The organism is Mesorhizobium sp. WSM4841 (assembly GCF_055811515.1).
The window spans coordinates 1-54,755 of sequence record NZ_JBVVQC010000039.1 but is presented as its reverse complement, the minus strand read 5'-3'; the positions used below and the strand labels follow the sequence as shown (position 1 = coordinate 54,755).

Here is a 54,755-nt window from a genome sequence, read left to right as displayed (position 1 = left end):
TCGTTACCGGCATGACAATGGCGCTCTCTAGTTGACTGGTTTCAATTCTGGCGTTGCGTTCAAGATGAACGACGCAGCGCTTGGCACGCTCAAGATACACAAAATTTTGCCCTGGTCATGTGGGCGATAAAAATGAAATCCATTTGAAGCCCGTGCCCTTATACAACACTCAATGTTAGGCGTCTGGTAACCTTTCCCCAATGCTAATTTAACATCTGTAGGACATTGTCGTTCGACGTAGCGAGGGTGACGGCGGTGAACAAACTATTCTTTGGGGACAATCTCCACGTTCTTCGCGAGAGAATTAATCCAGAGTCTGTTGATCTCGTCTATCTCGACCCGCCGTTCAATTCGAACGCGAACTACAATGTACTTTTTCGCGAGGATGGTGGAGCTCCTACCGAAGCGCAAGCAGAAGCGTTCAGGGATACATGGGAGTGGGGTGAACACGCTGCTGAAGCATACGAAGACGTAATGCGCGCGTCTGGTGATGTAGCTCTGGCCCTAAAGGGAATGCGAGCTTGGATAGGCCAGAATGCGATGATGGCCTACTTGGCGATGATGGCGGTGCGGCTGCTAGAACTACGCGATGTTCTGAAGCCAACCGGATCGCTGTATTTGCATTGCGATCCCAACGCCAGCCACTACTTGAAAATCATCCTAGACGCGCTGTTTGGTCCATCAGGTTTCCGGACGGAGATAAGCTGGAGACGCCAGTCGGCACACAACGACGCGAAGCAAGGACGAAAGCAATACGGAAACGTGCGTGACACGATACTCTTCTACACCAAGTCCGACAAATGGAAATGGAACACTCAATATATCCCTTATGATCCGAGGTACGTCCGGGACTTCTATAAACACAGAGAACCAGGAACAGGCCGCGCATACAGGTTGAGCGACCTCACTGGCCCTGGCGGAGCCGCCAAGGGCAATCCATTTTATGAAGTGATGGGTGTTAAGAGACACTGGAGGTTCAGCCGAGAGAAGATGGACCTACTAATTGCTCAAGGGCGGGTCGTTCAGACTAAACCCGGCACCGTCCCCGCCCAGAAGCGCTACCTTGACGAGATGCCCGGCGTAGCCCTTCAGAACGATTGGACAGATATAAAAGCGGCATCTGGCAGAGAAGCACTGGGCTACCCAACACAGAAGCCCTTGAGCCTCCTTGAACGTATCATTCAGGCATCCTCAGACCCCGGCGACGTTGTGCTTGATCCCTTCTGTGGCTGCGGCACTACGGTTGAAGCGGCAGAAAGGATCGGGCGTCAATGGATCGGCATTGATGTAACGCACTATGCGATAACGCTGATCGAAGCTCGACTAAAGGCCAATCATCCTAGCGCATCTTTTTCAGTGCATGGTCGGCCAGTCGATCTCGCGAGTGCACGCGACCTAGCTAGGCGGGACAAGCATCAATTTCAATGGTGGGCAGCGTGGCGTGTCGGCGCGCAAACCTACCGGGAAGAAAAGCGAGGGGCTGACCGCGGCATTGACGGAAACATCCTCTATAAAAATGGTCCCTATGGTGACGGTCGCATTATCATATCTGTTAAGGGTGGCGAGCACGTTGGCGCACAAATGGTGCGCGATCTACGCGGCGTGATCGAGCGGGAAGAAGCGGAAATGGGTATCCTCGTCTCGCTCGCCGACCCAACTCAACCAATGATCCGCGAAGCCGCTGATGCCGGATTTGTCACTCGCTCTGCTCATGGTCGACTGCCCAGAATTCAGGTCGCGACAATCGAAGACATGCTTTCCGGACGCATGCCAAAACTGCCCCCGCTGCCGATCCCGGAAAGGAAACTAACACCTTCCATCCGACGGAAGGACAAGGATCAGCTAGAGTTGCTGCTCCCATTCGACGGCGAAAAGATCATTCCGGCTAAAGGCGTGTTTGTCGATCCGCGCTTTGTGACCTTGACAGGCTAGTGGTGCCGATTGAGCCTGCAATAACTATGGTGACAAAGACTGGCGGAGGACTGCTCCGCTTTGCACGATGATTCTTTTCGATTTTTTGCAGGCGTACCGGTCGCTAACCAAAATGCTCAACGGCGCTCTGCGCGCATATTATGATGGCGAGTTCCACTCCACTCTGGCCGTGATGTGCTGAGCCAAACTGGCGAGGTCGGCGATACAAAGCCCATTGGTTGAAAGGCCGTGTCTGAATGTCAGGAACGCGCCTACTATCGGACATTCGGCGTGTGATCAAAGGCGTTCGAAAGCTGCCCTATATTCTGCTTTGCCTGCTGGATTGTAGCCTATAACTGGTCCTCGAGATCAAGCAACGGTCAGCTCCCGGCATCCATTCTTCTCACTGTGACCAGGGCTTCCGGAATGTCTTAGGTAGCGCAGTTAAGGTGGCAGAATGATCGATAATCCGTATGCCCGCTGGCTGAGTAAGGACAACGACAAGTGTCTTCCGGTGATCGAACAGGCTGGCATCTTCGGCATCCTTGCGGCCGTGGGGAGTCAGGTTCGGGCAGTGCTTGGCGACGGACCCACGCCATTGATGTCCGCTCTCGATCTTGAGCAGATCCAGGTGGCGGACTACGCCGGCTTTGACGGGGTCGACGAAGCGCAGGCCGCTGAGATCAGAAAATTCCAAAGGCGGTCGCCGGTCCGCGCGGACGAAATGCTCTTTCTGGGTTTGCGATCGTTGTTCCAGTTCGCCTGGCCAGAGCCGCGGAATGAAGAAGACATCCGCTACGCGGCCGCGTTCGACTTTGTCCTCAATCAGGTGTTGATGACGTGGGTTGGAGAATTCGCTGACCGGTTCTCCTCGGCGGAAGGTCTTCTGCCTTACTGGGGGCGGCTTGCCTTCCTGCGGGTGATGGTCAACTTGCCGACGGAGAACGTCGCACGGTTCGGCCTAGACAAGGTAGCCGTTGCGCTCGTGAAGAAGGCCAAGTTCAACGCGACCACGTGGGGGTTCGATAATGGGCCCGTCATTACGCTGAACTACGCACTTGAGCCAATTCTAAAGCAGCTCAATCGTTACCTCCTTCACTACCATTCCACCCAGAAAATGGCAGGGCCGGCGAGGCTCTCGCGTGCATGGCGCGGGATAGTGCCAATAGTACTGCACTTCTGGTCAGACGTTGTGGCGACGAAGCTCGTCGAGGCTTCGGTTGTGCTTTATGGCGAGGACATCGCGGCAAGGCTACACAACCTGACTAGCGATCAGGTAGACTTTATTGTCAGTCATGAGCTCGGCCACGTCGCCCTCAACCATCCGAAGCGTTTTCAGGCTGCAAAGGAAATGGGTGGAGACGTCACCGCGGTTCGGCACGAGTTTGAATTTGGAGCCGACACATTCGCCTTAGGCCTGATGCGTTCAAGACTGATCGGTCGCGTGAAGCAAATAGTTAGCGACGATCGGCAGCCAAGCGCGAATGATAATCTCAAGACTGACGTGGCGTTCGAGTTGCACGAGTACCAGCGTGCCCTTGGTGCAGCCTACCTACTGTTTATCTACATGGACTTCATCCAGCGAGCGGGGGAGCTGGTCAGGGATAGATTGGGTAACCGGGTGCCGTTCCTGGAACGCATGGACACACATCCGCGGGCCAATGAGCGCCTGAAGCGACTGGAGCTAATAAACGCCGGCGAGCACCTCTATACGAGCACGCTACAACGCTATGCGCGCGATTTCTTCGATGCCCTTCTAGATCACGTGTCGTCGCTCAGTGACGAGGAAATTCTGGCGAGCCTTGCATAGAGCAGCCGCCAGAATGCTCACTCCGTCGCCTACGATCGGCAGTCAGCGTACGTCGCGAACCTGCCTCAAGTACGGTAGGTAAGGGGGGCGACCCTACCCACCATCCGCCTTGGATTCAAAAGCGCGGTGGTGGGTGAAACAAGCACCACATTGTGCATGGCCGGTCCGTAAGCTGTTCAACCACGACCGAGCTCGCCAGTCCGCAAAGCGCCTTATCTCGGTCATTCGCAAGTCGCAACGTTCCCCTGAAAGCGGACATCGTCGGTACCGATGACCTTATCCATGATACCATCCTTTATCGCCGATAAAGGGGGCTGGATTTTTGTCAAGTTACGGACGCAACAATTTCGAGCTGAATTCGGCGATTGCCCTTCGGGATGTATACCGCCTATTCCTCGTGTTCAGCGGTGACGAGAGGATTTTTGAGCTAGCGCCCGAACCCGACGACCCTTTGAGGCTCATGCGGGAGGATCATCTATTTGACGAAATCACGCATCTGCTGGTCGGCACGGCTATCGCGAACAGAATTCACCTTGAGCATATGAGCAGACTTCGGGTCGATCCTGCGGAACCGCGGCACCAGCCAATTGTCGTCGGCTGTGGAACGCTCGATCCCGATGTTCTATCCGGCAAGCCGCAGGCTCCCCTCACCTTCGAGCAAGCCTGCAATAAAATCATTCACGCCATCCATATTGTACCGGACTGCGGCAACCCTTCTGAAAATCCGCTAAGTAGTGACGTGAAGCTCAGAGGACATTTGGGTAAAGCGGCCTGGGCCGCACACCTCAATATCCCGCAATATGTACGTGCCACGGTGATGAATTTCCGGGACCACACATGAACCAGATTGCTGTTACAAGCGGAACGGCCCTATTCGAAATCCCGAACGTCAGCGACAGGAACACAGCTATCTTTCTTGTGCTTTGGATTCTGAGATCAAACTTTTGAGCTGTCAACGATACTCGCCGCGGCGGTAAATACTACGAATAGATCGAAGCGGAGGGGTGAAATGATGACTTGGTGGGAGCGCCAGGTGCGGAAGTGGAACCGGCGGCGGAGCGCTTTCCAACGCGCCCGGTCACGCTGGTGGCAAGCCATTGAACCTTACACCCCGGCGTTCGTGCTTCTCGTGCTTTGGTTATCGGTGCTGGTTTGGATTCGGCCCTATTTTGGAGATGTCGGCACTGTTGAACAGGGCGTCTACATCGAGGCGTGGGGTACGATTTTTGACCTCTTCTTCGTCGCCATACTGCTCTACTGGTTTGAAAGCCGACGGCACCGGAAGCAGCAAATTGAGCGGTATTCCGAGGAGATCGATGATTTCAAACAATGGGACAACGACGAAGCCCGTGTCCGCATTGCTGGCAATTTGCGTCGTCTAGCGGCACACGGAAAGTCGGACTTCGACCTTGGCGGAATCGTGCTTCGGGACTTTTCGTTTCACGCAAACCGCATCCACAATCTTCGCGGCACATCCTTCGCTTCAGGTAACTTCGGCGTCTACAAGACATCTTTGACCAAGGTTAACTTCGCGCACACGGATTGCACGGGTGTGATCTTCTCCAGGACGGTCTTTGGGATCGCGGGAAGCGGTACGGTTTGTGCTGACCTCTATTTTTCAGACATTTCCCTCATAAACGCACGCTTCGATGGAGCGGTGATGGAATGGTCCGATATTCGCCCAGACGAAGATGACTGGTACGAGTATGACGGTGAGGAACGGACGCAAGTGTACGGTTCTCCTTTCGAAGAATCCAATCTAGCGGGTGCGAGCTTCAAAGGCGTGAAATTTAAAAACGGTGACTTCCGCTATGCGGTAAACGTCGAGCTTGCGGATTTCACCGATGCGGAAGGCCTCGACACCTGCATCTTCGACGAAGGAATCCGTGAGAAAATCGGCGGCAAGCCGAACGTCATTGTGGTGCCTGGGAAGGCTGAGCAAACACCGGTTATCATGACTTGGGAGTCGAAGAAGAAAGATTAGAGTGCGCCCTGCACCCGGCACCACAGTGAAAAAAACCTCCTCGGCATCGATAGCCAGGACGAGCTCGACCAGTTCGAGCTGGCACTGTTCCCTAACCCGGGCCGACGAGATCCTGCCAGCCGGCGTAGTGGACGTCTTCAGGATATCCGCAGCCCCGCGCACAACCTCTTTCGCATCTACAGAAGTATTGTTTATCATCTTGGTTGTGCCGCGATCATTGTAAAACTGTCGGCACATCTAGCGGTGAACGGGCGTTGTCGATACGCTACGCTTGAATCAAAAAGGTGCTCCAATGGTATCGTCTCAGGATTCGACACTTCAGCCGCCAAATCAGCCGGACCCTGCTTCTGTAGAGGTTGCCTTTGGGGAACCAATTCCACAGCCGCGCAATATCGATATTACGTTTTTCTCTTATAAGACCCGCCGCTCGACGCTGCTTGTAGGCAATCAGTCTGCCGACAACTTTGTTCGGGCAAGGCGCCACTGGCTCGATTTTGATTTCGTTGACCCAGTTTATGTGACCGAGATCAACGTTTATGCAACCGGATATGAAAACTACCACGGTATGGAGCTAAGCCTTATTCCTTACTTGAATGATCAAGGCGAGAGAAAATTAACGACGAACTTTTCCGGAGACCATTTCTCGTTTCAAGTTCGTGATTTTACGAAAGGTTTTGGCCTTCGGCCGAACGAGCCGCTTTTCAAATCAGCGCAGATTGAGCGAGTGGAGGTCCTCGGTGTCGAGAAGCACTATGTTGCTGAGTTCGTACAATTTGTTGACAATATCGAGACGAAGCGCGAGGCGGCAAAAGCCGATTTGTCCGTTTATTTCACTAAAGCGAATAAATCCTATGAGCAATTCCTGGCGCAGGAAGAGGAAATACGAAAGTTAGAAACCACCCTCGAGGAAAAGAGCAACGAGCTTAAAGATCTGGAGGGTTTGACACAGATTGCGCTGCAGACCAACAAAAAGACTCAGGAGGACATCCAGGTCGCAGCAACAGTCGCCAAGGAGCAAGCGGCTCGCGCTGACAACTTGGAGCAATCGATCGATAAGCTGACGGAAGAACGTCGCGTCTTGACGAAGGCTATTGTTGATTCTGAGGGCCAACTCGCCGAGATCAAAGCCAACATTAATCTCTTCCCAACAGACCTCAATGGTTATGTGCGCCAAGGTACGCGGAGCATTCGGCTCTACGCAGTCCTCTGTATTGTCCCGTTGATTTTAATCGTATGGGTGACACTCCGCCTTTTTGGCAACTCAGAACGTTTGCTTGACGCAATAGGGCTGCTCAAAGACATCAGTATTTTTGATTTTCTGCTATCGCGGTTGCCCTACGTCACGGTCTCGCTGACTGTGCTAGGCATAAGCGTAGGCGTTCTCCGTTTCTTGCTGTCCGAGATAATTGAGATCAACCGCCGGCGGCAGGAACTCTACAAGATCAGCATTATCGCGCAGGATGTTTCCTACGCTTCGCAGGACGGTCTCGATCTGTCGGTCGACGACGAATATGATCTGCGTACTCAAACTAAAATGGAGCTCTTGAAGGAACATCTCCGTCAGAATGTTGGCGATGAATACGTTTATTCACCTAGGCGAACATTCCTTGAGCACCTGAAGCGGTTTCCAAAAAAATTGACCCCACTACAACTACCTCCTCCTATCAACGACGGGGAAGCAAGTTGACACATCAGCTGTGAAGTTCGTACGGCGCAAGCGCCGTAGCCAGACTGACTGTACCAGCCCAGTCTCGACCAAAAAACTTCGCCAGGGTGTTGCGAGATTGACGACCCTCAACGTCCGATATTTAAAGTTCCGGGTTTCAACGCTGCCTGTCCGCTTTCGTGAAGAGTTTCGGGCGCCGGCAGGCGTACGAAAGTCCCCGAGGAAGGAACCCGCGGGCCACGGCCGATGGCTATGGAGATTTCGATTTTCGGCTGGTGTCGGGGATGGTGCGACCGCCGCCGGGAAGCGGCGGGATTGATGCACACGGACCGCCTTGTCTTCCGGCCATGCGGCATCGTCGGCTCGGTGCGCGGTCGGACGCAGCCCTGTCGACGCCGATGGTCACCATGGACGCGCGTGGGTTCGTTGCCGGAGGCTGAGTGCCTGCGCCTGAAGGCTGCATCAAGCTGTGCCGGGTCATGGGGCGTTCTCCCGGCCCGGTGTCCTTGCGTAGGGCGGTCCGCGCGGCTGCCTCCACCGTTCGAACACCTCGATGACGATCATGCGTCCGCCGCAGCACGGGCACGGCGGGCGGAAGCCGTCCGGTTCGGCCGATGGATCGTTCGTGGCGGGAGGCGCGACCGCGAGCAGTTCGCGGGCGAGCGCGAGGCTGGCCTTGCGGGCGGAGCTGGCGAGCAAGCCGTAATGGCGGATGCGATGGAAGCCACGCGGCAGGACATGGAGCAGGAATCGGCGGATGAACTCGTCGGTCGCGAGCGTCATGACCTGCTGGCGGTCCGCGCCGTTGAGACGATAGTTCTTGTAGCGGAAGGTGATACCGCTCTCGTCGAAACGGATGATGCGTCGGTTCGAGATGGCGACCCGGTGCGTGTAGCGCGACAGATAGGCGACCACCGCTTCCGGCCCGGCGAAGGGCGCCTTGGCGTAGACCACCCAGCGCTTGTTCCGGATCGGCGACAGGTGCCGCAGGAAGGCCTGCCGCTCGACGAGACGAGCAAGGGTGCCGAAGAAGGCGAGCTGGCCGGCGTCGTGGAGGGCGATCAGCCCGGTGAGGAACAGGCGGCGAAACAACTTGCCGAGTACCCTGACCGGCAGCAGGTCGGCCTCCCGCTCGGCAAGCCATGTCCTCGCGGCCGCGCCCTGGCACTTCGGACAGTGCCGGTTACGGCAGGAGTTGTAGGCGATGCGCCAGTGGCCGCAGTCCTCGCAGGCCTCCACGTGACCGCCAAGGGCCGCGGTGCGGCAGTGCTCGATCGCCGACATGACCTTGAGCTGCTGCAGTGTCAGATGCCCTGCATGGGCGGCCCGGTAGGCGGGCCCCGCGCTGCGGAAGATGTCGGCAACCTCGATCGAGGCGCGCACGCTCAGCCGTCGGGTGAGATCTCTTCCGGCTTGAACAGGCCAAGCTTGTCGAGCGGACTGGTTACGGAGCGTACCGTCCGGGTCGCGACCTTGGCGTAGAGGGCGGTGTTGTCGAGCTTGGCGTGCCCAAGCAGGACCTGGATGACCCGGATGTCGGTGCCGTCCTCCAACAGGTGGGTGGCGAAGCTGTGACGCAGCGTGTGCGGCCCGACCCGCTTGGCGATGTCGGCGGCCTGTGCAGCCTCGACGACGATGCGGTGAAGCTGCCGGGTGCTGATCGGCTTCATGGCGTGCTGCCCCGGGAACAGCCAGCCGTCGCGATGCATCACACCCTGCTGTCGCCCGACCTTCCACCACTGGCGCAGCAGCGCGAGCAGATCGGCCGACAGCAAGGCATTGCGGTACCGCCCGCCCTTGCCACGCTCGACGCGCAGCAGCATGCGCTCGCTGTCGACGTCGGCGACCTTCAGCGTCGACACCTCGGCGACGCGCAAGCCCGCGCCATAGGCGACCGAGAGCGCGGCCTGGTGCTTGAGGCAGGTGGTGGCGTTGAGGAGACGGGCAACCTCGTCGCGGCTCAGGACCACCGGCAGCTTGCGCGGATGCGACAGGCGGACCAGCCTGCGCGCCAGGTCCGGGCGGTCGAGCGTGTGGGTGAAGAAGAAGCGCAGCGCCGACACAATGCTGTTCATGGTCGGCACGGGAACGCCGTCTTCCTGCTGCCCGACCTGGAACCGGCGCAAGTCATCCGCTGTCGCCGTGTCCGGCGATCGGCCAAGGAAGCTCGCGAACCGTCCGACATCGCGGATGTAGTTGCGCTGCGTCTCCTGGCCGAACCGCCGCATGGTCATGTCGTCAATCAACCGTTGGCGCAGCGGGCTGATCGGTGCATCGAGAACAGGATGGGGCATGGTCAGGCTCCTTGTTGAAGAAGCCTGTGATGCTCTGCCGCCGCCGAACGACGCTCAATGCGGGCGCGGCAACCGGATCGTGACCTCTACCTCACCGCGCGCGCCCATCCCGCGCAGCGGGTTCGTTCATCGGCCCAAACGCGACGTCTGAGTGGTGGCTAGCTGATCGCCACTCCTGGCGCAAAGCTGCCAATCGTTGTGCGGCGCCATCATCGACTTCGATCAACCGAGCCGAAGTTGCCTTGGTCCATCTAAAGTTTGAGGGATGAGTCAAAACCGATAGATTAGAAATATCGGTTTCAGCACCAAAGAGGGCCAACTCTGCGACGGCGGTTTGCGACGGCCCTCGGGATAATGGCTCCGAGTTCGACACTGAGGGAGGATGCGCAAGAGCGCCAGCGGGGCAGTCGCAGGTGGTTGGCCCCGGTCGTGCACGATTCAACGTAGCCGTCCACCGACTTGCCCCACGAGTCCGCTGAGAAACGCTCTCCTGCCGTGATCCATCCGGTTCACACGTTGCTGCCAGTTTGCGCCGAACGGAACTAGTCAGGCCGCTTCCGCTCAACGGGGCTCCTCTTATTTAAGTGAGCACGATCTCGTCGCTTCGAAATGGCAACCAGGATGCCGCTTTGTGCTTCGACACCAACACGCCCCGGAATATCAGGGACGAGCCAGCGTCCATGAAGAGTGACGCATTCTCGTATCCGCCGCGAGGTCTCTCTCGTGAGGAAGCAGCTCGTTATATCGGTGTCGGATCGACGCTTTTCGACGAAATGGTTGCCGATGGGCGTATGCCGAAGCCTAAGCGCATCAACAGTCGCGCCGTCTGGGATCGTGTAGCTCTGGACATCGCTTTCACGTCGTTGCCGGACAAAGGCGGCGGTCTCAAAGAGCTGTTAGAGCGAAGCAAGCGAGACGGGCAAAAAAGATAGTGCTACGTTCATTGCGTATACGCCAAAGGCGTAGTAGGCCAATGGGCTGTGGGGAGGCGTGGCGTGAACGAGAATGAGAAGATTGCCCAAGAAGTGAAAGCCTGGCGGGCCAAGGGAGGATTCACTGCCGAAGCCGCAGCTAAGGTGCTGGGAATACCGAAACGCACATTCGAAGGCATAGAGCAAGGCAGAGGCTTTCCTTACCCGGTGCTCCTGCGCGTTGCCATCGAAAGCGAAGCCCTTTCGCTACAGGCGATGCTGGAGAACTCCCCCCGCGTTGAGCACCGGCGGCAGAAGTCTGGAAGGAGCATTTGATGGCTAGGCCCTTCAAGGATGCGCGATACCCTGGGGTCTCTTCGCGTCTCAAGAACGGCAAGCTAGCTTATCGCTACCGCGCAAAAGGGATGCCCGAAATCCGCCTTCCCGGTAAGCCCGGCGATCCCGAGTTCGAGGCGGCTTACGAGAAGGCCACGCAGGGTCATGGCAAGAAGGCAGTTATCATCGATTTGCCCGGTCGGGCACTGCCAAAAACCTTTGGTCATGCCGCGCGCCGGCTTGAAACGACAATGGAGTGGCTGGATTTTGATGAAGCCACGCAGCAGAAGAATGCGCGACTGATTGAGCGTTTTCTCAACCTGCGGGTCGATCCCAACTACCCACTCACCTGGCGCGATACTCCTGTCGAACATCTCGACGCGGATCGGCTTCGCGCCATCATTGAAGGCATCTTCAGGACAAACCGCACAGTCGCCAAACACATGTTGGTCGCCATCAAGAAGCTTCTATGGGTCGCGACCGATGTCGAAAAATGGATCAAGCCGCAGGATGATCCATCGCTATCTATCCGTGTGCGGGTGCCCAAATCGACCAAGAACCCAGCTTGGCCAATTGCGATGCGCGAAAGGTTCGAGGAGCGACACCCAATCGGCACAGCCGCACGCACCTGCTATGCACTCGGCTTCTGGCTTGGAAATCGGCGCGGCGATACCGCTGCTCTTGAGTGGGACGATCTTTTAACCGAAGAGATCGAACTGTTCGACGGCTCGCTGGTGCTAATCGAGGCCTTTGATTTCCGTCAGAAGAAGAACCGCAACCGCCATGGCGGGCGGGAGATGTTCATTCCGGTCGTCGACAAGCTAGCAGCGGCCTTGGAACCGCTCGATCGCTCGAAAGGCGGCACTGTCTTGAAGAACGCCTATGGCAGGTCATTTTCGGAAAAGAGCCTGACAGGCATGATGCAGCACTGGACGCGGCAGGCGGGAATTCCGAGCGGCTACACGCTGCATGGTCTACGTCGCACCTTCGGAACGTATCTGGCAGAATGCAATATCCAAGCGCGCGCCATCATGGAGGCGATGGGCCATTCATCGATGACGGTAACAGATGAATATGTGCGTGAGGCCAACAAGAAGCGGATCGCGGTTGATATTGCTCGTGCCATCAACGAGCGCGAGGCCAAACGCGACGCCATGAAGCGGCGGACAAACCTCCGCATTGTCAAATAACCAAATCGAGTCGGAACAAACCGGGGCCACGGCTTGGCCTTGGGCCCATAATGGGCCCAAAACGTTTTGGGCCGAGGGCACTTTTTATCAATAATATCAAAGGTTATGGTGGGCCCGGAGGGACTCGAACCCCCAACCAAGCGGTTATGAGCCGCCGGCTCTAACCATTGAGCTACAGGCCCCACACGCGGCTGGATTAATGTTTTTCCCCGAATCGCACAAGGCTTTCCGAACTGGCTGGCCGAGATCGTCCAAATCAGCCCATATTCAGACATTAGAGCGATGTGCGTCCACTTAGACGCGCGAAGCTCTAACGCTTTGAATCTACGCATCGTGCTTCCCGAAATCGATTCCGATTCTTGGGCCGATGCGGTAGTCGACAGCGCCACTGGATCGCAGACCGAGGAGATTTTTATGACCAGACATCTTTTGCCCTTGGCGCTCGCCGCCGCTATCGCGTTTCCGGCGATGGCCGGCGCGGCCGATTCGCCGCCCCCGCCCCGTATCGTCGTCACCGGCGAAGGTGAAGCGACCGCGGCCCCCGATCTGGCGCTGCTGACGCTCAGCGTCATGCGCGAGGCCAAGACCGCGCGTGCCGCGCTCGATGCCAACAACGACGCCATGGCCTCGGTGATCGCCGCTATGAAGTCGGCTGGCATCAAGGAGCGCGACCTGCAGACAGCCGGCATCCAGATCAGCCCGCGCTACAACTACACCAACAAGCCGGACGGCAGCCAGGAAGCCGAACTCATCGCCTACCAGGTGACCAACACGCTTTCGGTGCGCATCCGCGACATCGACAAAACAGGCGAGATTCTCGACAAGGCGGTATCGCTCGGCGTCAACCAGGGCGGCGGCATCTCGTTTTCCAACGAGAATCCGGCTGCAACTCTCGCCGAAGCCCGCAAGAAGGCGGTCGCCGACGCCATGGCCAAGGCAAAGACGCTGGCTGAAGCCGCCGGCGTCAGCATCGGGCGGGTGCTGGAAATCACCGACCAGAATGTCGCGCCGCCGCCGATACCGATGAACGCCAAGGCCTTCGACGCGGCGCGCGAATCGGTCCCGGTGCAGGCCGGCGAGAATTCCTACGCGGTGCAGGTCACTGTCACTTTCGAGTTGAAGTGACCGCCGCCTGAGACATCGATCTACCGCATGAAAAAGCCCCGGAGGACTGGTCCTTCGGGGCTTTTTCCGAACCCCACCCTTCCTCCCGGAAAGGGGCTCTACTACTCCAGGCCGCTGCCGGTCGGCAACGTGCCCGTTTGCCGGCAGATGAATGATTACCGGTAGATGACCGGGCAGCCGCGCTCGTTGGCGAACACGATCATCACGCGGTCGCCATACTGGCGGCCCGCGACTTTAACCGTGCGGCGGCTGACGTCGACAATACGGGCGCGGCGCAGACCCAAGCGCTCTGCCTTATTGAGGGCACGGTATGGCGAGCAGGACCGGCGCCAGTCGCGTTCGCGGCGGCGTTCGCGGTAGAAATCATCGTCGTCGCCCGTATAGACGCCGACGCGCGGATCGTCGTTATTGCCGAAGCCGAGATAGATGCTGTCTGCCTGGGCAGTGGCGGGGATAGCGGCAAGCGTGCCGAGGCCGATAAGCGCCGAAAGGGCCGCCGTCTTGATCGTGTTGAACATTGTCTTCTCTCCTTGTTCAGGGCTTCCGCCTGTCTTGATCAAACCGGTGTGTCTTGATCGAAACCGGTGTGTCTTGATCGAACCGATGTGTCTTGGTCGAACCGATGGGGAGGAGAATGCGCCTGCGTATCTGAACTTTTTACGAACCAGCCGTTCATATTGGGTTCATGTGGCAACAAGAGGTAATTTCGCAGTTTTCTCCGCTTTCAGGTTCTGAACAACTGGCCGGTTCTGCATGATCTAGCCGGTTTTGAACAATCTGGATAGAAAACGCCCTGTCGCGCAGCCGGTTCCGGGTCCTGGCTCGAGGCTCCCCTAAGGCTCGTCGTCCAGCATGTGCTCGAAATAGTCGTCCGGCTCGGCAAGATCGGTCTCGCTGGCGCTGACCCGGCCGCGCATCGAGATGCCGGCCTCATGCACCGTCTCGGCACTCCCCGACACCAGCCTGTGCCACCAGTAGAGATCGTGGCCCTCGGCGACCAGTCGATAGGCGCAGGTCTTGGGCAGCCAACTGATGGTGCGCACATTCTGCGGCGTCAGCCCGACGCAGTCCGGGACGCGCGCCAGCCGGTTGGCATAGTCCGAGCAGCGGCACGTTTCGGCGTCGAACAGCCGGCAGCCGACGCTCGTCCAGTAGATCTCGCCGGTGTCTTCGTCCTCGAGTTTCGACAGGCAGCATTTGCCGCAGCCGTCGCAAAGCGATTCCCACTCGGCCGGGGTCATCGCTTCGAGCGTCTTGGTTTTCCAGAACGGCGTTTCCATTGACGGGATGTGGCCCCCGCCGGCGTCAAGGTCAAGCACCGCGACAGACGCAAACCCGGCCAGCACCATAGGCCGACACCATAGGAATGACACGAAGTCGCCTTCAAAACGCCGGCCAATCGCCCTTCGTGGCCGTTAATGCCTGCTAACCGGAACCAATCCGGTTGATGAACAGTTTGGGCCGGGATGGGACGCCAAAAGGAGGATTTTCTAATGAAACGCCAACCACGGATTCTGGCAGGCACGGCACTTGGCCTGCTGATGGCGTCCGCGCCGTTGGGCGCTTTCCCGCTGCAGGGCAGCGCCGCGTTCGAACCGCCGCAACGTACCGCAACGCCCTTGATCCTGGCGCAATCGAATTGCCCCGAAGGCGAGTCGGCGGAAGGCTGCCCACAGCAGGCAGAACCTGAGCAGAAGCCGCGCAAGAAGCGCGAGCGGCAGGCTGAATCGGCTCCCACGGAGCAGGCCGCGCCTTCCGGGGACGAGCAGGGCAATCAACGCAGGAAGAAGCGCGAGCAGCAACAGCAGACCGAATCAGCCCCTGCCGAACAGGCCGCCCCGGCTGAAGAGCAAAAACCGCGCAGGAAGAAGCGCGACCAACAGCAGATCGAAGCAGCGCCAGCCGAACAGGCCGCCCCGGCCGAAGAGCAAAAACCGCGCAGGAAGAAGCGCGACCAGCAACAGCAGATCGAAACGGCACCTTCCGAAGAGCCTGCCGGACAGGCGGCGCAAGGCGAGAAGGCCGCACCTGCAAATGACAACGAGCAGGTCAAGCCGCGCAAGAAGCGGAACCAGGATCAGCAGATCGAGGCTGCGCCAGCCGAACAGCCAGCCAAGAAGGAAACGCCCGCCGGCGAGCAGGCCGAGCCGCTTCCGACCGACCAGCAAGCGGCTCCGGCTGAGGGCGAAAAGCCCCGGGATCAGGCTAAGGACCGTCGCAAGAAGCCTGTAACGGGTGAGCAGCCCTCAAGCGGTGAGCAGCCCGCCGATGGCGAGCAGGCTGCGCCGGCCCAAGGCGAAACTCCGGTCCAGGGCGAAGCGTCCGATCCAAACGCGGCTCCCGTGTTCGACAGCCAGAAGGATGCCAGGCGTAAGCGCAAGGGCGGCAGGGACAACGCGCAAGAGACGGGCGGCCAGGACGCGGGTGGTCAGCCCACCCAGCAGGACGGCGAGCAGGCGGAAGCCCCCAAGCCGGCTCCGGTCGACCAGGGACCGCCGCCCACCGACGACAGGACGGCCCAGCAGGCGATCAAGCTTGAGAAGATGGTTCCGGTGACGGAGGAAAAGGGCAAACGCGTTGAGCGTGTGCCTGACGTCGAGGACATTCGCCGTCGTCCGCGTCCGCAAGGGGTCGACGTCGTCAGGGAACTCGGCGACCGCGTTATCCTACAGTTCAACAACCAGACGATCGTGGAAAGCGACGATACCCCGCGCATGCGCCGTGGCGCCAGGAACGTCTACTACGAGGAACTGTCGGGCGATCGCACCCGGGAAATCGTCGAGCGTGACAACGGAATCCAGATCGTCACCATCCGCAACCGCTACGGCGACGTCATCCAGCGTTCGCGCATCGTGCCCGACGGACGCGAATATGTGCTGAGCTATGTCGACGAGCGGTACTATGAGGACGATGGCTACTGGCGCGATCCAGGTGACGACCTGCCGCCGATTCGGATCGACATTCCGCGCGAGGAGTACATTCTGGATTCCGAAGAGGTCGAGGATCCGGACGACTACTATGCCTTCCTCGAACAGCCGCCGGTGGAGAGGGTGCAGCGCCTCTACTCGATCGACGAGGTCAAGCGCTCTGCCCGTGTGCGCGACATCGCCCGCCGCATCGACCTCGACACGCTGAACTTCGAATTCGGTTCAGCCTCGATCCCCGAGACCGAGGTGCAGAAACTCGAAGGCGTCGCCAGTGCCATGGAGAAGCTGCTGGAGAAGAACCCGGCGGAAACCTTCCTGATCGAAGGCCATACCGATGCCGTCGGTAGGCCGGAGGCGAACCTCGCTTTGTCCGACCGTCGCGCGGAGGCGGTCGCAGAAGCCCTGACCAACGCCTTCAACATCCCGCCGGAGAACCTGACGACACAGGGCTATGGCGAGGAGTACCTCAAGGTCGACACGTCGGAGCCTGAGCGCGAGAACCGTCGCGTCGCCATCCGCCGCATCACCTCGCTGGTGGCGCCGGTCGCCAGTGCGAATTAGGCCATGGTCCCGAACCGAAGATCAGCGACGCAAAAGGCGAAAACCGGTTTTCGTAAAAACCCTGGCCAGCTTAAAAGCAACGATTCCAGAAACCTGAACTGGTTTCTGGAATCTATGCGGGAAGACGTAGCCCACCCCGATTTCACCGGAATGGGCAATTTCCGGCAATGAGCCGAGGTTGAAGGAGAATGTACATCGCGATTTAACCAGGCATTGAATCGCGAGGTCGTCCACCCCAGATTCTGGCTAGGGCTTCCCTGCCCTGTCCCGACTCCAGCGGGACATGAGCCCCGCCGGTACCCCCTCGCCGGCGGGGTTTTTGTTTCCGGCTTCGGTATTGAACTGAAGATGCGAGGCCTAGACAATTCTGCACGGTCGCCTCAAAGCCAGCAAGGCTGAGGAGTGAGAACGGCGTCTGGTGCCCGTCAGTAGATACTTTTGATGTTGGTTTCCGAATTCGCAAACACATCGTCGGGCACGAAGAAATCGCCGGCAAGCGGGCCTGTCGCATCAGGCGCATAGATCGAGAAATCGCTGACGCCCTCGGCGCGCAGCACCTCCTCGTCGATGTAGAAATTGCCGGTCGCTTCGCGCGACGGCCTGAGCAGGATCGCATGCGCGGCATGGGCCATGATATCGGGCGAACGGCTCATCGCCGCCACTGTCGCCCCGCCCAGAAGATTGCGCACCGCTGCCGTATTGATTGTCGAGATCGGCCACAGCGAATTGACGGCGATGCCGTCCCTGGCGAACTCCGCGCTCATGCCCAGCGTGCACATCGACATGCCGAATTTGGCCATCGTATAGGCGACATGGTTCTTGAACCATTTGGCCTTCATGTCGAGCGGCGGCGCCAGATTCAGGATGTGAGGATTGTCGGCCAACTTCAGGTGCGGAATGCAGATTTTGGAAACCAGGAACGTGCCGCGGGTGTTGATCTGGTGCATCAGATCGTAGCGCTTCATATCGGTTTCCAGCGTGCCGGTGAGTTGGATGGCGCTGGCATTGTTGATGCAGATGTCGATGCCGCCGAACTTTTCGACGGTCTTGGCGACCGCCTCGGCCACCTGCCCCTCCTCGCGTATGTCGCACAACATCGGCAACGCCTTGCCGCCGGCCTGCTCGATCTCTTGCGCCGCAGTGTAGATCGTGCCCGGCAGCTTTGGATGCGGCTCGGCGGTCTTGGCCGCGATCGTCACATTGGCGCCGTCGCGCGCGGCGCGCAGCGCGATCGCCAGCCCGATGCCGCGCGACCCGCCGGAGATGAACAGCGTCTTTCCCTTGAGCGACATGTCTTGCGCCTCCCTTGCAAATCTGTTGGTCGCGATCCTTGCCCGCGCCGTCGCAGGATACAAGAGCGGGGAGCATCGAGAGATGGTGACGCTGCGGAGGCGCCACGAAAGCCATGGACTCAACGGAGGAGTAATATATATATTCTGTAAAAAGAGGTTGAATATAGAATGGCCCTGTCGATCAAGAACACGGAAGTCGAGCAATTGGCGCGGGAACTTGCCCGCCGCCGTCGCGTGTCGGTGACGGAAGCGATCCGTCAAAGCCTCGAGCGCGAGGTTGCGCGCGAGCGGCTTGTGCCGCGCGATGAGGCCGACGACCTTTTTCAGCGCCTGATGGCGATCGCCGAAAGAGCCGCGCAGGTACCGAAACGCCAAGATGCGATGACCGACGACGAAATCCTCGGCTACGACGAACTCGGAATCCCGACGCGATGATCATCGACTCCTCTGTCCTTGTCGCTATTTTGCGTACGGAACCAGGCTATGATCGTTTCGTGCTGGCGATTGCTCAGGCTGAGAGACGGCTGCTCGCGGCACCGACCCTGCTTGAGACGACGATGGTGCTAGTCGGCCGCTGGCAGGACGAGATCGTCGACCGCTTCGAAGCCTTTTTGCGCACCGCTTCGATCGAGACGATTCCTTTTACGGCCGACCACGCCGCTGTGGCCCGTCAGGCCTTCCTGCGCTATGGCAAGGGCCGACATCCGGCCGCTCTCAACTTCGGCGACTGCATCTCCTATGCCACGGCCCGTCTCGAAGCCATGCCACTGCTGTTCAAGGGCGACGATTTCCGGCTGACGGATATCGAACCGGCTGTGTAGTCCACCGTCAGACCAGCACCAGGCCTTGCCGCATGGCGATGGCGATCGCATCGGTGCGGTTGGCCGCACCTAGCTTGATCAGGATCGCCGCGACGTGGAACTTCGCCGTATGCACGGAAATGTTCAAGCGCCGCGCGATCACCTTGTTGGGCGCGCCCTCGGCCAAAAGCGCCAGCACTTCGCTCTCGCGCGGCGACAGCGCCGGCCGGCCGGCCCTGTCGTCGACCGGCTCCTCGTCGGAGAGATCGTCGTCATGGAAAGCGAAATCGTCATGCCGATCGGACAAGGGGCGGCCCTCGCCCGAGATCCGGTAGCCAGCCGCCGCCAGCCGCGCGGCGGCAGCGATCAGCAGATCGTCAGCTGCCGCCGGTAACACGGCAAACACGGTGTCGGCCGGCCGCTGCCGGCTCACTCGTTGGGACAAGAGCACCTGTGGTATCGCTGGATCAGTCACCCGGCCTTCCAGCCCCCTGCCTTCCAGGCTATTGTCATCGATGATCGCGACATCCGCTCTGTCGCCGCTATCGCTGCTGCCAGCCACAATCGGCAGCAGATCGTCAGTCGCGGCAAGGGCCGTGGACAGGTGTTCGGCACGCACGGCGTCATCGAGCGCGATCAGTACCGTCAGTCGCCGCCTCGTGATCCCGTGACTTGCCATCGATCTTCTCAGTTCAGCGGCTTTTCGCCGATGGTCAGCACGACATCGCGCTGCTCGCCGCCGCGTATCACGCCGAGCGTCACCGACGCGCCGGCGCTGTCCGGCCCGAGCCTGCGGATCAGCTCGCGCGGACCATGCGCGGCTTCGCCGTTCCACGACACGATGATGTCGCCAAGATGCAGGCCGGCCGCTTTCGCCGGGCCATTATCGTCGAGGCTCATCACCATCGCGCCATGCGTGTCGCCATTGCGGATCGGGTGCAGGCCGGCGCCGAGATAGCCGCGCGCGACATGGCCCTTCTCTCGTAGCGTCGTTACCGCCCGCTCGATAGTCTCGTAAGGCATGACCAGCGCCCGCCGGCGCGGGCCGAACAGCAGCATACCGATCAGTGCGCCCTTGGCGTCGAGCACAGGGCCGCCCTCGAAACGGCCGCCGGCATTGACGGCCAGATTGATGCGCCGGTCGATCGTGCCGCCGCGCATCGAGCGCCAGGCCGGACCGACCTCACCGACCGTGCCGAATACGACGAGTCCCGCACCGTCGCCATTGCCGACGGCGATGGCCAGATTGCCCGGCCGCACCGTGCCTGCCTTGGCCAGCGGCGGCACGTCCGGCGCGCCGGTCGGCTTCAGAAGGGCCGTCCCAGTGGATGGATCGCGGCCGACCAGCTCAGCCTTCACCTTGTCGCCCGAAGAAAGCGTCAGCTCAATCTCCTCGCCGGCCTCCACCGCCTCCTCGGCAGCGACAAAATAGCCGTCGCGCCAGTGGAAGGCGGTCGCGGTGCGATGCTGATGCGTGGCGAAGCTCGCCGTCGCCGGCGCCGCTGCGGCCGCGATATCGGCGATGGCGTCGGAAAATGCTCTCAGATTGAAGTCGCTCATCTTGGGTCTCCTGGGTTTTTATCGCATCGGCCCGAAAGTCGGAAATCGATTTCCGGAAAGCACGATGCGAGAACTCAAAGTCTTAGAGCGCACTTGAGCGTCCAATGGACGGCCATCGCTCTAACCCAGATATCGCTCGGCAGCGCGTTGGCGGGTACTCGCCTGACGGCTAGTTGGGCGTTGGACTGGCCATCTGGTCAGGTCGCGGCCGATCCGGCCGCTCCGCACATATAGGCATCCTTTTTCTTGCTCTAAAGACACGGAGCCCTGCCATGTCCCTCCCCGCCCAGCAATTGCAGTTCGACGATGCGCTGCTCGATGATTATTCGGCAACGGTCGCTGATGCCGTGGACCGCATCGGTCCCGCCGTCTGCCGCATTGAGCGCATCGGTGGCGCCGGCGGCCAAGGCTCAGGCTTCGTCATCACGCCGGACGGGCTGGTCGTCACCAATTTCCACGTCGTCGGCGATGCCCGCAGCGTCCGCGTCACCATGCCGGACGGCGTCTCCAGAGAAGGCCGTGTTCTCGGCCGCGACCCCGACACCGACATCGCGCTGGTGCGTGCCGACGGCAGCTTTGCCGATATCGCTCCGCTCGGCGATTCCAAGCGCCTGCGGCGCGGCCAGATCGCCATTGCCATCGGCAACCCGCTCGGCTTCGAATGGACCGTCACATCAGGTGTCGTCTCGGCGCTCGGCCGCTCGATGCGTGCCTCCACCGGCCGGCTGATCGACGATGTCATCCAGACCGACGCAGCGCTCAACCCCGGCAATTCCGGCGGACCGCTGGTGTCGTCGGCGGCCGAGGTCATCGGCGTCAACACCGCTATGATCCACGGCGCGCAAGGCATCGCCTTCGCGGTTGCCTCCAACACCGCCAATTTCGTCATTTCGGAGATCATCCGCTTCGGCCGCGTCCGCCGCGCCTTCATCGGCGTCTCGGCCGACACGGCAAACCTGCCGCGCCGCGCCGCCCTTCTGTCGCAGGTGTCGAGCAGCACGGCGGTGCGCCTGCGCAGCGTCGAGGCGAACAGCCCGGCGGCCAAGGCCGGCCTCAGAGAAGGCGACATCATCGCCGCCATCGACGGACGCCCGGTCACCGGCGTCGACGATCTGGTGCGCCTGCTCGACGCCGAGCGCATCGGCCGCGAGACGCTGTGCACGGTGGTGCGCCGCTCCGGCATTACTCAGGTCACGGTGATGCCGGTGGCGCGGACCTGACAACTATCGCGGCGCACAGATCTGGCCAAGCAGCGAAACCATCAGCACTGCCAACTCGCCGGTCGGATCGAGGTCCGGATCGAAAATGGTCATGTCCATTCCGGTACAGCGCGAATCCGCCACCAGCGCCGCGAGGATGGCGATGAGATCGTCGGGATCGATGCCGGGACTGCCTGGTGAATCGACCGCCGGCATCACCGTCTGATCGAGCGCATCGACATCGAAATGCACCCAATAGGGCGAGCCGGTTCGCGCCAGCGTGTTCCAGGTCTTTTCCAGAACCTTTGCCGCGCCAAGCTCTCGCACGGCAAAGACATCGATCAGCGTCATCGCAGTCGAATTGATGTCCGGCCAGGCAAAGTCGGGGTCGCGGTTCTCGCGTTCGCCGATCTGAATCACCTGTTCGTCCGCAACAAGGGGGCTTGCGATATCGGGCCAATCGGTCAGCAACGGCTCGCCACGTCCGGTGGCGAGCGCAAGGTCCATGCCGGCGGCCGAGCCGAGCGAAGCGTTGATGTCGTAATTGCCCGGATGGCGGAAATCGCTGTGGCCGTCGACATGGACCAGCGCCAGCGGACCAGATCGCCGTGCAGCAGCCAGTGCGCCAAGCAGGACCGCGCAGTCGCCGCCGACGACCAGCGGGAATTCGCCTCGTCCCAGCGCGCCGGCAACAACTTCTGCAAGTTCGAGATTGAAGCTGCGTATCGCGTTGCCGTTGCGCAGCCGGGTGCCAGGCTGCGGCTCCGTGCTATAGGCGGGCCGATCAAGGTCAACCACTTTGAGGGGCGAAAGCGTCTCGATCAAGCCGGCTTCGGTCAATGCCTGCGGCGCACGCCACGTCCCCGGTGTATGACCTGGCCTCAGTGGGCGGAGGCCAAGGTTTGAGGGTGCGCGGACAAGGCAGATTTCACGCATGGAATGGGCCCAGGCTGATGAGCCTCAGCATAGACCGCAAAGACGTGACCGGCCACGCGGCCGAAGGCTTCATATCACATCTACAGACAGTTCCTGCCAGCCTCTCGCTCAGCCCGCCGCGCCTTCGGCATACTGCTCCAGAAACTCGGCGCTGGGCGGGATCGGCTTGATCACATCGATCAGCACGCCATTGGGATCACTGGTGATGAAATGGCGCTGGCCAAAGGGTTCGTCGCGCAGCGTTCGCAGGATCGGCAGGCCGGCGGCGGTGATCCGCTCGTAGACGGCATCCGGGTTCTTGACCTCGAAATTGATCAGCAGGCCGGAGGTACGGCCGCGCCCTTCTTCAGGGATCGTCTCATGATCGCCATGGACGATGCCGAGATTGACACGGCGATCCGCGACTGAGCGCAGATGCACGTACCAGTCGCTTTCGAACAATGGGTGGAAACCGAAATGCGCGACATAGAAGGCTGCTGTGCCGGCAACGTCGCCTGTCATCAGCACTGGATAATAGCTCGTCGTCCTCATCTTTCCTTCTCCTATCGAATAACATACAGTCTGCATGTAGATTTACATTAACATACAGGCTGCATGTATGCAACAGGAATCCACGCGCCGCTCCAACCGCGATCGCACCGAAGCGACGCGCGCCGACCTGATCGCCGCGGCACGAAAACTGTTCACCGAAAAGTCCTATGCGGAGACCGGCACGCCCGAGATCGTGGCTGCGGCCGGCGTCACGCGTGGCGCGCTCTATCACCATTTTGCCGACAAGCAGGCGCTGTTTGCCGCCGTGGTCGAGCAGGAGGCGGCGGCGGTGGCTGAAGAGATCGAACGCGCCTCGCCTCCCTCGCTGTTTGCCCGCGACGCGCTGATCGCCGGTTCGGATGCCTACCTCGCGGCCATGCGCGCGCCCGGCCGCACCCGACTGCTGCTGCTCGACGGGCCGGCCGTGCTCGGTCGCGCCGCCATGGACGAGATCGACAACCGCTATGGCAACCGCTCGCTGCGCGAGGGCCTCGTCGCGGCGATGCGCTCGCAGGCCATGATGAGATTGCCGGTGGAAGCGCTGACCGCGCTGCTCGCCGCCGCCTTCGACCGTGCTGCTCTTGCCGTCGAGGCCGGCGCTTCAGCCGAGGACTATCGCGCCGTTCTCATGGCGCTGATTGATGGGCTGTCTCCTCAGGCACCTGGTTCGGCTCGAACTCGTTGAAACAGCCAAGCTGGCGCTTGAACTGATCAATCAGCCAAGCCGCAGCCGGCTTCGGGCTGCGGTCGGCGCGGTGCATGGCATAAAGTGGCGAGCGGACTTCACGATACGGCTCCAGATCGAGTTCCACCAGCCGGCCGTTGGCCAGATCGTCAGCAATCAACCATCGCGGCAGTCCGCCCCAGCCCAACCCTTCGCGCATCAGCGCATGCTTGGTTCGCATATCCGTAAGCCGCCAAGTGCGGTAGGCAAAGACGCCGTAATCGCGCCCTTTGGTGCGCTCGGACTGGTCGCTGACGACAAGTTGGATGTGTTCGCGCACCTCCTCGAGCGGCACCGGCTTGGGAAGCAGCGCCAGCGGATGGCTTGGCGCGGCCGCCGGCACCATCGACATGAAGCCAATGCGCACAAGATGCGCGTCGACCTCGCCCAGCAGGCCGCCAATACCGAGATCGGCCTGTCCATTGACGACATGATCGGGGATCAGGCCGAGCGTGCCGATATGCAGGCGCAGCATCACGGTTGGAAATTGCGCCTCGAACGCCTTCAACACGCGCACCAGCACGGTGGAAGGCAGCGCCACATCGACCGACAGCGCGACTTCAGCCTCAAGCCCTTGCCGATGGCCATCGACGCGCGAGCGAATGCGCTGCAGCACGCCGACCATTCGCCGCGCATCTTCCAGCGTCGCCCGTCCGACATCGGTCAGCTGCGGCTCGCGCGTCCCCTCGCGCTCGAACAGTTTCAGCCCAAGCTGTGCCTCGAGATTGGCGATAGCGTAGCTGATGACCGACTGCGCTCGGTTGAGCTTGCGGCCGGCGGCCGAGAAGCTGCCGGTGTCGGCGACGGTGACAAGGATATGGAGCTGATCGAGCGTCGGGTTTGGCTGCATCGTTATATCCAATGTTTAGATGGAACATACATAAAATATACCGGTTTTTCAAATGGGTCAGCGAGTCCATATAGGTCGGGACAATTCATTCCAACCTTGGAGACCCGCCGTGTCCATCCTTCTCGTCACATCCAGCCCGCGCGGCAATGCCTCGCACTCGACCCGTATCGCCACCGACCTCGCCGAGAAGCTGCTTGCCGCCGATCCTTCGGCCAAGCTTGTCGTACGCGATCTCGTCGCAAACCCGCTACCGCACATCGATGCTGATTATTCGACCGGCATCTATACGCCCGCTGAGGCCCGCACCCAGCGCCAGGCCGAAGTCGTCGGCGTTTCCGACGCCGTACTCGATGAACTGTTTGCGGCCGACACCATCATCCTCGCTACCGGCTTCATCAATTTCGGCATCTCGTCGACGCTGAAATCCTGGGTCGATCACGTCGCCCGCTCCGGCAAGACTTTCGCTTATGGCGAGAATGGCCCGAAGGGCCTCGTCACCGGCAAGAAGGTCTACATCGTCCTTGCCTCGGGCGGCATCTATTCGGAAGGCGCTACCGTGCAGATGGATCACGCCATCCCTTACCTGCGCAGCGTGCTTGGCTTCATCGGCATGACCGACGTCGACGTCATCCGCATCGAAGGTGTCGGCATGGGCCCCGAGGCCGTCACGGCCGCTCTGGCCAAGGCATCGGCCAAGGTGGATGCGGTGGTGGCCTCGACCGGGGCAGTTGCCGCTGCCGCGTAGCGCGAACAACAGGTAATCAGAACCAAAAAAGGCAGGCGCCGGGTGCCTGCCTTTTTTGCACTTGCCGCCTGATGCCCGACGAGGCGTCGGCGGTTCCTACAGCTTTCTGACGTCGCTCCGCTGTCGCGCGACATCGCCATTCGCCAAGCTAACCGAAGATCTTCTCGCCCTGCTCGTCGACCAGTTGGATACCCTTCTTGATCGAGATGTCGACAGCGTCGTCGAGCCCGGCAAAACGATCGGCTCGGATGAATTTGTGTTCCTTCACCACGCCGTCGATTTCCTTCGAAACCACGCCGCAGGTCTGGTATTGGCCTTCTGCCTTGTAGGGCGTGGCGCTGATCAAAAATCCCTTGTGCTCGATCTGCTTTGCCGGTGCAGCACTCTTTGGTTCGCCCGCGTCACCGCCGCCACCACCGAAAAGACGTTTCAGAAAAGACATGGGAGCGCCCTCCAACGGCAATCATCCTGCATCACATAGCGTGGTGCAGGATGATTTCACTAGCGGTCCTTAGGCAAACGGGCAAGGGCCGCATCCGGCCCGGAAGTCAGTCGCGCGACAGCGCTTCGAGGGCTTCGGCCGCCCCTTTCAATATCGCAATCGCCTCGGCCTGCTTTTCCGCGGGCGCGTCGACGATATTGCCGAGGGCTGCGCGCAGCCGGTGGCGCACGGCGCGGAATTCGTCGCGCTTTTCCGAACCGCCGCGGCCGCGCCGTCCGCCGTCTTCGCCGTCGTCGTTCCAGCCGAACCACTCGCGCGCCTTCGCCATCTTGCGGCCGAAACGCTCGAGATGGTCGAGCACGTGGTCGACTATCTCGCGATTATCGTTGAGATGCGCCTGCCCTGCCTCGGTAATCGAAAACACCTTCTTGTTGCCTTCCGCAGATGAGACGGCATAGCCGGCCTCTTCCAGGAAGGTCAGCGTCGGATAGACCACGCCTGGGCTCGGGCTGTAGACGCCGCTGGTACGTTCCTCCAGCGCCTTGATGATGTCATAGCCGTGGCGCGGCGCCTCGGCCAGCAGCGACAGCGTGATCAGCTTGAGATCGCCGTCGGCCAGCATACGCCCGGCGCGGAACATGTCGCCCGGCCCGCCGCGCCCGCCGCCCCTCATGCCGTGGCCGAATGGGCCGAAGCCGCCGCCACGACCGCCGAACCTGCCGGCCATATGCATGAAAACGCGCTCGGCATGCTCGCCGAGATGATGTCCGTGCATTGTCTGCTCCTTGAGTTATGTCTTACGATATATCTCAATTAAGCGGATGAGGCCGTTGAGTCAAGATATATCTTACGATGTATCTGAGAACGGTGCCACCAGATTGATTTCGTCACCGAGCTTGGCTAATACCGGTTACCAGCGGCCCTTGCGCCGGTTCCAGGCATAGAGAAGATCGGCGAAGCGATCATAGGCATAGCGCGTCAACGGCAGCGCGGCGGGGTTGCCGAACAGCGTTGCAAGCCAGCCCTCGCCCGGCGTTCTCAGCCAGACGGCAATTGCGACATCGGCGCCAACCAGCAGCTTGCCGTCCGCCTCGGTTGCGTGCAGCCGGCGGCGGATGTCCTCCAGCGACACGCCGTATCCGGCCAGTGCCGCCGGCTCGGCATTGATGTCGCGAAACGTGATCCGCCCGGCCTTGATCGCCTCGACCAGCCGCCGCTTTTGCCGGCTGATCCCGGCATCGCAAACCGGACAACAGGTGTTGTACCAGACGGTCAGTTGAGGCTTGGGCATGTGTTTCGAGACGCGAGCTGAAGGGCTGCGCTGACTATCCGGGAAATCCCTTCGGCCCGCAATATTTCGGACCAGACTGGCCGCGCCGCGGCATCGTGCCGATGAATTGCGGATGTCTCGAAAAAATCAAAATTCGTAGCCGAAGCGCTCGAAATCCCTGGAATAGAGCCGTCGCACGATGCTTTTCGCCTCGCCATCGTAGACGGCGCGATAGTCGTAGGGTGCATTGACGTTTGCCCGTGGAAGCTTCACTTCGCCCGGCAGGTCGAGCCGTTCGACCAGGGCATTGAATTGCTCGGCCAGTGTTTCAAACCGCAAAACCTCGTCGATGATAAGGTTTCCTTGCCTGTCCGAAATCCAGCTCGTCTGGTCCACCTGCACAAAACGGTTCTTGCGTTCGAGATAGCGCAGGAAAGTCTTGAAATCCAGAACCCTGGCTCTGTTCCGGCGCCGGCCGGAGAGATAGTCGCGGCGGAAATAGTAGGTCGAGACAGCAAGTTCGAAAGGGTTGCGCACGACAGCGAACTTGTACGCGCTGTCATAAATCTCGGCCGGCAGCTTGTGCTTCACCCAGCTTGCTTTGTCATGCTGCCTGAGGAACGCATTTTGGGGCGTCTCGCGCACGGGAAGGTGTGACAGCAGGCGACGCCATTGCGTTCGCTGCGGTTTCGGGCTCCACGGCTCCAGCGCACGGGTGACCGAGGTCCCAGCCGTCTTCGGGATATGGATGAAAATGAAGTTCTTTTCGAGCGAGAGCAGCATTCCTCCTCATGATCAGCGGATCGGGCGCCGTCAAGCGGCGCCTGACCGTCGATATCCGGGCTCGGCAGCTTGCGCGGATCTGTAGCCGCGCAAGCCTCAGCCGAGCGAGGCGATGATCTCGCGATACGCCAATTCCGGGAAAGCCTTGAGCGTCCGCGTCCTCACGTTACCGCCTGACGCCAGCATCAGCGAGAAACGAGCGAGCACCGCATCGTCAGGCGCTTCGACGATCGCCACCATATCGCATTCGCCCATGGTGAGATAAAACGCCTTGAACGAGCCGCCCATGTCTCCCAGCAGCTTCTTGGCGGCATCGAGCCGCTTCGGCGACTCACGCACATTTTTGGCGCCCTGCTCCGTCCAGTTGATCAGCACGATATAGTTTGTCATGCACACCTCCCTCCGGAGCCTCGGAGCACGGCGTCACCGCCGGGGCGGGCATCCGGGTTTGTCGCCCGAAAAATGCATCCGACACGAGATTATCCTCCCACAGCAGGTGTGCTGCAACAACAACCGCACCGTCTGGCGAGACAATTCCTGGCACGAACGAAAAAGGACGCCGCACAGGCTGTGTTAAAAATGATGAGGACCTGCAAAGGCGCTGGCCTTCGCTCGATTTCTTGACGCGTGAACAAGCACGATAAAGTCTGAATCGGGTGGAATGTCGCCTTCCTGCTCCCGAACGGAAGGACTAGGGAGCAATTCGCGAGGTCGAGTTGCGACAAACCTGTAACTGGACATGGCGCAGAAACAGACTAGCATGCCGCGTCATGCGCAGACTTGCCCGCATCTTCGCAATTGTGCTGCTCGTAGTGTTCGCAGCAGGCACGGTTGCGCATGCAACTAACGCAACGAGCATGGCACTGGCGATGTCTTCCGCCGCGATGGCTGACGGAGACATGGGGGCTGACGGAGACATGGGCGATTGTAATGCCTGCCCTCCCGACGACAGCGGCAAGCCTCAGCTATGCAGTGCGGCCTGCCTTGTGCCTTTCGCAGCAATTCCTGCGCGGATCAGTCTCGTGCTTTCCTTTGTGGCAGCCGAAATTGCGACTTCACCGCTGGTGGAATTGGTCGGCCACACCGACCCACCCGATCCCTCTCCTCCCCGAACCATCATCCTGTAGCTGACGCCGGCAGGGCTTGCCCGTTGCCGGTGCAACGAGCATGGGCGCGTCGTACCGCCCGTGATCGCAGTTTCGCATGAGGTGTCTTTTCCGCGCCGCCATGTGCGCGAACGACCGACTTTTCAGGATGGTTGAACCATGTCCAGATTTCCCATGCCGGCGCAGACGCGTCGAGCCTTTCTTGCATCGGCAGCCGCGAGTACGGCGGGTGCGGTGCTTCCCGTGTTGTGGCGGTCGCCCGTCCATGCCGCGGCTCCGCACGAGGTGCAATTGCGGGCGGCGCCAGGTCGTACGCGGCTTATGCCCGAACCATCCGGCGAGATTGCCGCCTGGTGCTACGGCGGGACTGTTCCCGGTCCCGAGATACGGGTCCGGCAGGGCGAGCGGCTGCGGGTCGTGGTCGAGAACGGCCTCGCCGAGGAAACGACCGTGCACTGGCATGGCGTGCGCGTGCCGCACGCCATGGACGGCGTCCCGCACCTCACCCAGAAGCCGATCGAAGCGGGAGAGCGCTTCGTCTACGAATTCGATGCGGTCGACGCCGGCACCTTCTGGTATCACCCGCACCAGCGGAGTTTCGAGCAGGTCGAGCGCGGGCTTTACGGACCGCTGATTATCGAGGAACGCGAACCGGCGCACGTCGACCGCGACGTGACCTGGGTGCTCGACGACTGGCGATTGACCAAATCGGGCGCAATCAGCGAGGATTTCGGCAACCGGCACGACATCCACCACAACGGCCGCGTCGGCAACACGGTTACCATCAACGGTCGCGTGCCGGATACCTTCGCCGTCAGGGCGGGTGAGCGCATCCGCCTGCGGTTGATCAACGCCGCCAATGCGCGCATCTTCAGCCCCGACTTCACGGATCTTCAGCCCATCGTCATCGCGCTCGACGGCCAGCCGGTCGCGCCATACCCGCCGGATGGCGGGCTGGTGGTGCTTGGCCCGGCCATGCGCGCCGACCTGATCCTCGACATGACGGGCAAGCCCGGTAGACGGGTTTCGATCTTCGACCGGTTCTACGAAGGGCTGGAATACAAGCTCGTCGATGTCGCTTATTCCGACACTCCGCTCCGCGAGCGCGCGCCCGACTGGCCGCTGGCCTTGCCGGCCAACCCGCTACTGGAGCCGGACCTGGAAACCGCGTCCCGCAACGAGGTCGTTTTCACCGGCGGCATGATGGGCCAGATGGTGGCCCAGGACATGGGTGAAATCATGGGCCCGGGTGCGCCGGGCGACATGACGCGCGACATGAATTCGATGATGGGCGGAGGGATGATGCAGACGATGAATTCCAGCACTGCTTGGTTCATCAATGGCATCGCCGCCGACCAGGCTCGCCACGACATGAAACCGGCGCTGACGCTTGCGCGGAACAAGAGCCATGTCATCGCCATGACCAATGCGACAGCCTGGCATCATCCGATCCATCTCCACGGCCATTCGTTCCGGGTGATTTCCCGCAATCGCCAGCCCACCCGTCATCGCGAATGGCAGGACACGGTGCTGGTTTCGCCCCGCGAAAAGGTCGAGATCGCCTTCGTCGCCGACAACCCCGGTGACTGGATGTTCCACTGCCACATTCTTGAACACCAGGCTGGTGGCATGATGGCGGTCTTCCGCGTCGCCTAATCTTCCGAAAAACCGAAAGGAGAAAAACATGTCCAATATTCTGAAAGCTCTCGCCTTTGCGTCCTTGCTCTCCAGTGCCGCTCCGGCGCTTGCCGGCGAAAAGGACGTCACGCTTTACAAGAACCCGCAATGCGGCTGCTGCGAAGGCTATGCCGATTATCTCAGGGAGAACGGCTTCGCGGTCACCGTCAAGCCGACGCACGACCTTTCTGCCATGAGCTGGGAAGCGGGCATTCCGGCGGAAGCCGAGGGCTGCCATCTTTCCTTCATCGACGGCTATGTGGTGAGCGGCCATGTGCCGGTCGGCACGGTCAACAAGCTCTTGACCGAGCGGCCCGACATCAAGGGCGTGACGCTGCCTGGCATGCCAATGGGCTCCCCCGGCATGAGCGGCACGAAAGAGGGCCCGTTCGAGATTCTCGAAATCCAGAAGTCTGGTGGGACCGGCGGCGTCTACGCCAAGGAATAGGAGGCTGCGATGATGGAAGGCACGAGCGGAATGATGATGTGGGTCATGAGCTTCGCGTGGCTGCTCGCCGTGGTTGTGCTCGTCCTTGGGGCGGCAGCACTGGTCAAGTACCTGTTCTTCGGCGGCAGCAAATGAAAAGAACGCCGGTCCTCTTCTCGATGCTCGGGGTGGCTGCGGCAGTCCTTGGATTTTCCTGGCCCTGGCTCGCGGACCGGATGGCCGGCGGCGCCTCGGCTGCCACTGTCGCGCTCGGAAAGACGATCTATGCCGAGCGTTGCGCCACCTGTCATGGCGCCAACCTCGAAGGACAACGCGACTGGAAAAGCCCGCTGCCTTCGGGACGCATGCCGGCTCCGCCGCACGATGCCTCCGGCCACTCCTGGCATCATCCGGACGGCGTGCTCTTCCGTGTCACCAAGGAAGGACCGGCCGCGGTCGTCGGCGGCGGCTACCAGAGCGACATGCCGGCATTTGCGGGTGTGTTGGCCGACGAGGAAATCCGGGCCGTGCTCACCTTCATCAAGAGCACCTGGCCCGAACGGGAACGGCAATATCAGGCGGAGATGAGCCGCCGGGAGCAGGAGCAGGCACGATGAGCGCGGTCCGACCTCGCCCCGCCAAATCCCTCCTCAACTGGAAAGCATGGGTTATGAAAGCAAGAATCCTGATCGCAACGCTTTCTCTGTTGCTGGCCGCCGCGCCGCCCGCGCGAGCGCATCATCCGGGCGCCGATCTCGACAAGATGATGGGCAGTGAGGAGAAGTTCTTTCAGATCATCGACGAACCGGCCGCGCCACCGTTCGAACTGGCCGACGCGGACGGAAAGGCCGTCCGCCTTTCTGATTTCTCGGACAAGATCGTGGTGCTCTACTTCATCTTCGCGAGTTGCACCGATCTGTGTCCAATCCATTCCGAGGTGATCGCGGACGTTCAGCGCAAGGTCAACGCTACGCTGATAAAAGACAGGGTGCAGTTCCTGGCAGTGACAACCGACCCGGTAAGGGACACGTCCGAAGTCCTCGAGGCCTATGGTCCAGCGCATGGATTGGACGCGGGCAACTGGATGTTTTTGACGACACGGCCGGGCCAACCGGACGATACGATCCGGAAACTGTCAGAGGCTTACAATGTACGCTTCGAGCCGCTGGAAGACGGCCAGCAGATGCATGGGGCCGTCACCCACGTCATCGATCGCGGCGGACGCTTCGCTGCCAAGTTCCACGGCCTCAGGTTCGACCCGCTGAATATGGTTCTTTATATCAACGGCCTCACCAACAACGTCCGGAAACCGGCAAAACCCGAGCCCGGCTGGTGGGACAGGCTCAAGGTAATGTTCCGATGAACATTGACGCCACTTTCAGCGATGCCGCGGTTCACGACATATCCATGAGGAAGCGCTGCAACGCATGAATGATCGCTGGGTGGCCGATTCGAATCTGAGGCGAAAGCGACAATGCGCCGCCGAGCTTCCGGAACCACAAAGCGAATGATGCCAGGCGGCCGGTTCCTCATCAGAAGCCTCAGGGGAATCAGAACCGAAATGGCCCTCTCGGTCCCTATGCATGTCGCGCAAAAGTGCGCAGCGGTTTTGCGATAACGACATGCATAAAAACAAAAGCTTAAAGCGCGTAGCATGAATCCGTTCGAACGCGACGCGCTTTAGCCTACGACATCATCCGCAGCATCAATCTCAGATCAGCCCAATCCGCATAGGGCTGCATCCTCGAAATGACCCCGCCAATCAGCGGGATCGTTTCGATTCTCACACTGCCTGCGCAGCGCCCTTCAGAGATTGCCTATCCGTTACCCGGCATCAGCTGTCGAGGAAGCTCCGCAGCTTGCGCGAGCGGCTCGGGTGCTTGAGCTTGCGCAGCGCCTTGGCTTCGATCTGGCGGATGCGCTCGCGGGTGACCGAGAACTGCTGGCCGACCTCCTCCAGCGTGTGGTCGGTGTTCATGCCGATGCCGAAGCGCATTCTGAGCACGCGCTCTTCACGCGGGGTAAGCGAAGCAAGCACCCGCGTCGTCGTCTCGCGCAGATTGGCCTGGATCGCCGCGTCGATCGGCAGAATCGCCATCTTGTCCTCGATGAAATCGCCGAGATGCGAATCCTCCTCGTCGCCGACCGGCGTTTCGAGCGAAATCGGCTCTTTGGCGATCTTCAGCACCTTGCGCACTTTTTCCAGCGGCATGGCGAGCTTTTCCGCCAGTTCCTCCGGCGTCGGCTCGCGTCCGATCTCGTGCAGCATCTGGCGCGAGGTGCGCACGATCTTGTTGATCGTCTCGATCATGTGCACCGGAATGCGGATGGTGCGCGCCTGGTCGGCGATCGAGCGGGTGATCGCTTGCCGGATCCACCACGTCGCATAGGTCGAGAACTTATAGCCGCGGCGGTATTCGAATTTGTCGACCGCCTTCATCAGGCCGATATTGCCTTCCTGGATCAGATCGAGGAACTGCAGGCCGCGATTGGTGTACTTCTTGGCGATGGAAATGACGAGGCGCAGATTGGCCTCCACCATTTCCTTCTTGGCGATCGCGGCTTCGCGCTCGCCCTTCTGCACCTGGTTGACGATCTTGCGGAATTCCAGGATCGAGATCGCCGTTTCGGTGGCGAGGTTCTGGATCTCGGCGCGCAGGTCGCGGATCGCGTCCTTCTCGTTCTTGGTGAATTCCTTCCAGCCGCGCGACGTCAGATTGCCGATCGAGCGCGTCCAGTTGGGATCGAGTTCCGAGCCCTGATACTCCTTCAGGAATTCCTCGCGGCGCACGCCATAGCTTTCGGCCAGCCGCAACAGCTTGCCTTCGTTCTGCACCAGGCGCTTGTTGATGTCGTAGAGCTGCTCGACCAATGCCTCGATGCGCGCCGTGTTCAAGGACAGCGACTTCACCGCCTTGATCAGCTGATCCTTCAGCTCCTTCAGCCGGCGGTCCTGGCTGGGCGACAGCGTGCCGGCGGCAGCCAGCCGGTTCTCGACCTGCTGGTCCTGCAGCTTGCGCAACTTCTTGTAGGTGTCGGCGATGACGTCGAGCGTCTCCATCACCTGCGGGCGCAGCTCCGCTTCCATCGCCGCCAGCGACAGGCTGGCTTCGTCCTCGTCTTCCTCGTCGTCATCAGTCAGACCGCGCGTGTCGCCGCCGACATTGGTGATGTCGTCCTCGTCCTCGCGCGAACGGCGCGGCTTGTCCTCGGTCTTGGCTTCCTCGATCCGCTCGACCACCGGCGCCTGCTTGGCCTCCGGTCCGGCATAGGTCGCTTCGAGGTCGATGATCTCGCGCAAGAGGATCTTCGATTCGTTGAGCTCGTCACGCCAGATGATGATGGCCTGGAAGGTCAGCGGGCTTTCGCACAGGCCCGCGATCATCGTCTCGCGGCCAGCCTCGATGCGCTTGGCAATCGCGATTTCGCCCTCGCGCGACAGAAGCTCGACCGAGCCCATTTCGCGCAGATACATGCGAACCGGATCGTCGGTGCGATCGGTCGGCTCTTTCTTGGTGGTCGTCGCGGCAACGGCGGTACCGGTCTGCTCGGCCAGTTCGTTGGCGTCTTCCTCGGCGTCGGCAGCCGCATCGGCGGCTTCGGGCTCCTCGCCCTGCTCGTCGTCCTCGACCACGTTGATCCCCATGTCGGAGAGCATGGCCATCGTGTCCTCGATCTGCTCGGAGGTCACTTCCTCCGAGGGCAGCACCGAATTCAGTTCGTCCATGGTGACATAGCCGCGCTTCTTGGCGGCTTTGATCATCTTCTTGACAGCATCGTCGGAAAGGTCGAGCAGAGGGCCATCGGTGGCGCCTTCACGTTCGGTCTCGACCTCTTCCTTTTCTTTTGTCGCCATTCTTTATTTTCTCCAAGCGGCCAAGTATCAAGCCGCGTAAGCTGCCGTACCGGTTAAATCAGATGCGCTCGCTCTAGAACGCGCTTCCCCGGGCCAGTAACTGCATCTCTCGTTAAGTCCAGATTAACCCTGGTATCTGTGGCAGGCTGACTGCCTGTCCAGTGACCGGTACCTCACATCGCTGCATTTCCCGTCGACGCCGGCACGGGTTAACGTTTCGAATCGTCCTGATTCCGTCATTCTGCCCGAAGGTCAAGCGCCTCTCGCATGATTCGCATGAAAAAAGCGAATCAATTACCCGACTTAAAGCGCCGCGGCTGATTCGACGCGCAAGCACGGTTCTGCACTTTCACTCTTTCGTAAGCTTCGACCTACACCCGCCCGGCCCTGCCCGAAGACACGCCGAACCCTTCGATCAGCGCTTCCGTTGCCTGCACATCACGAAATTGCGCCTGGATCTCGACGAGATGCCGGTAGTTTTCGTCCGTGGGATCGCTGGCGAGCGCCGCTTCCGCCTGTTTCAGCTCCTTATGTAAGGTGCGCGCGCTGCGCTGCAAGTGGAGCGCCTGGCTGAAGGCGTCGCGGGCATCGTCAAGTCCGGCTGTTTCGAGCGCCGGCCATTGCCGCGCCCGTTTGATCAGCGCCACCACGCGCGCCCAGATCTCGCCGCAGCCCGCCCGTTCGATGGTCGCGATCACCGCGTTGCGGTCGTTGGCCATGTCATGCGCCATCGCATCGAGAATGGCCGCATGCAATCGCTTCAGATCGGTGTTGGCGAGGTCGAGGAACTCGACATGTGCGAAATTCTCGTCGATCAGCGCCGGATGATTGACAAGGGCTGCGATGATCGTCGCCTCGCGCACCGACATCCCCTCGCCGCCGCGCTTGACTAGCGCCGAGCGGCCAAGGCTTTCGGTAATCGCGGTGCGTCCACCGGCATTGCCGCCGCGTGCGAACTGTCCGCCAGGAGCTGAGCCCTTGCCCTGAAAGCGCCCGCCGGGCCGGCCATCTTGACGCCCCCCTGGATAGCCTTGGCGCGCGCCACGCTGGGTGCCGAAAAAGCTTAGCACCCGCTCGCGCATTTCCTGTTGGTAGTGATAGCGCAAGCTCTCGTCGCGGATGCGGCTGGTCAGTTCGCGCAGCGTCTTTTCCAGTTCCGCCCGCCGTTCCGGCGTGTCGAAGATGCCGCCGGCCGTTTCGCGCACCCACAAAAGGTCGGCGAGCGGCCGCGCCTCGGAAAGCACGGCGCGAAACGCGTCCGGCCCATCGGCCTTGACCAGATCGTCGGGGTCCTTGCCTTCGGGCAGAAGCGCAAAGCGCACCGAGCGGCCTGCCTGGACCGCCGGCAGCGCCATGTCGGCGGCGCGCCACGCCGCCTTCAGTCCGGCCTGGTCGCCATCGAAGCACAGCACCGGCTCGCCGGCCATCCGCCACAGGAGTTCGAGCTGATTTTCCGTCAGCGCGGTGCCGAGCGGCGCCACCACATTCTCGAAACCGGCCTGCGCCAGCGCGATCACGTCCATATAGCCCTCGACGGCGATGACCGTGCCGCCCTTGGCCAGCGCCCCCTTTGCCAGCGCTTGGCGCGCCCGGGCGAAATTATAGAGCACGTTGCCCTTGTGGAAGAGCTCGGTGTCGGGCGAATTCATGTATTTGGCGAGCGCATCGGCTGCCAGCGCCCGCCCGCCAAAGGCGATTATCTTGCCTCTGGAGTCCGGGATCGGGAACATGATGCGGTCGCGGAACCAATCGTAGGAAACCGGAACGTCGTCGCCATGGCGCACCAGCCCGCATGCCTCGATATCGGCCTTGGGAACGCCCTTGGCGGCAAGATGCTCCTTCAGCGCATTGCGGCTGTCGGGCGCATAGCCGAGCCGGAACGACTGCTGCGTCGCCGGCGTCAGCCCGCGGTCGCGCAGATAGGCGCGGGCTTTTGCGCCTTCCGGCCCTTGCAGCCGCTCCTGGAAGAAGGCGGTCGCCATTTCCATGATTTCGGTCAGGCTGGCGCGTTCCTTTTCGCGCCGTTCCTCCTGGGCATCGCGCACCGGCATCGGCACGCCGGCCATGTCGGCGATCTTCTCGACTGCTTCGGGAAAGCTCATCCCGTCGAGTTCGGTGAGGAATTTGAAGTGGTCGCCCGAAACCGAGCAGCCGAAGCAATGGTAGCGGCCCTTCTTGTCCTCGCAATGGAAGGACGGGCTCTTCTCGCCATGGAAGGGACAGCACGCCCAATAATCGCCGCGCGGCGCGTTGGTCTTCTTCCTGTCCCACGCCACGCGCTGGCCGATCACCGATGAAATCGGCACGCGGTCGCGTATCTCGTCGAGGAAGGCAGGTGGAAAGCGCATCGGGAACGGCTCGTTTGTCCTCCATATAATCACGCCGGCGAAACCCGACGACTCCTAATGCGGACCATACCCGGTTTTCACAGGGCAAAAGAAGGCGGCCGTTGCGGGCCGCCTTCTTTCCTATTCCGGCGACGGTCAGTGCGCGGCGATCGCGCCGAAGATGATGCCGGAGACGACGCTGACCAAGAGATAGTCGTTGCCGACGCGGATCCATTCCTGGCCACGGCCCGGACGACGCAGGCCATAGTGGCGATAGTCGCGGATCGGCTGGTGACGCTTCCAGCTCGAATATTTCTGGCCGTTGCGCCAATGGTTCCCCTTCACGATGACTTTCTTCTTCACCACGACGCGCTTCTTCACGTGCCTGTCCGGCTTCTTCCAGTCGACCTGGCTGTGGGTCGACTGCGGCGCGTTCGGTACGTTCAGCGGCGCGGCCTGGCCCTGCAGCGACGTGGCAGCCAGCATCGAGACGGCGACTGCGGAAAGAATGATGCGTTTCATCACGGGTACTCCTTGGTTGTCGATACCCAAGCAATAGGGCCCGAAGAATGAACCGAAACTGAACATGAGAATTACGTTTTTGTAATGATTTCATATATTTATAATAACTAATTCAACACTCCACTCAAACCGGATCTGAAGGTGTCGCCTGCACTGACTGCGCGGTCATCCGGAAGCCGGCCGGCAATGCAACCATTTTGCGATCCATCCATTTCCGACACGCCCTGTCGCGCACCAACAGCCGGCCGAATTGGGCAAAATTTATTATCCGGCTAAAATTAATCGGAGTAGCATCGATCTTTGTAATGCCCTTGATTCGCTCCCTCTTTTGCTCCTTTGCCGTCACGGTGACCGTATCGCTGGCGCCTGTCAGGCTGCGAGCCTGATATGAGCGGTTCAGTCGTTTTGCTGCATCTTGCCGGCGCGGTGGCGCTGATGCTGTTTGCCACCCGGTTGGTGAAGACCGGCGTCGAGCGCGCCTACGGCGATGTGCTGCGCCACAAGCTGCGCGCCACCATGCGCAATCCTTTCATGGCGGTTCTGGCCGGCTGCGGCCTGGCGATCGCGCTGCAAAGTTCCACCGCCGTTACCTTGCTGGTCGGCTCCTTCGCCGGCGCCGGCATTGTCAGCGGCATATCGGGCCAGCTTGCCGTGCGCGGCGCCGAGATCGGCTCGGCGCTGGTGGTCAAGCTGCTCACCTTCGACCTGTCGCTGCTGGTGCCGATCTGTCTTGTCGCCGGCACTGTCATGTTCATGGCCACCGAGCGGCGCGATTGGCGCCAGTTCGGCCGTATCCTGGTCGGCATCGGCCTGCTGGTATTGTCGCTGGAGATGATCGGCCAGGCATCGGAGCCGCTGCGCCAGAGCACGCTGATGCCGGTCATCGTCGATTACTTTTCCAGCGACCCGGTCACCGCCTATCTCCTGGCGGCGCTGGTCACCTGGCTGTTTCATTCCTCGATCGCCGCGGTGCTGCTGATGGTGACGCTGGCCGGTCGCGGCTTCATCCCGCCCGAACTTGGCATCGTGCTGGTGCTCGGCGTCAATCTGGGCTCGTCGATCATCGCACCGCTGCTCACCCGCAACGCAGACCCGGGTGTGCGTGTCGTACCGATCGGCAATCTCCTGATGCGCGGCATGGGCTCTCTGGCCATGCTGATCCTGTTTATGTGGTTGAAGCCGCCGGTCGCCTTTATCGGCGCCACCGTGCCCGACCAGATCGTCAACGCGCATGTTCTGTTCAACATCCTGATCCTGGTTGCCGGCCTGCCACTGGCCGGCCTCGTCTACCGCGTTTCGGAAAAGATCGTGGCGCTCGGCACCAAACCGGCGCCGGCCGATGCGCTCGACGTCGTCGAGCTTTCCGCGCTCAACGACAGCGCCCTGGACGTGCCGAGCCAGGCGCTGGCCAACGCCACCCGCGAGGTGGTGCGGGTCTGCGAGACGGTCGAGATCATGCTGAAGCGCATCATCGAGCTCTATGAGAGCGCCGACGCCGACAAGATCAAGGCGCTGGCCGCGCTCGACGACCGCGTCGACAAGAAACATGCGTCGATAAAGCTCTACCTGGCCAAGGTGACCAGGAACCCGCTGAGCGAGGACGAGGCGCTGCGCTGCCAGGAGTTGATCGGCGCCTGCGTCAAGCTCGAACAGGTCGGCGACATCATCGTGCGCAACATGCTGGTGCATGTCAGAAAGAAGCTCGAGCGCGGGCTGGAGTTCACGCCCGAGGGCTGGCGCGAGCTTAGCGCCTTCCACGCCTCGGTGCTCGCCAACGCACGGCTTGCCTTCAACGTGCTGGTCTCGCGCGATCCGGAGACCGCCCGCCAGCTGGTGCTCGAAAAGGATCGGCTGCGCGACCGCGAGAAGGAGACCAGCGCCAGCCATTTCGTGCGGCTGCGCGACGGCACCGCCAAGAGCGTCGAGACCAGTTCCATCCATCTCGACACCATCCGCGACCTGAAGCAGATCAACTCACTGCTCGCCTCGATGGCCTATCCCGTGCTCGAGGAACGCGGCCTGCTCACCGGTTCGCGGCTGAAGGCGGGATAGACTGGGCCTGCAGGCGGAAGCCAATTGCCCGACCATCAGCGCGGCAATTGCTTCGAGCCAGCCGCGAAAATTAGCCTTTGCTCAACCTCCCGTCTGTCGGCTAGAGCATTTTGCAGCCAGACGCCTTCATTTGGCGTCCGACAGAATGCCTCAACAAAGACGTGGGGCGCGGTTTTGGCTCCACCAAACGCAAAGCGCTCTAAGGATCGGTCAATCCGCCGGGAGAAAAGTAAATGGATACCCACTCGCGCAGTTTCGCCAAGGCGCTTTCCTGGCGCGTCACCGGCACCATCGACACGATGATCATTTCGCTCGTCGTGACAGGCAGCATCAAGCTCGCTGCGGCCATCGGCCTGACCGAAGTCATCACCAAGTCGCTGCTCTATTATTTTCACGAGCGGGCGTGGCTGAAAATTCCCTATGGGAGGAAGACGACCATCTAGCGCTTGCCGGATGCGGCCGGAGCCTGCCTGAACCGATCAAGAAAACCTAAAGCGGCGTCGACAATTTCTGGATTGCCCGCGGCTCTCGTTCGTGATTTGAGGCCATCTCATTCAAGGATCGCCTCCCAGCGCCATGCTTCCCCTTATCGCCCTGTTCATCGCTGCGTTCGCATTCGGCACCACCGAATTCGTCATCGCCGGCGTGCTGCCGCAAGTTGCCGATGGCCTCGGCGTCTCCATCCCAACTGCCGGCTACCTCGTCTCCGGCTACGCCGGTGGGATCGCGATCGGCGGACCGCTGTTGACGCTCGCCACCAAGACGATTTCCCGCAAGGCCTTGCTGGTTGGCCTTGCCGCAGCCTTCACCATCGGCCAGGCCGCCTGCGCCCTTGCACCCGACTTCGCCTCCATGTTGCTGCTGCGGATTGCGGTGGCCGTGGCGCACGGCGCCTATTTCGGCGATCCTGTCGGGCCTCACGGTCTCCAATGTCATCGGCGTGCCGGCCGGCACGGCGATCGGCAACATATGGGGTTGGCGCGCGACGTTCTGGGTGATGTGCGCGCTTGGAGTGGCGTCCATCGCTGCCATGACCGTGCTGCTGCCGCGCAAGACGGGATCGTCGCGCCAGTCCGTCAGTTTCGGCAGCGAGGTTCGCGTGCTCGCACGCCAGCAGGTCTGGACGTCGCTGATCCTCATGCTGATGCTGATGATCGGCCAGTTCGGCCTCTTCACCTACATCACACCGACGCTGCTTGAAATCACCGGCCTCGACAAGAGCCTCGTGCCCTGGGTGCTCCTGCTCAACGGTGTCGGCGCGACGATCGGCGTCTTCCTTGGCGGGCGGCTCGCCGACTGGAAACTGATGCCGTCGCTCATCACCATGCTTTTCATGCAGGCGGTGACACTTGCCGTCATTTACGCCGTCAGCCCGTACCCGGTGCCGATGGTCGTAGCGATCACTATCTGGGGCGGTCTCAGCTTTGCCATCGGCACGCCGATCCAGACCCGGATCCTGACCTGGACGGCGGATGCCTCCAACCTCGCCTCATCGCTCATCCCGGCCGGCTTCAATGTCGGCATCGCGCTGGCCGCCTCGCTCGGCGCTGCCATGCTCAATGCCGGTTATGGCTATCGCAGCCTGCCGGTGGTTGGCGCCATTGCCATGCTGGTCGCCGTGGCGGTCGCGCTTGCCTCGCATGTCTGGGAGTGGCGCCGCAACACGACGCCACCGCTACCGGCTGCAGCCGAGTAGACAGCAGACTCTACAAATCGATCCGGCGTAGGCTTTCGGCGCCGCCATAGGCAGCATCCTCGAAGAAACGCCCGACGAGCCGTCCGCCATTGGCCAGCACCACCTTCTGCGGGGCGAGATTTACGGGTCTGGGCGGAGATCAACAGGATTCGGAAGTTGATCTTCAGGGACGGCTTTCTAAAATCAGATATCATCGACTACACACTACCACTTGGAGTGAACCCAATGGCCGGCAACACGTCCGAGAAATCGGCGAAGGCCGTCGCCGAGCGGGCCGCTACGAAGGCGACCAAACCGCGCAAGGCGACGCCGAAGCCGCAGTCCGGCAAGGCCGCGAAGCCGACCCTCCTCGCAGGCGGCAACCCCCAGATCGCGAAGGCCGAAGGCGACGCTCCCGTGCAGGCCTACATCGCGGCCATGCCGGGCTGGAAAAGCGACATCGGGCGCCGTCTCGACGCGATCATCGAGCGCACCGTGCCGGGCGTGCACAAGGCAGTCAAATGGAACTCGCCGTTTTACGGCATCGAAGGCCAGGGCTGGTTCCTGTCGCTCCACGTCTTCACCCGCTACGTCAAAGTGACCTTCTTCCGAGGCACGTCGCTGCGTCCTCTTCCTCTCGGCGAGTCCAAGCACAAGGAAGTGCGCTATCTCGATATTTATGAGGACCAGCTCGACGAAGCTCAGTTCGCCGCTTGGGTGAAGCAAGCCAGCCAATTGCCAGGCGAACGACTGTGAGATGCATCGCGAATTAGCCAAGGGCGTCCGCAAGAACCTCATTCAAGCGTGCAAACGCGGTGGGCTCGTCTGGCGCATGGGCCGGATTAACTTCTGTGACGGTCAGGCCGCGCCATTGCTGCAGGGCGGTCAACTGCTTTAGCACGAAGGCGGCTTGCTCCAGTTTGAGACCGTCGCAACGGCGCACATTCTCAGCAATCGGGAAATCGATAAAGGAGAGCACATCGACATCGAAGTGAATAAGCACGCAGTCAAAGCGCGCCGCCCATTCGGCCGCGCGCGCCGCCGCCGCCTCGATATCACTCAAAGCCTCCTCACGCGATATAACCTTGACCGCATTATCTCTGATGGCGGCGGCTTCGGGCGGAGTGATATTCTCGACGCCGAAATAGAGGAGCTGCTGAGGCACGAGCATCGGACGGGTTGGGCCGAGCCCGGCGAGCGAAGGCTCGCGTCCCGGGATGTCGAGCAGATGAGCGACACCAGTCCAGTCCAAGGCGCCGTCGCTCGTGTCAGGTGTGTTGAGATCGGCGTCAAAGTCTATGTAGACGAGTCCGATCCGCGCGCCGGCCGCGTTCGCTCCAGCGACCGTTCCCAGCTCCACAGTACAATCGCCGCCTAAGACAAGCACGTCTTCCTGCGCTGCAATCGCCGTCGCCACGTGGCTTGCGACCAAGTCACAGGCCCCGCGCACGGCCTCCAGGTTCATGGCCTGCGGCCGCGAGGGATCCGGCCGCCACCGGAACGATGCAACATCGCCATGGTCCCTGACGGCTCTGCCTCGGCTCGCGAGCGCTTCTGCGAGCCCATGTCGCCGAAACGCCGCGGGGGCTCGTTCCTGCCCCGGCGAATAGGCGCCGGCGCTGGTGGCGGCGCCGATAATGTTCAACAGACGCGCCGCCAAAATCGAAGCTCCATTTTCGTATGATCCTCGTTGCAAAACGGGTCTGGAGGGAGGAAGGTTCCTCCTCGACGTCGAGAGTTTGTCGCCCGCGCCGGAAGGGCAAACGGCTTGCCGCATTGATGCCGTCGTGAGACGCCGGACGCCGAACGTTCTCAAAGCCACTGGGACCAATCATGACCAAAGCGACAACAGCCATGAAGAAGAGCGGCTCGATGGAAGGAGCAGGAGGAGACACTCCCTCTCAGTTGATAGATGCGAGAATCAACGAGCTGAGCGATTGGCGGGGCGAGATGCTCGCTCGGGTCAGAACCCTCATCAAGCAGGCCGATCCCGAAGTGGTCGAGGAGTGGAAGTGGAGAGGGGTTCCGGTGTGGGAGCACGCCGGAATAATCTGCACCGGTGAGACGTACAAGAATGTCGTCAAGATGACCTTCGCCAAGGGCGCCTCGCTGGAGGATCCTTCAGGCCTCTTCAACTCCAGCCTCGAAGGCAACACCAGGCGCGCTATCGATATCCATGAGGGCGACAAGATCGATGAAGAGGCGTTGAAGGCGCTCATTCGCGGCGCCGTGGCACTGAACATGTCGGGGCGAGCTACCGCCCGCTCTCAGAAACCAAAGGGCGCTTGAGGATCATCAACAACCGGCCAGCGCTGCTCCTTGCGGCCGCCTCCTTCACGGCCTTGAGCATCGCTGCAGCCGGGAAAATCCCTACTGCAGCAGTCCCTTGACGATGCCGCTCGCCTTGGAGAAATCCATCTGGCCCGCGTATTTCTCCTTGAGTGCAGCCATCACCTTGCCCATGTCCTTGACGCCGCTGGCACCGGTCTCGGCGATGGCGGCGCGGATCGCCGTTTCGGTTTCTGCCTGACCCAGTTGCGTCGGCAGGAAATCGCGGATGATGGCCATCTCGTCGCGCTCCTGCGCGGCAAGCTCCGGCCGCTTGCCGTCGTCGAAAGCCTTGGCCGACTCCTCGCGCTGCTTTACCATCTTGGCCAGGATCTGCAGGATCTCGTCATCGCTGGCCGGTTCTTTGCCGGCGCCGCGATTGGCGATGTCGCGATCGTGAATGGCCGCCTGGATCAGCCGCAATGTCGGCAGCCGGCGCTTGTCCTGCGCCTTCATCGCGCTCTTCAGGGATTCGGCGATTTTGCCGCGCATGATGCTTTCTCCTTCGAATGCGACGAACAATAGCCGTGCCGAAACCCCAAGGCAATTCGACGCCGCCCGGCAAACCGCTGATATTGTTCGACGAAATAAATCGCGCCTGCGGGCGTAGCGTCATTGACCGCTCTGGCGCCTTCCCCTATGTACTGGGCCTTGCATGAACTGAATTTTTGTTGCGCGCGCTGGCTGCGAAATCGCCGCTGCGCGCGGTTTGCTGCGCACAATGGTTCGCCGGACCGATTGAAGGGCGCAGCCTTTTAGGAGTGCCGCCATGGCAACGATGACCGCCGCGTCGACCCCCCCTTGGGCCACCGAGAAACCGACCGCCTTGCTGGTGCTGGCCGACGGCACCGTCATCGAGGGCCGCGGCCTTGGCGCCACCGGCTCCGCCGTCGCCGAGGTTTGCTTCAACACCGCGCTGACAGGCTATCAGGAAATCCTCACCGACCCGTCCTACGCCGGCCAGATCGTCACCTTCACCTTTCCGCATATCGGCAATATCGGCACCAATGACGAGGACATCGAGGATCTCAATCCGGTTGCCCGCGCCGGCGCCGTCGGCGCCGTGTTCAAGGCCGATGTCACCAACCCGTCCAGCTATCGCGCCGCAGCTGGTCTCGACCAATGGCTGAAGAAACGCGGCATCGTCGCGCTTTCGGGCATCGACACCCGTGCGCTGACCGCGCTGATCCGTGAAAAGGGCATGCCCAACGCCGTCATCGCGCATGCGCCCGACCGCATGTTCGACATCGATGATCTGAAGCGCCGCGCCGCCGCCTGGTCCGGCTTGATCGGGCTTGACCTGGCCAAGGACGTCACTTCCGGCCAGTCCTCGGTCTGGCGCGAGACGCCCTGGGTCTGGGACGAGGGCTTTGGCGAACAGATCGATCCGTCCATGCACGTCGTCGCCATCGACTATGGCGTCAAGCGCAACATATTGCGCCTGCTTGCCGGTCTCGGCGCCAAGGTCACCGTAGTGCCGGCCAACACCGGCGCCGAGGAGATCCTCGCCATGCGGCCCGACGGCATCTTTCTTTCCAACGGTCCCGGCGACCCGGAAGCCACCGGCGACTATGCCGTTCCGGTCATCCAGGACCTGCTGAAGACCGACATCCCGGTCTTCGGCATCTGCCTCGGCCACCAGATGCTGGCGCTGGCGCTGGGCGGCAAGACCGCCAAAATGCATCAGGGCCATCACGGCGCCAACCATCCGGTCAAGGATCACACCACCGGCAAGGTCGAGATCGTCTCGATGAATCATGGCTTTGCCGTCGATGCCGACTCGTTGCCCACGGGAGTCGAAGAAACCCACGTCTCGCTGTTCGACGGGTCGAACTGCGGCATCACGCTGACAGGAAGGCCGGTGTTCTCGGTCCAGCATCATCCCGAAGCCTCGCCCGGCCCGCAGGATTCGCACTATCTGTTCCGCCGCTTCGTCAACCTCATCCGCGAAAAGCGCGGCGAGCCGGCGCTGGCGGAGCGCTGACTATCTGTACGCGAGAAGCCTTGGCAATAATATCGCTTAACTTTCCGCGATAAATCTGCGATATCATCACCGTGAAGACGATCATCCTCTCGGTGTCGGCGGCTCGCGATCTCGACAACCTGCCGGCCGATGTCCGCGAGCAGATCGCCGAAGGCCTGATCTCCTATGCCGTCAGCGGGCGGGGAGATATCAAGCGCCTTGCTGGCAGGGACGGCTACAGACTGCGGATCGGTCGCTACCGCGTCATATTCGATGAAGACCGCACGACGATCCTCGCGATCTATATCGGCAAACGCGAAACGACAACCTACCGTCGGTCATAGCAGGACAGGACACCATGAACGCCCCGCAAATCATAAAGACGCCAACCGGAGAAGAGCTGGTCGTTATCCCAAAGGCGGACTACGAGGCTCTGTTGCACGCGGCCGAAGAGGCTCTTGAAGACGCTGCGGATGTGGCGGTTTACGACGAGCGAAAGGCTAGTCTCAAAACGGAAAAACCCCTGCCTGCGGATGTGACCATGGAAATTCTGCGGGGCTCCAGCCGGCTCAAGGCGCTGCGCAAATGGCGGCGCCTGACGCAGGCCGAATTGGCGACCACGGTCGGTGTCAGCCAGGGTTTTCTGTCGGATCTTGAGTCCAATCGCCGTAAGCCATCGGCGCAGACCAGCGCGATGCTGGCGAAGGCACTGGATATTCCGGGCGAATGGATTGAATCCTAGTGCGCATGGCCCTTAGGCCACCGTCGCCGTCGTGACGTTCTTCACCGCGACCGGTCTTTCGACCCTGAGCACAAACGCGATCAGCGACAAAGCAAGAAAAATGCCGCCGAGCACGAAGGGCGCGCCGCCGAACGCCACCGGCGCGCTTGGCCCGGTGAACCAGGCGAAGATTCCCGTATGAAGCAACGGCGTGATGATGCTGGTGATCGAAAACACGCTCGTCATCGCACCCTGCAATTCGCCTTGCGCGGAGGGCGGCACCTTGGCCGCCGCCAGGCTCCGCAGCGGCGGGTCGGCCAGCGCCTCGAGGCACGATCACCGCATAGATCATCCAGCCCTTCCATGCCGCGGCATAGCCGAAGGCGGCGAGCGCGGTAAAAGCAAGGCCGATGGCAGCGGTCCGCCATTCGCCGAGCCGTGGAATGACGCGCGGCAGGACAAAACCCATCACCAGTGCGCCGCCGAGGCCGAAGACGCCGAGCGAGAAGCCGATCTGCTGTTCGCTCCAGCCGTAGCGATAGCTGCCGACGAACGACCACACGGCAGGGTACATCATGTGGCCGAGCGTCATCAGGAAGAACACCAGCCCGATCCAGCCGATGCCATGATAGTTGCGCATCTGCTTCAGGGCGCCGAGAGGATTGGCGCGGCGCCACTCGAATCGCCGACGGTGGTGCTGCTCCAGGGTTTCCGGCAGGAAGAACCAGCCAACGATGAAGTTGATGAGAGCAAGCACCGCCGCGCCCCAGAACGGCACCCGCGGCCCGAACTCGCCAAGCAACCCGCCCAGCACCGGGCCGATGATGAAACCGACACCGAAGGCGATGCCAAGCAGGCCGAAATTCTTCGCCCTGTTCTCGTCGGTGCTGACATCAGCGATGAAGGCGGAGGCAGTCGAATAGCTGGCGCCGCTGATGCCGGCCAGCACCCGGCCGATGAACAGGACCGAATACGACCAGGCCACCGCGCAGATCAGATTGTCGATGGCGAAGGTCAGCACCGAGGCCAGCAGGATCGGGCGCCGGCCAAAGCGGTCGCTGAGATTGCCGACCAGCGGCGCGAACAGGAACTGCATGGCCGCGTAGACGAAGAACAGCCAGCCGCCTTCGATTGCCGCTTCGCTGACGCCGACGCCAGTCAGCTCCTGCAGATAGGCCGGCAGCACCGGCATGATGATGCCGATGCCGGTGATGTCGAGCAGCAGCGTGGTGAAAACAAGCGCAAGACCCCGCCTGGCGGTTTTGGCTTCGATCATGACGGTATCGACTCCCGGAGCCGCCTCGGAGCGAAGGCGAAAGGGCTCGTTATAGGCGAGTCAGCCGCTCAGAACAATAAGGGAACACGCCAGGAATTTTTATCCTGACATCAACTGTCGACATGAATGCGGCCACAACCCTGCATAACCGCCGGCGCTTCAACGGTCATTCGACAGGAAGGTCCGAGCACCTCAGATCGGAGTTTTGAACGTGTCGCAGTCCGAAAGCTTGCCGCTCCTGTAGCCGCGCGCCAGCCAGGTCTGCCGCTGCTGCGAGGTGCCATGATTGAAGCTTTCCGGCACGACATAGCCCTGCATCTTCTTCTGCATCGTGTCGTCGCCGATCTGCTGGGCGGCGTTCAGCGCCTCGTCCATGTCGCCCTGCTCCAGGATTCCCTTCTGCCCGGTGAAATGCGCCCAGACGCCGGCGAAGCAATCGGCCTGAAGCTCGACCTGCACCGACATGTGGTTGGCCTCGGCCTCGCCCATTTGCTGCCGCATCTGATTGAACTTGGGCAGGATACCGGTGATGTTCTGCACATGGTGACCGACCTCATGCGCGATCACATAGGCCTGGGCGAAATCGCCCGAGGCGCCGAATTGCTGGTCGAGTTGCTGGAAGAAAGTGGTGTCGAGATAGACCTTGCGGTCGCCGGGGCAGTAAAACGGGCCGGCCGCGGAAGAGGCGAAGCCGCAAGCCGAACGGATTTGCCCGCTGAACAGAACCAGTTTGGGGTCTTCGTAGGTGAGGCCCTCGGCCTTGAAAAGGCCGGTCCAGGTCTCCTCGGTCTCGGCCAGCACCGTCGAGACGAACTGCTTCATCTCGTCGGAGGCCGGCGCGCCGGTGCCACCGCCCTGTTCTCCGCTGTTGTCGGTGATCTGATCGCCGCCCGGCAGCAAGCCGCCACCGCCGCCGGCCAGGATCTGCAGAGGGTCGATGCCAATGGCCTTCAGCCCGAAATAGAGGATCACGAGAATGATGATGGTCGACAGCGACATCCCACCGCCGGAGCGGCCGCCGACCGGGATGCGGAACCGACCGGGGCCGCCGCCCGGCAGGTTGAACCCGCCGCCCTGGCCGCGTCGGTCCTCGACATTGTCACTTTGACGACGACCCTTCCAGAGCATGGCAACTCTCCGCGACGCGCGTATCGGTAACCTGCCGATCTCATGGCCCGATCCGACCCAACAAACAAATTATCTCAATGGTTGCGCCAAGTCACAGTATTTTTCGCATGAAGGGCCGCCGGCTCTGGGGTGGATCGATGCACGACACCCGCGGCTGAGAAGCCTGCCGGCGCCTTTTTTGGTCCGTACTTGGCGTTACGCTCAGATCTTCTGCTTGGTACCCGCGCTCTTGCCGTCCGAGCTCTTCGAGCGCTCCTCGAAGCGGGCCTCACCCTTCTTGAGCGGGCGTCCAGTATCCGCTTCGGTCTTGCGTTCGTCCTTCGCCGCAGCCTGCTTCAATCCCTTGGCCGCTTGCTTGCCCTTCGCTGTCGGTGCCTGTTCAACGCCCATGGTATCCTCCTCGGTCTCGCTCCAATCGCGTAGCACGATCTCAAACGCAGCGGCAACGCGGCGGTTCCGGCAGGACTGTCGGCAATGGCGGTAGACTTAGCGTGTCGCCATCATTGCGTTGCGAAACGCTTCTAGCGTCTCGGCGCCGACATGGTGCTCGATGCCCTCGGCATCGACGCGACAAATCGGCAGTCTGCGCTATCTTGATGCCATGACCGATCTCGCCGATGTGCGCCGCTTTTATGCGCGACTGATGGCTGCCAATGCAGGTTGGGCCGATCCACGTCTCGAAGCAGCTTTCGCCGCGGTGTCGCGCGAAGCCTTTCTCGGGCCTGGGCCGTGGACGGTCGTCGCCGGCAACGGCAAGGTTGAAACGCCGAGTGCCGATCCTGTTCACGTCTATCAGAACGTGCTGGTGTCGCTCGACGCCGACAAGGGCATCAACAATGGCGAGCCGTTCCTGCACGCCATGTGGATCGGCAAAGTGGCGCCAAAACCCGGCGAGACGGTTACCCATGTCGGCGCCGGCACCGGCTACTACACAGCTCTGCTGGCACAGCTGGTTTCGCCGGGCGAAGTCGCCGCCTTCGAACTGGAATCCAGTCTCGCCGACCGCGCGAGAAAGAATCTCGAAGCCTATGGCAATGTGACCGTCATCCATGGCGATGCGGTCATCGGCAGCCTGCCACCGTCCGACATCATCTATGTCAATGCCGGCGTCGCAGCACCCCCGGCCGAGTGGCTGAAGGCGCTGAAGCCGGGCGCCCGCATGGTCTTTCCGTGGCGCCCGGCCGAGCGCGTTGGCCTTGCGGTGATGGTGACCCGCACCCAACAGGGTTTTGCCTGCGACCCGTTCATGCGGTCATGGTTCATCCCTTGCATCGGTGCCTCGGCAGCAACACCCGCAACGAAATTCCCCAATCGCGACAAGGCGGCACGCAGCCGCTCGATCTGGCTGACGGCCGACAAGGCACCGGACCGCACCGCCATTGCCGTCATCGGCGACGTCTGGTTCTCGTCGCAAGATGTTGGCGGCAGGCGGTCGCAATGACGTCGCCGAGGCGAGGCATCCGATGCTTGCCCGTCGCCGGCTGGAGCGCTGGAAGTTTTTTCCGGCCCTGTCGGACAGACGTCCGCTCGCACGTCCTTTGGCCGAAATCCGGCACCGACGGCACGGATAATGAAAAGGGAGAATCCAATGAGGAAGATCATCACTGCGACATTCGTCAGCCTCGACGGCGTCATGCAGGCGCCTGGCGGGCCGGAAGAAGACCCGGTCGGCGGCTTCGAATTCGGTGGCTGGACGTTCCATTACTGGGACGACGTCGGGGGCGCCTTTATCGGTGAGATCTTCGCAAAACCCTTCGCGCTGCTCCTCGGCCGCAAGACCTACGACATCTTCGCCGCGCATTGGCCGTACCAGAAGAGCGGTCCGATCGCCGACAGCTTCAACGCCGCCACCAAATATGTGGCCACCCACCGGCCCGATAGGCTGTCGTGGCAAAACAGCCAGTCGCTGGGCGACGACGTCGTGGCCGCACTGCGCCAGCTCAAGCAGGAGGACGGCCCCGACCTGCTCGTCCAGGGTTCGAGCGAACTGATCCAGACCTTGCTCGCCAACGACCTTATCGATGAGATCAGCCTGCTGACCTTCCCGCTGGTGCTGGGCAAGGGCAAGCGGCTGTTTGGCAGCGGCGCAATCCCGGCGGCTTTCAAGCTGAACCGCTCACAGGCATCGACCACCGGCGTCATTATGGCGACCTACCAACGCGCCGGTGAGATCAAGACTGGATCCTTCGCCCAGGAACAGCCGTCCGAAGCCGAGATCGAGAGACGCCGAACCTGGAAATAGACGACCGCACAAGCGCGCACCGCGTTAACAACAGGGATGGCCGAGCACCGGCTGTCCCCTTGCTATTTTGCCGATCACGCCGCCTGTTGCCGCCGGGCCAGTCCGTCGCGGATACACGCGGCAAATTCCCGCGCCGCCGGCCCGACCCCATGCTTCGGCAGATGCAAATTGATCGAGAAATTTGGCAAGGCCGGCAGCTCCGGATCGGCGGCCAGAATATCAAGGTCGGCCGGCACCGTGGAGGCCAGCCAGGTCGTGACGGCCAGATCCGAACGCACAGTCGCCGTCGTCGCGTCGAGGTTGCCGTTCTCGAACACGGTCCGCCATTCCAGCCCGTGCTCGTTGAGCGCCGCCAGCACCGCAGGGCGGAAGGCACAGGTGTCGGCCACCATCGAAACCGGCAAGGGCCGCTTGCGGCGGGCTATGCCGCCTTTGGCGCCGACCCAGACCAGCCGGTCGATGGCGAGACATTCGCCGGCGGACGGACCGACCGGTTCCTCGATTACGGCAAGGTCTATCGTGCCAGCTGCCAATGCCGCCGCAAGCTCCGGCGACGAGGCGCAGACCAGCGAAATCTCGACCTGCGGAAAGGTCTCAGCATAGGTCTTCAGCACCGGCGCAAGCATGGTGCCAACCAGATCATACGGCACGCCGAGCCGCACCTCACCCGCGACCGCGCTGATCGCCATCTCGGCCCAGATCTCGTCATTCAGGGAGAGCAGGCGCTTGCCCTTACCGAACAGTCGCTCCCCGGAACGGGTCAGTCTCAGGCCGCGCCGGTCGCGCTCGAAGAGGCTGCAGCCGAGAACCTCCTCCAGCCGCTTGATCTGCTGGCTGACGGCGCCCTGCGTCAGGTGCAGCGCGTTCGCCGCCGCCGTCATGCTGGCCGTGTCGGCGACGGTGACGAAGGTCCGGATCAGGGCCGTGTCGAGATTGCGGATCATAGTTGCATTATATTCTCTAATGCCAACCATGACAAACATTGCATTTACTGATGCACGCTCATGCTTAGCATGCTGGTTCCCAACAGAGGAAACAGCATGCTTGAGGCCATCCTTCCGCTCGTCCTGTTTGCGCTGGTCTCGACCTCCACGCCCGGCATGGCCACGACCTTGTCGACAGCGTCCGGGGCACAGTTCGGCTTTCGCCGCTCGGTTCCGCTGATGGCCGGCAGTGCGGCCGGCCTAGCCACGGTGGCTGCGGCAGGTGCGGCCGGGCTCGCCGGCCTGTTGGCAGCCGCTCCGTCCCTGCAGCTGGCGATGAAGATAGCCGGATCACTCTATCTGATCTGGCTCGCATGGAAGATCGGCCGCAGCGGTCCACCCAATCTGGACGTGTCCATGTCCAAGCCGAACAGCTTTTTCGGTGGCGCGGGCCTGCAATGGATGAACCCCAAGGGTTGGGCCATGGGTCTGGGAGCGGCGGCATCCTTTACCGCCCTCGCCAACGGACCGCTGCAGCTCGCCTTTCTGCTCGGCACGGTCTTCGGCCTGGCAGCCGCGCTGTCACTGTCGGCGTGGTGCGTGGCGGGCACGCTGCTCGCGCGGTTGCTCAGAACCGAGCGGCAGTGGCGCGTGCTCAACGCCGTGCTTGGGCTGCTGCTGGCCGCCTCGATCATTCCGATGTGGCAGCCAGCATAGATGCTGATGTTCAGGCGGCGTAGCCCAGCAGCGTTTCGAAGACATAGTCGACAAGGAGCAGGCGGCAAGCCTGCGCGCGGCGCTGGATGACATCGCCGCGCTGGATTTTGGTATACCGCCGGCAGCGCCCCTGAGGTCTCGGACGGCCGGCGGTAGCCACACTTACTCCGCCGGCATGGCAATCGCCCGCGCCGCCCGGTGGCTGGCCAGCATGACGCCAAGACCCAGGATCGGGAACACTGCTGCGACCAGGCCGAGATCGGCTGGCGCGCCATAGCGCAGCACCGCGCCACCGACGACGGCGCCCAGCGCCACGCCGAGATAGAGCGCCGACCCGTTGAGCGACAGCACGATGGGCGCGGCGTCGGGCGCCAGCCTGATGATGCGGCTGGCCTGCGCCGGAGGGAAGGCCCAGCCGACGATGCCCCACGGCACCATCATGGCCATCAGCGCCGGCCCGGCGATGCTGTGCGGCAGGAAGGCCGGGATGACCGAAAGCATGACCAGCATGACCGCACTCAGCGCCAGCGACCAGCTGACGGTGCGCGTCGCGCCGAAGCGATCGGCAGCCTGCCCGCCGGCGATGTTGCCGATAACGGCGCCGACGCCGAAGGCAAGCAGCATGCCGGGCAGCGCGATCGGGCTCAAGCCGCCGCCTTCGATGGCTAGCGGCGCGACAAAGGCAAAGACCGTGAAGGCGCCGGTGAGCGCCAGCAGCGTGGTCAGCAGGATCGATGGCACGCCGGGGCGAAGGATTGCGGCCAGCCGCTGCCTGAGCGGCAGCTTGGTGCCGACAATGCCGCGCGGCAGCCGGTACCACAGGATTGCGCCGGCCAGTGCGCCGAGCCCGGCGATGGCAAAGAACGTGCCGCGCCAGCCGGCAACGGTCGCGACAAGCGCGCCGAGCGGTGCGCCGACCGCCACCGCCACCGTAGTGCCGCCGACAACGACGGCAATGGCGCGGGCGCGGTGATGATCATCGACAAGCGCCACGGCCGTCCCCTGCGCCGTCGCCGCAAACAGGCCGGACGACAGCGCCATGACGATGCGCGCGATCAGCAGCAATTCGAAAGAGGAACTCAGCGCCGCCGCCAGATTGCCCAGCACGAAAAACACCAGTGTCCATAAGATGACGCGCCGCCGGTCCCATTCGCCGGTCAGCGTCGCCAGGATCGGCGTGCCGAGCGCATAGGCGAGCGCAAAGGCGGTGATCAGCGCGCCGGCGAGTGGAACGGAGATGGCGGCATCGGCCGCGATGTCGGGCAACAGGCTTGAAATGACGAAACCTTCGGTCGCGATCGTGAAAGACCCGAGCGCAAGCCAGATGAGGCGCTTGTCCATAGCGGCAAATCCTTAGTTCAAAAGTTATTGAACAATTGTACATAATGGGGCATGGTGTCAATGAAGCCACCCGAGAATAGCGGAACTCTCCTGACAGCTCTATGTCAGGACAAGGTGGCAGGAGGTAGAAACTGCGTGCATCCGCCAAGGAGGAGATGCGTTGAAATCGGTCCTGATTGCGCTTAGTTCTCCGGCATGACACTGCCCCACCCCGCCGCCGACCAAATCAGCCTGTCGAACGTTCTTGCCGTGCTCGGCGATCCCACCCGGCTGGCCATTGTGCGCTATCTCGCCAGCAAGGAAGGCGTGCCGCTGAATTGCAGCCAGTTCCTCGATCTCGGTTCGAAGACCAACCTCAGCTACCATCTGGCCAAATTGCGCGAGGCCGGTGTCACCCGCACCGAGGTGGTCGGCACCAGCCGGCTGATCACGCTGCGCCGCGACGATCTCGATGCCCGCTTTCCGGGGCTGCTCGATAGCGTCATTGCCGCTGCCGTCGATGACCCAGCTCTGCCCGCGGTAGGCGCCTCCGAGATCGAAGTCCGCGCCTGAAGCCGTAACTCGCCCCTGTAACAGGCAGGGCAACCGCGTTTGTATTCTTGCGAAGGTGGCCCCCCACCCTAACCC

General features: G+C 61.5%; 58 protein-coding genes, 1 tRNA gene and 4 pseudogenes (1 of these 63 running past the window's edge). 33 read left to right on the top strand and 30 right to left on the bottom strand.

Features of this window, described 5'->3' with window-relative positions:
- Positions 1-100, bottom strand: the 5' portion of a protein-coding gene (locus tag AC0L14_RS30645; RefSeq protein ID WP_473751723.1) for a hypothetical protein. Its footprint begins 287 nt before the window's first position; 100 of the gene's 387 nt are visible here — the first part of the coding sequence; the start codon lies at positions 98-100; the stop codon falls past the left edge of the window.
- A 155-nt stretch (positions 101-255) separates the two neighbouring features.
- On the opposite strand from AC0L14_RS30645, the gene AC0L14_RS30640 reads away from it, so the two are divergent.
- The 5 genes from AC0L14_RS30640 (at position 256) to AC0L14_RS30620 (ending at position 7,392) form a co-directional block, all read left to right on the top strand.
- On the top strand, positions 256-1,932 hold the full coding sequence (locus tag AC0L14_RS30640; RefSeq protein WP_473751722.1) for a site-specific DNA-methyltransferase: 1,677 nt from the start codon (positions 256-258) through the stop codon (positions 1,930-1,932).
- 436 nt (positions 1,933-2,368) lie between these two features.
- Complete coding sequence (locus tag AC0L14_RS30635; protein ID WP_473751721.1) at positions 2,369-3,721, top strand: hypothetical protein; 1,353 nt, start codon at positions 2,369-2,371, stop codon at positions 3,719-3,721.
- A 322-nt stretch (positions 3,722-4,043) separates the two neighbouring features.
- Positions 4,044-4,562: a hypothetical protein gene (locus tag AC0L14_RS30630; RefSeq protein ID WP_473751720.1), complete on the top strand. Its 519-nt coding sequence runs from the start codon at positions 4,044-4,046 to the stop codon at positions 4,560-4,562.
- Positions 4,563-4,730: 168 nt separating this feature from the next.
- A complete protein-coding gene (locus tag AC0L14_RS30625) occupies positions 4,731-5,705 on the top strand; it encodes a pentapeptide repeat-containing protein (RefSeq protein ID WP_473751719.1) in 975 nt (324 codons plus the stop codon).
- A 271-nt stretch (positions 5,706-5,976) separates the two neighbouring features.
- Positions 5,977-7,392: a hypothetical protein gene (locus AC0L14_RS30620; RefSeq protein WP_473751718.1), complete on the top strand. Its 1,416-nt coding sequence runs from the start codon at positions 5,977-5,979 to the stop codon at positions 7,390-7,392.
- Positions 7,393-7,848: 456 nt separating this feature from the next.
- Here the strand turns inward: AC0L14_RS30620 and AC0L14_RS30615 are convergent, their stop codons facing one another.
- Positions 7,849-8,754, bottom strand: coding sequence for an IS91 family transposase (locus tag AC0L14_RS30615; RefSeq protein WP_473751717.1), 906 nt, complete (start codon positions 8,752-8,754; stop codon positions 7,849-7,851).
- 2 nt (positions 8,755-8,756) lie between these two features.
- The gene (locus AC0L14_RS30610; protein ID WP_473751716.1) at positions 8,757-9,665 is read right to left on the bottom strand and encodes a site-specific integrase; all 909 of its coding nucleotides are present in this window, start codon (positions 9,663-9,665) and stop codon (positions 8,757-8,759) included.
- Between the two features lie 680 nt (positions 9,666-10,345).
- Here AC0L14_RS30610 and AC0L14_RS30605 point away from each other — a divergent pair.
- The 3 genes from AC0L14_RS30605 (at position 10,346) to AC0L14_RS30595 (ending at position 12,102) form a co-directional block, all read left to right on the top strand.
- Positions 10,346-10,597: a helix-turn-helix transcriptional regulator gene (locus AC0L14_RS30605; protein ID WP_473751715.1), complete on the top strand. Its 252-nt coding sequence runs from the start codon at positions 10,346-10,348 to the stop codon at positions 10,595-10,597.
- Positions 10,598-10,660: 63 nt separating this feature from the next.
- The gene (locus AC0L14_RS30600; protein ID WP_473751714.1) at positions 10,661-10,912 is read left to right on the top strand and encodes a helix-turn-helix domain-containing protein; all 252 of its coding nucleotides are present in this window, start codon (positions 10,661-10,663) and stop codon (positions 10,910-10,912) included.
- Positions 10,912-12,102 carry a site-specific integrase gene (locus AC0L14_RS30595; RefSeq protein WP_473751713.1) on the top strand — a complete coding sequence of 397 codons (1,191 nt, stop codon included), beginning with the start codon at positions 10,912-10,914 and terminating at the stop codon, positions 12,100-12,102. The genes AC0L14_RS30600 and AC0L14_RS30595 overlap by 1 nt, the downstream gene beginning before the upstream one ends.
- Before the next feature lie 106 nt (positions 12,103-12,208).
- Here AC0L14_RS30595 and AC0L14_RS30590 read toward each other — a convergent pair.
- Positions 12,209-12,284 (bottom strand) — tRNA-Ile (locus tag AC0L14_RS30590).
- Positions 12,285-12,516: 232 nt separating this feature from the next.
- Between AC0L14_RS30590 and AC0L14_RS30585 the strand changes: the two genes are divergently transcribed.
- Positions 12,517-13,227 carry an SIMPL domain-containing protein gene (locus AC0L14_RS30585; protein WP_473751712.1) on the top strand — a complete coding sequence of 237 codons (711 nt, stop codon included), beginning with the start codon at positions 12,517-12,519 and terminating at the stop codon, positions 13,225-13,227.
- A gap of 155 nt (positions 13,228-13,382) precedes the next feature.
- Here AC0L14_RS30585 and AC0L14_RS30580 read toward each other — a convergent pair whose 3' ends face one another.
- Together AC0L14_RS30580 and AC0L14_RS30575 are read right to left on the bottom strand one after the other, a co-directional pair.
- The gene (locus AC0L14_RS30580) at positions 13,383-13,745 is read right to left on the bottom strand and encodes a hypothetical protein (RefSeq protein ID WP_473489176.1); all 363 of its coding nucleotides are present in this window, start codon (positions 13,743-13,745) and stop codon (positions 13,383-13,385) included.
- A gap of 315 nt (positions 13,746-14,060) precedes the next feature.
- A complete protein-coding gene (locus tag AC0L14_RS30575; RefSeq protein WP_095491649.1) occupies positions 14,061-14,507 on the bottom strand; it encodes a YcgN family cysteine cluster protein in 447 nt (148 codons plus the stop codon).
- A 213-nt stretch (positions 14,508-14,720) separates the two neighbouring features.
- On the opposite strand from AC0L14_RS30575, the gene AC0L14_RS30570 reads away from it, so the two are divergent.
- Complete coding sequence (locus tag AC0L14_RS30570; RefSeq protein WP_473751711.1) at positions 14,721-16,715, top strand: OmpA family protein; 1,995 nt, start codon at positions 14,721-14,723, stop codon at positions 16,713-16,715.
- A gap of 425 nt (positions 16,716-17,140) precedes the next feature.
- Here the strand turns inward: AC0L14_RS30570 and AC0L14_RS30565 are convergent, their stop codons facing one another.
- Positions 17,141-18,007 carry an SDR family oxidoreductase gene (locus tag AC0L14_RS30565; protein WP_473751710.1) on the bottom strand — a complete coding sequence of 289 codons (867 nt, stop codon included), beginning with the start codon at positions 18,005-18,007 and terminating at the stop codon, positions 17,141-17,143.
- A gap of 168 nt (positions 18,008-18,175) precedes the next feature.
- Between AC0L14_RS30565 and AC0L14_RS30560 the strand changes: the two genes are divergently transcribed.
- Complete coding sequence (locus tag AC0L14_RS30560) at positions 18,176-18,442, top strand: type II toxin-antitoxin system VapB family antitoxin (protein WP_473489179.1); 267 nt, start codon at positions 18,176-18,178, stop codon at positions 18,440-18,442.
- On the top strand, positions 18,439-18,828 hold the full coding sequence (locus AC0L14_RS30555; RefSeq protein WP_473489180.1) for a type II toxin-antitoxin system VapC family toxin: 390 nt from the start codon (positions 18,439-18,441) through the stop codon (positions 18,826-18,828). The genes AC0L14_RS30560 and AC0L14_RS30555 overlap by 4 nt, the downstream gene beginning before the upstream one ends.
- 7 nt (positions 18,829-18,835) lie before the next feature.
- On the opposite strand, the gene AC0L14_RS30550 is transcribed toward AC0L14_RS30555, so the two are convergent.
- Together AC0L14_RS30550 and AC0L14_RS30545 are read right to left on the bottom strand one after the other, a co-directional pair.
- Positions 18,836-19,486, bottom strand: coding sequence for a helix-turn-helix transcriptional regulator (locus AC0L14_RS30550; RefSeq protein WP_473489181.1), 651 nt, complete (start codon positions 19,484-19,486; stop codon positions 18,836-18,838).
- 8 nt (positions 19,487-19,494) lie between these two features.
- Entirely contained in the window at positions 19,495-20,367 is an 873-nt protein-coding gene (locus tag AC0L14_RS30545; RefSeq protein ID WP_473489182.1) for a S1C family serine protease, read from the bottom strand.
- A gap of 272 nt (positions 20,368-20,639) precedes the next feature.
- Between AC0L14_RS30545 and AC0L14_RS30540 the strand changes: the two genes are divergently transcribed.
- Entirely contained in the window at positions 20,640-21,587 is a 948-nt protein-coding gene (locus AC0L14_RS30540) for a S1C family serine protease (protein ID WP_473751709.1), read from the top strand.
- A gap of 3 nt (positions 21,588-21,590) precedes the next feature.
- Here the strand turns inward: AC0L14_RS30540 and AC0L14_RS30535 are convergent, their stop codons facing one another.
- Together AC0L14_RS30535 and AC0L14_RS30530 are read right to left on the bottom strand one after the other, a co-directional pair.
- Positions 21,591-22,406 carry an arginase family protein gene (locus AC0L14_RS30535; protein WP_473489184.1) on the bottom strand — a complete coding sequence of 272 codons (816 nt, stop codon included), beginning with the start codon at positions 22,404-22,406 and terminating at the stop codon, positions 21,591-21,593.
- A 204-nt stretch (positions 22,407-22,610) separates the two neighbouring features.
- The gene (locus tag AC0L14_RS30530; protein ID WP_473489185.1) at positions 22,611-23,033 is read right to left on the bottom strand and encodes a VOC family protein; all 423 of its coding nucleotides are present in this window, start codon (positions 23,031-23,033) and stop codon (positions 22,611-22,613) included.
- A gap of 67 nt (positions 23,034-23,100) precedes the next feature.
- On the opposite strand from AC0L14_RS30530, the gene AC0L14_RS30525 reads away from it, so the two are divergent.
- Complete coding sequence (locus AC0L14_RS30525; RefSeq protein ID WP_473489186.1) at positions 23,101-23,718, top strand: TetR/AcrR family transcriptional regulator; 618 nt, start codon at positions 23,101-23,103, stop codon at positions 23,716-23,718.
- Here AC0L14_RS30525 and AC0L14_RS30520 read toward each other — a convergent pair.
- A complete protein-coding gene (locus AC0L14_RS30520) occupies positions 23,660-24,607 on the bottom strand; it encodes a LysR family transcriptional regulator (protein WP_473489187.1) in 948 nt (315 codons plus the stop codon). The genes AC0L14_RS30525 and AC0L14_RS30520 overlap by 59 nt on opposite strands.
- A 109-nt stretch (positions 24,608-24,716) precedes the next feature.
- On the opposite strand from AC0L14_RS30520, the gene AC0L14_RS30515 reads away from it, so the two are divergent.
- Positions 24,717-25,352, top strand: coding sequence for an FMN-dependent NADH-azoreductase (locus AC0L14_RS30515; RefSeq protein ID WP_473751708.1), 636 nt, complete (start codon positions 24,717-24,719; stop codon positions 25,350-25,352).
- Positions 25,353-25,500: 148 nt separating this feature from the next.
- Here AC0L14_RS30515 and AC0L14_RS30510 read toward each other — a convergent pair whose 3' ends face one another.
- The 5 genes from AC0L14_RS30510 to AC0L14_RS30490 form a co-directional block, all read right to left on the bottom strand.
- Complete coding sequence (locus tag AC0L14_RS30510; RefSeq protein WP_095491489.1) at positions 25,501-25,794, bottom strand: HlyU family transcriptional regulator; 294 nt, start codon at positions 25,792-25,794, stop codon at positions 25,501-25,503.
- A 106-nt stretch (positions 25,795-25,900) separates the two neighbouring features.
- Positions 25,901-26,569 (bottom strand): PadR family transcriptional regulator, encoded by a 669-nt coding sequence (locus AC0L14_RS30505; protein WP_473489189.1) that lies wholly within the window; start codon positions 26,567-26,569, stop codon positions 25,901-25,903.
- Positions 26,570-26,704: 135 nt separating this feature from the next.
- Positions 26,705-27,085, bottom strand: a complete 381-nt coding sequence (locus AC0L14_RS30500) for a thiol-disulfide oxidoreductase DCC family protein (RefSeq protein ID WP_473489190.1) — start codon at positions 27,083-27,085, stop codon at positions 26,705-26,707.
- Between the two features lie 126 nt (positions 27,086-27,211).
- The gene (locus AC0L14_RS30495; RefSeq protein ID WP_473489191.1) at positions 27,212-27,847 is read right to left on the bottom strand and encodes a sulfotransferase family 2 domain-containing protein; all 636 of its coding nucleotides are present in this window, start codon (positions 27,845-27,847) and stop codon (positions 27,212-27,214) included.
- A 96-nt stretch (positions 27,848-27,943) separates the two neighbouring features.
- On the bottom strand, positions 27,944-28,237 hold the full coding sequence (locus AC0L14_RS30490) for a GYD domain-containing protein (protein WP_095491492.1): 294 nt from the start codon (positions 28,235-28,237) through the stop codon (positions 27,944-27,946).
- Between the two features lie 380 nt (positions 28,238-28,617).
- Here AC0L14_RS30490 and AC0L14_RS30485 point away from each other — a divergent pair, with 380 nt between their 5' ends.
- The 6 genes from AC0L14_RS30485 to AC0L14_RS30460 all read left to right on the top strand — a co-directional run bounded on the left by AC0L14_RS30485 (position 28,618) and on the right by AC0L14_RS30460 (position 32,420).
- Entirely contained in the window at positions 28,618-28,974 is a 357-nt protein-coding gene (locus AC0L14_RS30485; protein ID WP_473489192.1) for a hypothetical protein, read from the top strand.
- A gap of 138 nt (positions 28,975-29,112) precedes the next feature.
- Entirely contained in the window at positions 29,113-30,609 is a 1,497-nt protein-coding gene (locus tag AC0L14_RS30480) for a multicopper oxidase family protein (RefSeq protein ID WP_473751707.1), read from the top strand.
- 28 nt (positions 30,610-30,637) lie between these two features.
- Positions 30,638-31,078: a DUF411 domain-containing protein gene (locus AC0L14_RS30475; RefSeq protein ID WP_473489194.1), complete on the top strand. Its 441-nt coding sequence runs from the start codon at positions 30,638-30,640 to the stop codon at positions 31,076-31,078.
- Between the two features lie 9 nt (positions 31,079-31,087).
- Positions 31,088-31,213, top strand: a complete 126-nt coding sequence (locus tag AC0L14_RS30470; RefSeq protein ID WP_473489195.1) for a hypothetical protein — start codon at positions 31,088-31,090, stop codon at positions 31,211-31,213.
- Entirely contained in the window at positions 31,210-31,674 is a 465-nt protein-coding gene (locus tag AC0L14_RS30465; RefSeq protein ID WP_473751706.1) for a c-type cytochrome, read from the top strand. Before AC0L14_RS30470 ends, AC0L14_RS30465 begins: the two co-directional genes overlap by 4 nt.
- Positions 31,671-32,420 (top strand): SCO family protein, encoded by a 750-nt coding sequence (locus AC0L14_RS30460; protein ID WP_473751705.1) that lies wholly within the window; start codon positions 31,671-31,673, stop codon positions 32,418-32,420. Before AC0L14_RS30465 ends, AC0L14_RS30460 begins: the two co-directional genes overlap by 4 nt.
- Before the next feature lie 471 nt (positions 32,421-32,891).
- On the opposite strand, the gene rpoD is transcribed toward AC0L14_RS30460, so the two are convergent.
- The 3 genes from rpoD to AC0L14_RS30445 all read right to left on the bottom strand — a co-directional run bounded on the left by rpoD (position 32,892) and on the right by AC0L14_RS30445 (position 37,762).
- Entirely contained in the window at positions 32,892-34,913 is a 2,022-nt protein-coding gene (gene rpoD, locus AC0L14_RS30455; protein WP_029350162.1) for an RNA polymerase sigma factor RpoD, read from the bottom strand.
- Between the two features lie 371 nt (positions 34,914-35,284).
- Positions 35,285-37,261, bottom strand: coding sequence for a DNA primase (dnaG, locus tag AC0L14_RS30450; protein ID WP_473489198.1), 1,977 nt, complete (start codon positions 37,259-37,261; stop codon positions 35,285-35,287).
- A gap of 135 nt (positions 37,262-37,396) precedes the next feature.
- Entirely contained in the window at positions 37,397-37,762 is a 366-nt protein-coding gene (locus AC0L14_RS30445) for an RcnB family protein (RefSeq protein ID WP_473489199.1), read from the bottom strand.
- A 387-nt stretch (positions 37,763-38,149) separates the two neighbouring features.
- Here AC0L14_RS30445 and AC0L14_RS30440 point away from each other — a divergent pair, with 387 nt between their 5' ends.
- The 3 genes and pseudogenes from AC0L14_RS30440 to AC0L14_RS30430 all read left to right on the top strand — a co-directional run bounded on the left by AC0L14_RS30440 (position 38,150) and on the right by AC0L14_RS30430 (position 41,510).
- Entirely contained in the window at positions 38,150-39,814 is a 1,665-nt protein-coding gene (locus AC0L14_RS30440; protein ID WP_473489200.1) for a Na/Pi cotransporter family protein, read from the top strand.
- A 233-nt stretch (positions 39,815-40,047) separates the two neighbouring features.
- Positions 40,048-40,257: a DUF2061 domain-containing protein gene (locus tag AC0L14_RS30435; protein ID WP_095491496.1), complete on the top strand. Its 210-nt coding sequence runs from the start codon at positions 40,048-40,050 to the stop codon at positions 40,255-40,257.
- A 133-nt stretch (positions 40,258-40,390) separates the two neighbouring features.
- A pseudogene (locus AC0L14_RS30430) lies at positions 40,391-41,510 on the top strand (MFS transporter).
- A gap of 10 nt (positions 41,511-41,520) precedes the next feature.
- Here AC0L14_RS30430 and AC0L14_RS30425 read toward each other — a convergent pair.
- Positions 41,521-41,640 (bottom strand): annotated as a pseudogene (locus AC0L14_RS30425) (GNAT family N-acetyltransferase); the annotation flags it as partial.
- A gap of 95 nt (positions 41,641-41,735) precedes the next feature.
- On the opposite strand from AC0L14_RS30425, the gene AC0L14_RS30420 reads away from it, so the two are divergent.
- Positions 41,736-42,245, top strand: a complete 510-nt coding sequence (locus AC0L14_RS30420; RefSeq protein ID WP_473529641.1) for a DUF1801 domain-containing protein — start codon at positions 41,736-41,738, stop codon at positions 42,243-42,245.
- A 13-nt stretch (positions 42,246-42,258) separates the two neighbouring features.
- Here the strand turns inward: AC0L14_RS30420 and AC0L14_RS30415 are convergent, their stop codons facing one another.
- A complete protein-coding gene (locus tag AC0L14_RS30415; protein ID WP_473489203.1) occupies positions 42,259-43,149 on the bottom strand; it encodes an arginase family protein in 891 nt (296 codons plus the stop codon).
- Between the two features lie 173 nt (positions 43,150-43,322).
- On the opposite strand from AC0L14_RS30415, the gene AC0L14_RS30410 reads away from it, so the two are divergent.
- On the top strand, positions 43,323-43,778 hold the full coding sequence (locus AC0L14_RS30410; RefSeq protein ID WP_473489204.1) for a DUF1801 domain-containing protein: 456 nt from the start codon (positions 43,323-43,325) through the stop codon (positions 43,776-43,778).
- Positions 43,779-43,859: 81 nt separating this feature from the next.
- On the opposite strand, the gene AC0L14_RS30405 is transcribed toward AC0L14_RS30410, so the two are convergent.
- The gene (locus tag AC0L14_RS30405; protein WP_292163708.1) at positions 43,860-44,309 is read right to left on the bottom strand and encodes a GatB/YqeY domain-containing protein; all 450 of its coding nucleotides are present in this window, start codon (positions 44,307-44,309) and stop codon (positions 43,860-43,862) included.
- Between the two features lie 277 nt (positions 44,310-44,586).
- On the opposite strand from AC0L14_RS30405, the gene carA reads away from it, so the two are divergent.
- The 3 genes from carA to AC0L14_RS30390 all read left to right on the top strand — a co-directional run bounded on the left by carA (position 44,587) and on the right by AC0L14_RS30390 (position 46,522).
- Positions 44,587-45,801, top strand: a complete 1,215-nt coding sequence (carA, locus tag AC0L14_RS30400) for a glutamine-hydrolyzing carbamoyl-phosphate synthase small subunit (protein ID WP_473751704.1) — start codon at positions 44,587-44,589, stop codon at positions 45,799-45,801.
- A 71-nt stretch (positions 45,802-45,872) separates the two neighbouring features.
- Positions 45,873-46,124: a type II toxin-antitoxin system RelE family toxin gene (locus AC0L14_RS30395; protein WP_123148370.1), complete on the top strand. Its 252-nt coding sequence runs from the start codon at positions 45,873-45,875 to the stop codon at positions 46,122-46,124.
- A gap of 14 nt (positions 46,125-46,138) precedes the next feature.
- On the top strand, positions 46,139-46,522 hold the full coding sequence (locus tag AC0L14_RS30390) for a helix-turn-helix domain-containing protein (RefSeq protein ID WP_473751702.1): 384 nt from the start codon (positions 46,139-46,141) through the stop codon (positions 46,520-46,522).
- A gap of 12 nt (positions 46,523-46,534) precedes the next feature.
- On the opposite strand, the pseudogene AC0L14_RS30385 reads toward AC0L14_RS30390, so the two are convergent.
- The 4 genes and pseudogenes from AC0L14_RS30385 to AC0L14_RS30370 form a co-directional block, all read right to left on the bottom strand.
- A pseudogene (locus AC0L14_RS30385) lies at positions 46,535-47,777 on the bottom strand (TCR/Tet family MFS transporter).
- A 192-nt stretch (positions 47,778-47,969) separates the two neighbouring features.
- The gene (gene ypfJ / locus AC0L14_RS30380; protein ID WP_473529638.1) at positions 47,970-48,905 is read right to left on the bottom strand and encodes a KPN_02809 family neutral zinc metallopeptidase; all 936 of its coding nucleotides are present in this window, start codon (positions 48,903-48,905) and stop codon (positions 47,970-47,972) included.
- 201 nt (positions 48,906-49,106) lie between these two features.
- Positions 49,107-49,295 (bottom strand): hypothetical protein, encoded by a 189-nt coding sequence (locus AC0L14_RS30375; protein WP_123148374.1) that lies wholly within the window; start codon positions 49,293-49,295, stop codon positions 49,107-49,109.
- Between the two features lie 96 nt (positions 49,296-49,391).
- Positions 49,392-49,475 (bottom strand): annotated as a pseudogene (locus tag AC0L14_RS30370) (manganese-binding transcriptional regulator MntR); the annotation flags it as partial.
- Between the two features lie 31 nt (positions 49,476-49,506).
- On the opposite strand from AC0L14_RS30370, the gene AC0L14_RS30365 reads away from it, so the two are divergent.
- Entirely contained in the window at positions 49,507-50,346 is an 840-nt protein-coding gene (locus tag AC0L14_RS30365; protein ID WP_473489210.1) for a protein-L-isoaspartate O-methyltransferase family protein, read from the top strand.
- A gap of 147 nt (positions 50,347-50,493) precedes the next feature.
- Positions 50,494-51,147 carry a dihydrofolate reductase family protein gene (locus tag AC0L14_RS30360; protein WP_473489211.1) on the top strand — a complete coding sequence of 218 codons (654 nt, stop codon included), beginning with the start codon at positions 50,494-50,496 and terminating at the stop codon, positions 51,145-51,147.
- 74 nt (positions 51,148-51,221) lie between these two features.
- Here AC0L14_RS30360 and AC0L14_RS30355 read toward each other — a convergent pair whose 3' ends face one another.
- The gene (locus AC0L14_RS30355; RefSeq protein ID WP_473529636.1) at positions 51,222-52,091 is read right to left on the bottom strand and encodes a LysR family transcriptional regulator; all 870 of its coding nucleotides are present in this window, start codon (positions 52,089-52,091) and stop codon (positions 51,222-51,224) included.
- A 96-nt stretch (positions 52,092-52,187) separates the two neighbouring features.
- On the opposite strand from AC0L14_RS30355, the gene AC0L14_RS30350 reads away from it, so the two are divergent.
- Complete coding sequence (locus AC0L14_RS30350) at positions 52,188-52,787, top strand: LysE family translocator (RefSeq protein WP_473489213.1); 600 nt, start codon at positions 52,188-52,190, stop codon at positions 52,785-52,787.
- 10 nt (positions 52,788-52,797) lie between these two features.
- Here the strand turns inward: AC0L14_RS30350 and AC0L14_RS30345 are convergent, their stop codons facing one another.
- A complete protein-coding gene (locus AC0L14_RS30345) occupies positions 52,798-52,947 on the bottom strand; it encodes a hypothetical protein (protein ID WP_473751701.1) in 150 nt (49 codons plus the stop codon).
- Positions 52,948-52,949: 2 nt separating this feature from the next.
- The gene (locus tag AC0L14_RS30340; protein ID WP_473489214.1) at positions 52,950-54,128 is read right to left on the bottom strand and encodes an MFS transporter; all 1,179 of its coding nucleotides are present in this window, start codon (positions 54,126-54,128) and stop codon (positions 52,950-52,952) included.
- Between the two features lie 195 nt (positions 54,129-54,323).
- Here AC0L14_RS30340 and AC0L14_RS30335 point away from each other — a divergent pair, with 195 nt between their 5' ends.
- Positions 54,324-54,680, top strand: coding sequence for an ArsR/SmtB family transcription factor (locus AC0L14_RS30335; RefSeq protein WP_473489215.1), 357 nt, complete (start codon positions 54,324-54,326; stop codon positions 54,678-54,680).
- The last annotated feature ends 75 nt before the right edge of the window (positions 54,681-54,755 follow it).

Coding starts and splice junctions, on each gene's coding strand:
- AC0L14_RS30635 (WP_473751721.1), top strand. CDS start 2,369: ATGATCGATAATCCGTATGCCCGCTGGCTGAGTAAGGACAACGACAAG.
- AC0L14_RS30625 (WP_473751719.1), top strand. CDS start 4,731: ATGATGACTTGGTGGGAGCGCCAGGTGCGGAAGTGGAACCGGCGGCGG.
- AC0L14_RS30610 (WP_473751716.1), bottom strand. CDS start 9,665: ATGCCCCATCCTGTTCTCGATGCACCGATCAGCCCGCTGCGCCAACGG.
- AC0L14_RS30605 (WP_473751715.1), top strand. CDS start 10,346: ATGAAGAGTGACGCATTCTCGTATCCGCCGCGAGGTCTCTCTCGTGAG.
- AC0L14_RS30595 (WP_473751713.1), top strand. CDS start 10,912: ATGGCTAGGCCCTTCAAGGATGCGCGATACCCTGGGGTCTCTTCGCGT.
- AC0L14_RS30585 (WP_473751712.1), top strand. CDS start 12,517: ATGACCAGACATCTTTTGCCCTTGGCGCTCGCCGCCGCTATCGCGTTT.
- AC0L14_RS30580 (WP_473489176.1), bottom strand. CDS start 13,745: ATGTTCAACACGATCAAGACGGCGGCCCTTTCGGCGCTTATCGGCCTC.
- AC0L14_RS30575 (WP_095491649.1), bottom strand. CDS start 14,507: ATGGAAACGCCGTTCTGGAAAACCAAGACGCTCGAAGCGATGACCCCG.
- AC0L14_RS30570 (WP_473751711.1), top strand. CDS start 14,721: ATGAAACGCCAACCACGGATTCTGGCAGGCACGGCACTTGGCCTGCTG.
- AC0L14_RS30565 (WP_473751710.1), bottom strand. CDS start 18,007: ATGTCGCTCAAGGGAAAGACGCTGTTCATCTCCGGCGGGTCGCGCGGC.
- AC0L14_RS30560 (WP_473489179.1), top strand. CDS start 18,176: ATGGCCCTGTCGATCAAGAACACGGAAGTCGAGCAATTGGCGCGGGAA.
- AC0L14_RS30555 (WP_473489180.1), top strand. CDS start 18,439: ATGATCATCGACTCCTCTGTCCTTGTCGCTATTTTGCGTACGGAACCA.
- AC0L14_RS30550 (WP_473489181.1), bottom strand. CDS start 19,486: ATGGCAAGTCACGGGATCACGAGGCGGCGACTGACGGTACTGATCGCG.
- AC0L14_RS30545 (WP_473489182.1), bottom strand. CDS start 20,367: ATGAGCGACTTCAATCTGAGAGCATTTTCCGACGCCATCGCCGATATC.
- AC0L14_RS30540 (WP_473751709.1), top strand. CDS start 20,640: ATGTCCCTCCCCGCCCAGCAATTGCAGTTCGACGATGCGCTGCTCGAT.
- AC0L14_RS30530 (WP_473489185.1), bottom strand. CDS start 23,033: ATGAGGACGACGAGCTATTATCCAGTGCTGATGACAGGCGACGTTGCC.
- AC0L14_RS30525 (WP_473489186.1), top strand. CDS start 23,101: ATGCAACAGGAATCCACGCGCCGCTCCAACCGCGATCGCACCGAAGCG.
- AC0L14_RS30520 (WP_473489187.1), bottom strand. CDS start 24,607: ATGCAGCCAAACCCGACGCTCGATCAGCTCCATATCCTTGTCACCGTC.
- AC0L14_RS30510 (WP_095491489.1), bottom strand. CDS start 25,794: ATGTCTTTTCTGAAACGTCTTTTCGGTGGTGGCGGCGGTGACGCGGGC.
- AC0L14_RS30505 (WP_473489189.1), bottom strand. CDS start 26,569: ATGCACGGACATCATCTCGGCGAGCATGCCGAGCGCGTTTTCATGCAT.
- AC0L14_RS30500 (WP_473489190.1), bottom strand. CDS start 27,085: ATGCCCAAGCCTCAACTGACCGTCTGGTACAACACCTGTTGTCCGGTT.
- AC0L14_RS30495 (WP_473489191.1), bottom strand. CDS start 27,847: ATGCTGCTCTCGCTCGAAAAGAACTTCATTTTCATCCATATCCCGAAG.
- AC0L14_RS30490 (WP_095491492.1), bottom strand. CDS start 28,237: ATGACAAACTATATCGTGCTGATCAACTGGACGGAGCAGGGCGCCAAA.
- AC0L14_RS30485 (WP_473489192.1), top strand. CDS start 28,618: ATGCGCAGACTTGCCCGCATCTTCGCAATTGTGCTGCTCGTAGTGTTC.
- AC0L14_RS30480 (WP_473751707.1), top strand. CDS start 29,113: ATGTCCAGATTTCCCATGCCGGCGCAGACGCGTCGAGCCTTTCTTGCA.
- AC0L14_RS30475 (WP_473489194.1), top strand. CDS start 30,638: ATGTCCAATATTCTGAAAGCTCTCGCCTTTGCGTCCTTGCTCTCCAGT.
- AC0L14_RS30470 (WP_473489195.1), top strand. CDS start 31,088: ATGATGGAAGGCACGAGCGGAATGATGATGTGGGTCATGAGCTTCGCG.
- AC0L14_RS30465 (WP_473751706.1), top strand. CDS start 31,210: ATGAAAAGAACGCCGGTCCTCTTCTCGATGCTCGGGGTGGCTGCGGCA.
- AC0L14_RS30460 (WP_473751705.1), top strand. CDS start 31,671: ATGAGCGCGGTCCGACCTCGCCCCGCCAAATCCCTCCTCAACTGGAAA.
- rpoD (WP_029350162.1), bottom strand. CDS start 34,913: ATGGCGACAAAAGAAAAGGAAGAGGTCGAGACCGAACGTGAAGGCGCC.
- dnaG (WP_473489198.1), bottom strand. CDS start 37,261: ATGCGCTTTCCACCTGCCTTCCTCGACGAGATACGCGACCGCGTGCCG.
- AC0L14_RS30445 (WP_473489199.1), bottom strand. CDS start 37,762: ATGAAACGCATCATTCTTTCCGCAGTCGCCGTCTCGATGCTGGCTGCC.
- AC0L14_RS30440 (WP_473489200.1), top strand. CDS start 38,150: ATGAGCGGTTCAGTCGTTTTGCTGCATCTTGCCGGCGCGGTGGCGCTG.
- AC0L14_RS30435 (WP_095491496.1), top strand. CDS start 40,048: ATGGATACCCACTCGCGCAGTTTCGCCAAGGCGCTTTCCTGGCGCGTC.
- AC0L14_RS30420 (WP_473529641.1), top strand. CDS start 41,736: ATGGCCGGCAACACGTCCGAGAAATCGGCGAAGGCCGTCGCCGAGCGG.
- AC0L14_RS30410 (WP_473489204.1), top strand. CDS start 43,323: ATGACCAAAGCGACAACAGCCATGAAGAAGAGCGGCTCGATGGAAGGA.
- AC0L14_RS30405 (WP_292163708.1), bottom strand. CDS start 44,309: ATGCGCGGCAAAATCGCCGAATCCCTGAAGAGCGCGATGAAGGCGCAG.
- carA (WP_473751704.1), top strand. CDS start 44,587: ATGGCAACGATGACCGCCGCGTCGACCCCCCCTTGGGCCACCGAGAAA.
- AC0L14_RS30390 (WP_473751702.1), top strand. CDS start 46,139: ATGAACGCCCCGCAAATCATAAAGACGCCAACCGGAGAAGAGCTGGTC.
- ypfJ (WP_473529638.1), bottom strand. CDS start 48,905: ATGCTCTGGAAGGGTCGTCGTCAAAGTGACAATGTCGAGGACCGACGC.
- AC0L14_RS30375 (WP_123148374.1), bottom strand. CDS start 49,295: ATGGGCGTTGAACAGGCACCGACAGCGAAGGGCAAGCAAGCGGCCAAG.
- AC0L14_RS30365 (WP_473489210.1), top strand. CDS start 49,507: ATGACCGATCTCGCCGATGTGCGCCGCTTTTATGCGCGACTGATGGCT.
- AC0L14_RS30360 (WP_473489211.1), top strand. CDS start 50,494: ATGAGGAAGATCATCACTGCGACATTCGTCAGCCTCGACGGCGTCATG.
- AC0L14_RS30355 (WP_473529636.1), bottom strand. CDS start 52,091: ATGATCCGCAATCTCGACACGGCCCTGATCCGGACCTTCGTCACCGTC.
- AC0L14_RS30350 (WP_473489213.1), top strand. CDS start 52,188: ATGCTTGAGGCCATCCTTCCGCTCGTCCTGTTTGCGCTGGTCTCGACC.
- AC0L14_RS30340 (WP_473489214.1), bottom strand. CDS start 54,128: ATGGACAAGCGCCTCATCTGGCTTGCGCTCGGGTCTTTCACGATCGCG.
- AC0L14_RS30335 (WP_473489215.1), top strand. CDS start 54,324: ATGACACTGCCCCACCCCGCCGCCGACCAAATCAGCCTGTCGAACGTT.